Annotated in this window: 51 protein-coding genes and 2 riboswitches; of the genes, 14 read left to right on the top strand and 37 right to left on the bottom strand. The window is 38.0% G+C overall.

From position 1 onward, the window contains the following. Positions 1-133: 133 nt before the first annotated feature. The gene (locus V7124_RS02525) at positions 134-922 is read left to right on the top strand and encodes an IclR family transcriptional regulator (protein ID WP_335485545.1); all 789 of its coding nucleotides are present in this window, start codon (positions 134-136) and stop codon (positions 920-922) included. A 152-nt stretch (positions 923-1,074) separates the two neighbouring features. Here V7124_RS02525 and pobA read toward each other — a convergent pair whose 3' ends face one another. The 6 genes from pobA to V7124_RS02495 all read right to left on the bottom strand — a co-directional run bounded on the left by pobA (position 1,075) and on the right by V7124_RS02495 (position 6,512). Next, positions 1,075-2,253, bottom strand: a complete 1,179-nt coding sequence (gene pobA / locus V7124_RS02520; RefSeq protein WP_335485542.1) for a 4-hydroxybenzoate 3-monooxygenase — start codon at positions 2,251-2,253, stop codon at positions 1,075-1,077. Between the two features lie 68 nt (positions 2,254-2,321). Beyond that, the gene (locus V7124_RS02515) at positions 2,322-3,170 is read right to left on the bottom strand and encodes an extradiol ring-cleavage dioxygenase (RefSeq protein WP_335485538.1); all 849 of its coding nucleotides are present in this window, start codon (positions 3,168-3,170) and stop codon (positions 2,322-2,324) included. A gap of 28 nt (positions 3,171-3,198) precedes the next feature. Continuing rightward, entirely contained in the window at positions 3,199-3,384 is a 186-nt protein-coding gene (locus tag V7124_RS02510; RefSeq protein ID WP_335409475.1) for a 4-oxalocrotonate tautomerase, read from the bottom strand. A gap of 36 nt (positions 3,385-3,420) precedes the next feature. Next, positions 3,421-4,203 carry a 2-keto-4-pentenoate hydratase gene (locus tag V7124_RS02505; protein ID WP_335409472.1) on the bottom strand — a complete coding sequence of 261 codons (783 nt, stop codon included), beginning with the start codon at positions 4,201-4,203 and terminating at the stop codon, positions 3,421-3,423. Positions 4,204-4,253: 50 nt separating this feature from the next. After that, the gene (locus V7124_RS02500; RefSeq protein ID WP_335409469.1) at positions 4,254-5,030 is read right to left on the bottom strand and encodes a 2-keto-4-pentenoate hydratase; all 777 of its coding nucleotides are present in this window, start codon (positions 5,028-5,030) and stop codon (positions 4,254-4,256) included. Positions 5,031-5,048: 18 nt separating this feature from the next. After that, positions 5,049-6,512, bottom strand: a complete 1,464-nt coding sequence (locus V7124_RS02495) for an aldehyde dehydrogenase (RefSeq protein ID WP_335485535.1) — start codon at positions 6,510-6,512, stop codon at positions 5,049-5,051. 273 nt (positions 6,513-6,785) lie between these two features. Between V7124_RS02495 and V7124_RS02490 the strand changes: the two genes are divergently transcribed. Next, positions 6,786-7,721 carry an amidohydrolase family protein gene (locus tag V7124_RS02490; RefSeq protein ID WP_335485532.1) on the top strand — a complete coding sequence of 312 codons (936 nt, stop codon included), beginning with the start codon at positions 6,786-6,788 and terminating at the stop codon, positions 7,719-7,721. Between the two features lie 55 nt (positions 7,722-7,776). On the opposite strand, the gene V7124_RS02485 is transcribed toward V7124_RS02490, so the two are convergent. The 6 genes from V7124_RS02485 to V7124_RS02460 form a co-directional block, all read right to left on the bottom strand. Next, the gene (locus tag V7124_RS02485; RefSeq protein WP_335409461.1) at positions 7,777-9,090 is read right to left on the bottom strand and encodes a hemolysin family protein; all 1,314 of its coding nucleotides are present in this window, start codon (positions 9,088-9,090) and stop codon (positions 7,777-7,779) included. A 54-nt stretch (positions 9,091-9,144) separates the two neighbouring features. After that, on the bottom strand, positions 9,145-9,558 hold the full coding sequence (locus V7124_RS02480) for a MerR family transcriptional regulator (protein ID WP_335409458.1): 414 nt from the start codon (positions 9,556-9,558) through the stop codon (positions 9,145-9,147). Positions 9,559-9,689: 131 nt separating this feature from the next. Beyond that, complete coding sequence (locus V7124_RS02475) at positions 9,690-10,622, bottom strand: manganese-dependent inorganic pyrophosphatase (RefSeq protein WP_335485529.1); 933 nt, start codon at positions 10,620-10,622, stop codon at positions 9,690-9,692. 124 nt (positions 10,623-10,746) lie between these two features. Next, positions 10,747-11,520: an SDR family oxidoreductase gene (locus tag V7124_RS02470; protein WP_335485744.1), complete on the bottom strand. Its 774-nt coding sequence runs from the start codon at positions 11,518-11,520 to the stop codon at positions 10,747-10,749. Between the two features lie 473 nt (positions 11,521-11,993). Beyond that, a complete protein-coding gene (locus tag V7124_RS02465) occupies positions 11,994-12,395 on the bottom strand; it encodes a MaoC/PaaZ C-terminal domain-containing protein (RefSeq protein ID WP_335485526.1) in 402 nt (133 codons plus the stop codon). Then, entirely contained in the window at positions 12,392-12,841 is a 450-nt protein-coding gene (locus tag V7124_RS02460) for a MaoC family dehydratase N-terminal domain-containing protein (protein WP_335409451.1), read from the bottom strand. The genes V7124_RS02465 and V7124_RS02460 overlap by 4 nt, the downstream gene beginning before the upstream one ends. 231 nt (positions 12,842-13,072) lie before the next feature. Between V7124_RS02460 and V7124_RS02455 the strand changes: the two genes are divergently transcribed. Continuing rightward, on the top strand, positions 13,073-14,362 hold the full coding sequence (locus V7124_RS02455) for an ATP-binding protein (protein WP_335409450.1): 1,290 nt from the start codon (positions 13,073-13,075) through the stop codon (positions 14,360-14,362). A 42-nt stretch (positions 14,363-14,404) separates the two neighbouring features. On the opposite strand, the gene V7124_RS02450 is transcribed toward V7124_RS02455, so the two are convergent. Both V7124_RS02450 and V7124_RS02445 read right to left on the bottom strand, forming a co-directional pair. After that, entirely contained in the window at positions 14,405-14,620 is a 216-nt protein-coding gene (locus tag V7124_RS02450; protein ID WP_335485524.1) for a hypothetical protein, read from the bottom strand. 164 nt (positions 14,621-14,784) lie between these two features. Beyond that, positions 14,785-15,096, bottom strand: coding sequence for a phage holin (locus V7124_RS02445; RefSeq protein ID WP_335485522.1), 312 nt, complete (start codon positions 15,094-15,096; stop codon positions 14,785-14,787). A gap of 173 nt (positions 15,097-15,269) precedes the next feature. Here V7124_RS02445 and V7124_RS02440 point away from each other — a divergent pair, with 173 nt between their 5' ends. Then, positions 15,270-17,372, top strand: a complete 2,103-nt coding sequence (locus V7124_RS02440) for a transglycosylase domain-containing protein (protein ID WP_335409443.1) — start codon at positions 15,270-15,272, stop codon at positions 17,370-17,372. 26 nt (positions 17,373-17,398) lie between these two features. Here the strand turns inward: V7124_RS02440 and V7124_RS02435 are convergent, their stop codons facing one another. The 18 genes from V7124_RS02435 to V7124_RS02350 form a co-directional block, all read right to left on the bottom strand. Beyond that, positions 17,399-18,115, bottom strand: a complete 717-nt coding sequence (locus V7124_RS02435; RefSeq protein WP_335409441.1) for an ATP-binding protein — start codon at positions 18,113-18,115, stop codon at positions 17,399-17,401. Next, on the bottom strand, positions 18,112-18,621 hold the full coding sequence (locus V7124_RS02430) for an ECF transporter S component (protein ID WP_335485519.1): 510 nt from the start codon (positions 18,619-18,621) through the stop codon (positions 18,112-18,114). The genes V7124_RS02435 and V7124_RS02430 overlap by 4 nt, the downstream gene beginning before the upstream one ends. After that, positions 18,596-19,180, bottom strand: coding sequence for a cob(I)yrinic acid a,c-diamide adenosyltransferase (locus tag V7124_RS02425; RefSeq protein WP_335409439.1), 585 nt, complete (start codon positions 19,178-19,180; stop codon positions 18,596-18,598). Before V7124_RS02425 ends, V7124_RS02430 begins: the two co-directional genes overlap by 26 nt. Continuing rightward, positions 19,177-19,626 (bottom strand): bifunctional adenosylcobinamide kinase/adenosylcobinamide-phosphate guanylyltransferase, encoded by a 450-nt coding sequence (locus V7124_RS02420; protein ID WP_335485516.1) that lies wholly within the window; start codon positions 19,624-19,626, stop codon positions 19,177-19,179. The genes V7124_RS02425 and V7124_RS02420 overlap by 4 nt, the downstream gene beginning before the upstream one ends. Next, positions 19,578-20,189, bottom strand: a complete 612-nt coding sequence (locus V7124_RS02415) for a histidine phosphatase family protein (protein WP_335485514.1) — start codon at positions 20,187-20,189, stop codon at positions 19,578-19,580. Before V7124_RS02415 ends, V7124_RS02420 begins: the two co-directional genes overlap by 49 nt. Then, a complete protein-coding gene (gene cobS, locus V7124_RS02410) occupies positions 20,147-20,935 on the bottom strand; it encodes an adenosylcobinamide-GDP ribazoletransferase (protein ID WP_335409434.1) in 789 nt (262 codons plus the stop codon). The genes V7124_RS02415 and cobS overlap by 43 nt, the downstream gene beginning before the upstream one ends. Beyond that, positions 20,932-22,437 carry a cobyric acid synthase gene (locus V7124_RS02405; RefSeq protein WP_335485511.1) on the bottom strand — a complete coding sequence of 502 codons (1,506 nt, stop codon included), beginning with the start codon at positions 22,435-22,437 and terminating at the stop codon, positions 20,932-20,934. Before V7124_RS02405 ends, cobS begins: the two co-directional genes overlap by 4 nt. After that, a complete protein-coding gene (locus V7124_RS02400) occupies positions 22,434-23,006 on the bottom strand; it encodes a bifunctional adenosylcobinamide kinase/adenosylcobinamide-phosphate guanylyltransferase (protein WP_335485508.1) in 573 nt (190 codons plus the stop codon). Before V7124_RS02400 ends, V7124_RS02405 begins: the two co-directional genes overlap by 4 nt. Next, complete coding sequence (gene cobD, locus V7124_RS02395; protein ID WP_335485505.1) at positions 22,988-24,064, bottom strand: threonine-phosphate decarboxylase CobD; 1,077 nt, start codon at positions 24,062-24,064, stop codon at positions 22,988-22,990. The genes V7124_RS02400 and cobD overlap by 19 nt, the downstream gene beginning before the upstream one ends. After that, on the bottom strand, positions 24,021-25,004 hold the full coding sequence (cbiB, locus tag V7124_RS02390) for an adenosylcobinamide-phosphate synthase CbiB (protein WP_335485502.1): 984 nt from the start codon (positions 25,002-25,004) through the stop codon (positions 24,021-24,023). The genes cobD and cbiB overlap by 44 nt, the downstream gene beginning before the upstream one ends. Beyond that, complete coding sequence (locus tag V7124_RS02385; RefSeq protein WP_335485500.1) at positions 25,001-26,467, bottom strand: heme ABC transporter ATP-binding protein; 1,467 nt, start codon at positions 26,465-26,467, stop codon at positions 25,001-25,003. Before V7124_RS02385 ends, cbiB begins: the two co-directional genes overlap by 4 nt. 7 nt (positions 26,468-26,474) lie before the next feature. After that, on the bottom strand, positions 26,475-27,533 hold the full coding sequence (locus V7124_RS02380; protein ID WP_335485497.1) for a FecCD family ABC transporter permease: 1,059 nt from the start codon (positions 27,531-27,533) through the stop codon (positions 26,475-26,477). Next, positions 27,499-28,455 carry an ABC transporter substrate-binding protein gene (locus V7124_RS02375; protein ID WP_335485494.1) on the bottom strand — a complete coding sequence of 319 codons (957 nt, stop codon included), beginning with the start codon at positions 28,453-28,455 and terminating at the stop codon, positions 27,499-27,501. Before V7124_RS02375 ends, V7124_RS02380 begins: the two co-directional genes overlap by 35 nt. A gap of 158 nt (positions 28,456-28,613) precedes the next feature. Next, a riboswitch (cobalamin riboswitch) is annotated at positions 28,614-28,803 on the bottom strand. A 73-nt stretch (positions 28,804-28,876) separates the two neighbouring features. Further along, positions 28,877-29,344: a 6,7-dimethyl-8-ribityllumazine synthase gene (ribH, locus tag V7124_RS02370; RefSeq protein ID WP_335409418.1), complete on the bottom strand. Its 468-nt coding sequence runs from the start codon at positions 29,342-29,344 to the stop codon at positions 28,877-28,879. A gap of 26 nt (positions 29,345-29,370) precedes the next feature. Continuing rightward, a complete protein-coding gene (gene ribB / locus V7124_RS02365; RefSeq protein ID WP_335485491.1) occupies positions 29,371-30,504 on the bottom strand; it encodes a 3,4-dihydroxy-2-butanone-4-phosphate synthase in 1,134 nt (377 codons plus the stop codon). 34 nt (positions 30,505-30,538) lie between these two features. Next, the gene (ribE, locus tag V7124_RS02360; protein WP_335409415.1) at positions 30,539-31,198 is read right to left on the bottom strand and encodes a riboflavin synthase; all 660 of its coding nucleotides are present in this window, start codon (positions 31,196-31,198) and stop codon (positions 30,539-30,541) included. Positions 31,199-31,376: 178 nt separating this feature from the next. After that, a riboswitch (FMN riboswitch) is annotated at positions 31,377-31,523 on the bottom strand. A gap of 63 nt (positions 31,524-31,586) precedes the next feature. After that, positions 31,587-32,444 carry an oxidoreductase gene (locus V7124_RS02355; RefSeq protein ID WP_335485489.1) on the bottom strand — a complete coding sequence of 286 codons (858 nt, stop codon included), beginning with the start codon at positions 32,442-32,444 and terminating at the stop codon, positions 31,587-31,589. A 54-nt stretch (positions 32,445-32,498) separates the two neighbouring features. After that, positions 32,499-33,545, bottom strand: a complete 1,047-nt coding sequence (locus V7124_RS02350; RefSeq protein WP_335409411.1) for a serine hydrolase — start codon at positions 33,543-33,545, stop codon at positions 32,499-32,501. Positions 33,546-33,736: 191 nt separating this feature from the next. Here V7124_RS02350 and V7124_RS02345 point away from each other — a divergent pair, with 191 nt between their 5' ends. Both V7124_RS02345 and V7124_RS02340 read left to right on the top strand, forming a co-directional pair. Continuing rightward, on the top strand, positions 33,737-33,940 hold the full coding sequence (locus tag V7124_RS02345) for a hypothetical protein (protein ID WP_335409409.1): 204 nt from the start codon (positions 33,737-33,739) through the stop codon (positions 33,938-33,940). Next, a complete protein-coding gene (locus V7124_RS02340; RefSeq protein WP_335409408.1) occupies positions 33,940-34,143 on the top strand; it encodes a YwbE family protein in 204 nt (67 codons plus the stop codon). The genes V7124_RS02345 and V7124_RS02340 overlap by 1 nt, the downstream gene beginning before the upstream one ends. 170 nt (positions 34,144-34,313) lie before the next feature. On the opposite strand, the gene V7124_RS02335 is transcribed toward V7124_RS02340, so the two are convergent. The 3 genes from V7124_RS02335 to V7124_RS02325 form a co-directional block, all read right to left on the bottom strand. Further along, positions 34,314-34,514: a cold-shock protein gene (locus V7124_RS02335; RefSeq protein WP_045515670.1), complete on the bottom strand. Its 201-nt coding sequence runs from the start codon at positions 34,512-34,514 to the stop codon at positions 34,314-34,316. Between the two features lie 376 nt (positions 34,515-34,890). Further along, the gene (locus V7124_RS02330; RefSeq protein ID WP_335409405.1) at positions 34,891-35,643 is read right to left on the bottom strand and encodes a Cof-type HAD-IIB family hydrolase; all 753 of its coding nucleotides are present in this window, start codon (positions 35,641-35,643) and stop codon (positions 34,891-34,893) included. A 144-nt stretch (positions 35,644-35,787) separates the two neighbouring features. Next, positions 35,788-36,093 carry an iron-sulfur cluster assembly accessory protein gene (locus V7124_RS02325; protein ID WP_335409403.1) on the bottom strand — a complete coding sequence of 102 codons (306 nt, stop codon included), beginning with the start codon at positions 36,091-36,093 and terminating at the stop codon, positions 35,788-35,790. Between the two features lie 309 nt (positions 36,094-36,402). Between V7124_RS02325 and qoxA the strand changes: the two genes are divergently transcribed. From qoxA to phaC (V7124_RS02300), 5 genes are all read left to right on the top strand, one after another. After that, complete coding sequence (gene qoxA, locus V7124_RS02320; protein WP_335485485.1) at positions 36,403-37,323, top strand: cytochrome aa3 quinol oxidase subunit II; 921 nt, start codon at positions 36,403-36,405, stop codon at positions 37,321-37,323. 40 nt (positions 37,324-37,363) lie between these two features. Beyond that, positions 37,364-39,307 carry a cytochrome aa3 quinol oxidase subunit I gene (gene qoxB / locus V7124_RS02315; protein WP_335409398.1) on the top strand — a complete coding sequence of 648 codons (1,944 nt, stop codon included), beginning with the start codon at positions 37,364-37,366 and terminating at the stop codon, positions 39,305-39,307. Positions 39,308-39,310: 3 nt separating this feature from the next. Then, positions 39,311-39,907, top strand: coding sequence for a cytochrome aa3 quinol oxidase subunit III (qoxC, locus tag V7124_RS02310; RefSeq protein WP_335485482.1), 597 nt, complete (start codon positions 39,311-39,313; stop codon positions 39,905-39,907). Between the two features lies 1 nt (position 39,908). Beyond that, complete coding sequence (gene qoxD, locus V7124_RS02305) at positions 39,909-40,190, top strand: cytochrome aa3 quinol oxidase subunit IV (RefSeq protein ID WP_335409395.1); 282 nt, start codon at positions 39,909-39,911, stop codon at positions 40,188-40,190. 122 nt (positions 40,191-40,312) lie between these two features. Next, complete coding sequence (gene phaC, locus V7124_RS02300; RefSeq protein WP_420490498.1) at positions 40,313-41,413, top strand: class III poly(R)-hydroxyalkanoic acid synthase subunit PhaC; 1,101 nt, start codon at positions 40,313-40,315, stop codon at positions 41,411-41,413. A gap of 240 nt (positions 41,414-41,653) precedes the next feature. Here the strand turns inward: phaC (V7124_RS02300) and fabG are convergent, their stop codons facing one another. Beyond that, entirely contained in the window at positions 41,654-42,388 is a 735-nt protein-coding gene (gene fabG, locus V7124_RS02295; protein WP_335485478.1) for a 3-oxoacyl-ACP reductase FabG, read from the bottom strand. Between the two features lie 357 nt (positions 42,389-42,745). On the opposite strand from fabG, the gene V7124_RS02290 reads away from it, so the two are divergent. The 3 genes from V7124_RS02290 to phaC (V7124_RS02280) all read left to right on the top strand — a co-directional run bounded on the left by V7124_RS02290 (position 42,746) and on the right by phaC (V7124_RS02280) (position 45,119). Continuing rightward, on the top strand, positions 42,746-43,150 hold the full coding sequence (locus tag V7124_RS02290; protein ID WP_335485475.1) for a polyhydroxyalkanoic acid synthase subunit PhaR: 405 nt from the start codon (positions 42,746-42,748) through the stop codon (positions 43,148-43,150). 80 nt (positions 43,151-43,230) lie between these two features. Then, positions 43,231-43,974 (top strand): acetoacetyl-CoA reductase, encoded by a 744-nt coding sequence (gene phbB / locus V7124_RS02285; protein ID WP_335485473.1) that lies wholly within the window; start codon positions 43,231-43,233, stop codon positions 43,972-43,974. 56 nt (positions 43,975-44,030) lie between these two features. Then, positions 44,031-45,119, top strand: a complete 1,089-nt coding sequence (phaC, locus tag V7124_RS02280) for a class III poly(R)-hydroxyalkanoic acid synthase subunit PhaC (RefSeq protein ID WP_335485739.1) — start codon at positions 44,031-44,033, stop codon at positions 45,117-45,119. A 202-nt stretch (positions 45,120-45,321) separates the two neighbouring features. On the opposite strand, the gene V7124_RS02275 is transcribed toward phaC (V7124_RS02280), so the two are convergent. Continuing rightward, positions 45,322-45,585 (bottom strand): hypothetical protein, encoded by a 264-nt coding sequence (locus V7124_RS02275; protein ID WP_335409387.1) that lies wholly within the window; start codon positions 45,583-45,585, stop codon positions 45,322-45,324. Positions 45,586-45,731: the final 146 nt, after the last annotated feature.

Below are 45,731 nucleotides of genomic sequence, written 5' to 3'. Positions count from 1 at the left end.
CAAGTTTAACACAGCCAAATATTTTGTAAGCGATACCAAAAACTGTGTACATAATCAAATTTAAATGATAGAATATTCAAAACATATAAATATATTCCTGTATATGGAACAGCTAAAGAAAAGGGGATGGAAAATGTCTGAGAAAAGTAATAATCCACAAATTCTCTCATCCGTCAGTAATGCACTTCGTATTCTCAAGAGTTTTTCTACATTTGAACCAACACAAAAGGTCGGTGACCTCTCAGTATCTCTCGGTCTTGCAAAAAGTACTGTAAGCCGTTTACTTACTACACTTGCTCATGAAGGTTTTGTTATAAAAGATAAAAACACGGGCCAGTATAAACTTGGAATATCCGTATTGACACTTGGCGGTATTGTAACAAATAACCTGGAAATCCATAAAGAGGTATCACCACTACTATTTAAATTAGTGCATGATACCGGGGAAACAGCACATTTATCGGTTCTGGACGGTCTCGAGACAATCTATATACATAAAGAAGAATGCAGCCACCCGGTTCGAATCCTCACACATCTAGGGAGAAAAAATCCATCCTACTGCACAAGTTCTGGGAAAGTACTGCTTGCTTTTGATGAAAATAATCTAGTTGAAGAGGTAATCAAAGCAGGGTTGCATGCATACACAAGCAAAAGTATTACAGATCCCGATAAGTTACGGAATGAATTGGAGTTAATCCGAAAAAGAGGATATGCAATTAGTACCGAGGAATTAACAGTAGGAACAAGATCCGTGTCAGCACCTATTCGCGACTATACTGGGAAGGTTGTATCAGCCATCAATGTGGTCGGCCCTCTCCAACGGATGATGGATTATAAAGTGCCAGATATCGCTAAAAAGGTTATGAATGCGGGCAAGGAAGCTTCTGAACGGATGGGGTATGATAAGCGATTTTTTGGTTAGATATAAGGTTTAGGGTCGATCGCGAACTTTGAGTTTACTGGAATAAATTTGCGCATGACCCCCAGCGCATTAACACTTTAGCGAACTGAGGGAGGGCTTCAAAAAATGCTACTAAAGTGCAGTTAATCGAATATTGAAACCTGTTACTATTTCTACCATTCCATTGGTAATCCAACATAGTTTTCAGCAAGACTTGTTGATGCAGACTTTGATGAAATGACAAAATCCAATTCTGCTAGTTGAATGCCGGCGTCAAATGGACTATTGTCGAAATTCCGATGAAGCATCGTGGTCATCCAATAGGAAAAACGCTGAGCTTTCCATACACGGCGAACACAAATTTCAGAATACCGATTGAGTAGCTCTTCCTTGCCAGATTGATAGAATTCATTGATCCCTCGAGCTAAAACTTGGATGTCAGCTACGGCTAAATTAAGTCCTTTTGCACCTGTTGGAGGCACTATATGGGCCGCATCTCCTGCAAGAAACAATCTGCCATATTGCATGGTCTCACAGACGAAGCTGCGCATTGAAACGATATTCTTTTGAATAATTGGTCCGTCTTTTAAGATCCAGCCATCTGCCATATCAACCCTTGCATGCAGCTCCGTCCAAATACGATCATCTGACCAATTTGCGATATCATCCTTAGGTTCAACCTGGATATAGTGACGTTGGATTTCAGGTGATCTAGTGCTTAGAAGTGCAAATCCTCTTTCATGATGCGTATATATTAATTCAGGGTTTACAGGTGCTGTTTTCGCCAATATTCCAAGCCAACCGAATGGATAGATTTTTTGTTTCTCTGATCTGACATCAGCTGGAATGGCTTTACGGCTAGGTCCATGGAAACCATCACAGCCAGCAATAAAATCACACGTTAATTCCTGCAACTCATCACCATGGCGGAATTGAATTTTCGGTGTAGATGTTTCAATATCATGTAGACTAACATCACTAACATTAAAGAAGATTTTTGCACCAGCTCGGTGACGGGCGGCTACTAAATCTTTAATTACTTCATGCTGGGCATAGACGGTTATTTCTTTTCCACCTGAAAGCTCATGTAAATCAATCCGGTGCCGTTTACCTTTAAATTGTAATTCAATACCGCGATGAACATGACCTTCCTTCATCAACCGCTCTCCCACACCTGTTGCCTTTAATAGATTTACTGTGCCCTGCTCTAACACACCTGCACGAATGGTACCCTCAATTTCCTCCCGAGAACGAGATTCAAGAATAATAGATTCTATCCCTTGTAAATGCAATAAATGAGAAAGCAGCAGTCCTGCTGGCCCCGCACCAATAATACCAACCTGTGAACGCATATAATCATCCCTTCTATATAATAAAGACTGTAGGAAGATACTTTAGTAAATTCCTACAGCCTTTTTCTTTATTTAACATATTCCCTATCTGCTTCAGCCTCTATCTCGACTGACTTTTTATTCCCAAAAGTAACCATGGCATTCCAACTTCCAGAAGATTGTCCGTCGGCTAAATAGGTTGGTTCCCATCCGTCTTCAATCATGCTAAATAGCATTGCAAGGTGACGACCGCCAGATTCAACCTTTGCAAACCTTGCATACTGTGGAAGCATCTCATATGCTGCTTGATAATCTTTATTCATGATGTATTCCACAAATTGTTTATCCATAGCATGTTCCGTTACAGTTGGCTTATTATGTCTTCCCCGGACTAAATTATGAGATAATGCACCACTTGAAACAAAAACAATCTTTTTCTCACTCTCTCGTAAAACCTTGGCAATCACTTGCCCCCATTTATTCGTTTCTTCTAAACTAGCAGCTAATGTAACGGATAAATTAATTACTGGAATATCTTCATTCGGAACCAAGTACCGTAAAGGAACCACACTTCCGTAGTCCCAAAGATAATAAGGGTCATTTACTCCTTGGACTTGTAAGCCAGCTTCCTCACCAGCTTTTACTAATTGATTGGCTAATTCTTCATCACCTGGCCAATGATAGGGAACATCTTTAACCAAGTCCGGCGCTTCAAATGCAGTTAGAATCCCCTTGTGGACAGGAGTACAGTCAACATAATGAAAAAATGTTGATGGCCAGTGACATGAAACTAATACTAGAACATCAGGTTTTATTGCTTCAATCTCCTTGGCAACTTCTTTCATAGCTGAAACCATATCCTGTTGAAACTCAGGTACATCTTTTTCATGGCAAATACTTGGGACATGAGGTGCCAACATACTCAATTCAATCGTCATATGATCCTCCCTAAATATTTTTAGCATTCTATACTTCAGACATCGGTTTCCCTGCTTTTCCCCAGTGAGTTTTTGGAATCTCTGTAACAATTACTCTTATATTCTCTTTTGGAGCATCTAAAGTTTCTGAAACCGTGTTCGTTATATTTTGAATCACTTCTGCGATCTTCTCTTTTGGTCTTCCTTCCATCATTTGCACGTTGATGATTGGCATCGGCGAATCACTCCATTTCTAAAATACTTCTCACATTTAATCCGTAACCGTAAAGGTCACTTCACCTAAGCCTTCAAATTTCCCACTTACGACATCGCCATATTTCAACATAACGGCACCAGTAATTCCACCTGTAAGGATGACGTCACCTTTACGAACCTTTTCTCCTCTTCTAGCCAGCATGTTTGCAAGCATTGCGACAGAATGGGCTGGGTGGCCAACGACTGCAGCACCTGCGCCTAAATCCTTTACTTCTCCATTAATGGATAGCGTAACGCCAACTAAATCCAACTCAAATTGCTCTGGTTTTTTAAGTGTTGTACCAAATACAACCCTTGAGGTAGATGCGTTATCAGCAATAACATCTGGTAGGGTAAAATTAAAATTTTCATAACGGCTATCAATGATCTCTAATGCTGGAAGCACATATTGTGTTTTTGCTAAAACTTGGGCACCAGTCACACCTGGGCCTTCTATATCTTCTCCAATTACAAAAGCAATTTCTGCTTCCACTTTTGGATGGATTTGCTCATGTAGTGGAACCTGACCGCCATTTTCAATAAGCATATAGTCAAATACATATCCATAAATGGGTTCGTTAACATTCATTTGCTTCATTTTCGCATGACTGGTTAAACCCATTTTAGGACCAACGATTCTTTTTCCTTCATTTAACTTAATATTTACAAGTTCTTGTTGAATAAGATAAGCTTCTTCAACGGTTAAATCGGGCTTCAAATTTGCTGTTATTTTGACAACTTCTCGTTTTTCAACTTCCGCAGATACCAAATATTGCGCTAACTCTTTATATTGACTCATTATTGTTCCTCCTTATCACTAACATACATTACTTACATAATAACCCTTTTTTAAAAACGAACACTTACTTGCCCGATATGAGCAAATCTTGCCGTAAATGTATCGCCTTTTGTTGCAACTTCAGCTGCAGACAGTGCACCAGATAAAATTACTTCGCCTTCCCGAAGTGGAATATCAAATTCTGATAATTTATTGGCTAACCATGCTACGCAGCTTGCAGGATTTCCTAATGCCGCTGCACCCACACCCGTATTGACAAGTTCTCCGTTTTTCGTTAGCACCATACCGATTAGTTCAAGATCTACATCCTCGATTTTGGTCGGCTTACCGCCAAGGACGTAATAGCCAGAAGAAGCATTGTCAGCAACAGTATCTGCAAGTTTGATTTTCCAATCCTTCACACGACTGTCAACGATTTCAAGTGCTGGAACAACATAATCTGTGGCTTGCAGAACGTCCAAAGTTGTTACATTCGGACCTCTTAATTCCTTTTTTAAAATAAATGCTATTTCAGCTTCCACCTTAGGCTGGAGTACATCTTCGATGGAAATGTTCCCGCCGTTTTCCACTACCATGCTATCAAGTAAATGTCCATAATCTGGCTCACCAACTCCAAGAAGATTTTGCATGGCTTTTGAAGTCAGGCCGATTTTTTTGCCGACGATTTTCTGCCCTTGCTCCAGTTTCTTATTAATATTTTCAAGTTGAATAGAGTAGGCTTCTTTTACTGTCAATTCCGAATCTATTGAAGTAAGTGGTGCAGTCCCTACTTTTGTTGCCTCTGCTTCAGCTAATTTCGCTGCATATTGTTTTAGTTTATTCGACATTTGTCTTACTCCCCTTCCCTAGAGCTTAATAGTGATATTCGATAATTCTGAGTAAAAATCAATACTATGCATGCCGCCTGTCCTGCCGATTCCGCTATGCTTCATTCCACCAAATGGAGTTCGAAGGTCACGTAAAAACCAGGTATTTACCCAAATAATTCCCGCCTCAATCTGATGTGATACTCTGTGTGCACGTCGTAGGTCATTTGTCCAAATCGTTGCACTTAATCCGTAATGGGTATCGTTTGCCTGCATGATTACTTCTTCTTCCATATCAAATGGCATGACTGTTACAACAGGTCCGAAGATTTCCTCGCTAACACAGCGTGAATTTCTGTCTAATCCAGTAATAATCGTTGGTTCTAAATAAAAACCCTTTTCAAAGCCTTCGGGGCGTTTTCCTCCTGCAAGGATGGTTGCTCCATCGTTTTTTGCAATCTCAATATAGCTGTTGACACGGTCATAATGCTCTTTGCTAATTAAAGCACCTACTTTGGAATCGCTGTTAAGTGGGTGGCCGACCTTTAATGTTTTTACCTTCTCAACAAATTTCGCTAAAAATTCTTCATACACAGGACGTTCTACATAAATACGTGATCCGCATAAACATACTTCACCTTGATTGATAAAACTAGATTTAAGCGTTGTTTCAATAACCTCATCCAAATCAGAATCAGCAAAAATGATGTTAGGATTTTTCCCACCCAATTCAAAGGAAAGCTTTTTCAATGAAGCAGCAGCAGATTTCATAATTGCTGTCCCTGTACTTGGCTCCCCAATGAAGGAAATGGCATCCACATCTGGATGTTCTGAAATCGCTCCACCTGCAGAATTTGGACCGAAGCCATGAACAAGGTTTACCACTCCATCCGGAACCCCAGCTTCTTTACAAATTTCCATTAAAACGGTTGCAGTCATTGGCGTCCATTCAGCAGGTTTAATAACAGCTGTATTCCCCATTGCCAAACAAGGAGCTAATTTCCAAGTAAGTAATAATAGTGGCAGATTCCATGGCTTAATGATTCCAACTACACCTACAGGACGACGATACGAATAATGGATCGCTAGATCATCTTGTTGATTGGCGTCTGTATTTATGGAAATCATGTAATCTGCAAAAAAGTGGAAGTTATAAGCAGCACGTGGAATATCAATACTATTGGTTAACCAGAAAGGCTTTCCAGTATCGTACGATTCTAAATAGGCTAATTCTTCTTGTCTCTCAAGAATCAAATCACCTATGCGTCGTATTACTTTGGAACGTTCTCCAACTGTCATTCCTTTCCATTTCCCATTTAACGCTCTACGAGCTGCGGCAACAGCATAATCTACTTCTTCTTTTCCTCCTTCGGCAACTGTACCTAATACTTCTTCTGTTGCAGGATTGATGTTCTCAAACGTTTTCTTGTTTTGTGATTCAACAAATTGACCGTTAATAAAATGTAAACAATTAATCGCTCTTACTCTAGTTTCAACTTTCATTTCTATATTCCTCCTAGTAATCTATATTTTTTTATATATTCTTAAGATTATGGTAACGGTTGCGAATTCCACATACAACTCCATAGTTTCCCTATGTGCAACAACTAATAAAAATTTAAAACAAAAATTTGATTTTTACTGTATATTTAGAGATAAATCTGAATATTATTAATTTTCTCTTTCCAATTAAGATTTTTAATGATATATTGCGGACTATAGAAGTTAAGATTTTGTATGGTTAGCAATCTAGTTTTTATAAGAAGGAGCATTGTCATGTACGACTTTCATACTCATTTTATTCCACCTGAGGTAATCACCTGGCTTAAAGACCATCAAGATACCGTCAATGCGAAATGGATCAAAAAAGAAGAAAATAAGGATGATTTTTTAGTTGTTAATGAAAAATGGGGTTTTGAGTTAAAGAAGGCCTTTACGGATGGTACCCTATATTTAAACGAGCAAGAAAATGCTGGTGTTTCCCATTCACTGCTATCACCGATTCCACAACTTTTTATGTATGATTTTCCTGAAGAAATTACAACAGATATTTCAACTGTTTACAATCGTTCATTGGCATTTTGGACAAAATCAACAGCTCAGAAACTTTCAGCATTAGGCACTGTCCCTCTTACAAACCCTGAAAAAGCAGCACAAGTCCTACGTGAAGCTATGAACCTTGGATTAAAAGGAGTTATTATTGGTCCAGGCTTACCAGGGCATATGTTATCCGACGAATTTTTTACGCCATTTTTTGAAGAAGCAAATAAACAAAAAGCGATAGTATTTATTCATCCATTATTGAGTGAGGACCCTCGTTTAAAAAGAAGAATGATGCCTAATTTAATTGGTGTACCTTGGGAAACAACGGTATGTGCCACCGATCTTTTATTAAGTGGACACGTAGATAAATATCCGAATGTTAAGATTCTATTTGCTCATGGCGGCGGCTTCCTTCCTTATCAGATTGGCAGACTCAACAAAGGGTATGAACAATGGCAGATTGTTTCATCTAAACTGCAGGCGAAACCCTCAGAATATTTGAGTCGCTTTTGGTATGATTCGGTTCTATGGAGTCAAGAAAGCTTGGATTTCTTGATTAAGTCAGTTGGTGAGGATCGAGTAGTCCCAGGATCCGATTATCCTTTTGACCTTTGTGTTTGGCCTCCGTTGGGTAATAATCAAAAGGGTGCTCATTCATTACTAGACTGAACGAGGCATAACTCCATAAAAAAACAACAAGGTGGCGGCGCCACCTTGTTGTTTTTTACGCTATCGACGATTCTTTTTTTAGCATTTTTACGATTTCTAATGATTTAATATGGTATCCCTCAACCTCGAGAACCTTAAACTCATAGTCACCATAATGAAGCTTATCCCCTTCGACTACTTCCATTTTTTCAGAAAGGATCCATCCACCTATTGTATCCATTTCTTCCTCATGAATGTCTAATCCAAATAAGTCATTTACTTCATCGATACGAACCTTACCGTCAACAACAGTTTTGTTTTCACTGATTTTGTTGATTTCTGGAACTTCGTCCTCATCAAATTCATCACGAATCTCACCGACGATTTCTTCTAAAATATCTTCAACCGTCACTAGTCCTGCCGTACCGCCATATTCATCCATTAATATGGCCATATGCACACGTTCTTTTTGCATTTTTACTAATAAATCATGGATGGCTATGGATTCAATGACCTGTATTACAGGTCGTGTATATTCATCAATTGGTGTATCAAGGTCTTTACCACTAATATAATCCGTCAATACTTCCTTCATATTCAACATACCGACGATGTTATCTTTTTCACCATCAATGACTGGATATCTTGTATAGTTTTCTACTTTCACAATTTCCAAACATTCTGCTAATGTTTGTGATTTGTCAAAAGCAACGATTTCTGTACGAGGTACCATAATTTCTTTTGCAATACGATCATCAAATTCAAAAATATTGTTTACATACTTGTATTCAGATTGATTGATTTCACCGCTCTTGTAACTTTCCGAGATAATTAATTGAAGTTCCTCTTCAGAGTGAGCTTCTTCATGCTCGGAAGCAGGTTTTAAGCCAAACGCTCCAACGATAACACGTGCTGAACCATTCAACACTTTAATAAATGGATACATAATTTTATAAAAAATTATCATCGGTTTAGCAAAAATTAAAGTAACAGCCTCTGCTTTATGAATGGCAATTGTTTTAGGCGCAAGCTCACCGACTACTACGTGGATAAAGGTTACGGAAGCAAAAGCAATCACAAATGATAATATACCTGATGCCGAATCAGGAATATTGAATCGTGTAAACAATGGATGAAGTATATGTTCAACTGTTGGTTCACCCAACCAACCTAATCCTAATGCAGTTACTGTAATACCTAATTGACACGCTGATAAATATTCATCTAGATTTGATACAATTTTCTTAGCCGCAATTGCTTTTTTATTGCCTTCTGCTACTAGCTGATCAATTCTTGTACTTCGGATTTTTACAATGGCAAATTCGAAAGATACGAAGAATGCCGTAAAAGCAATTAAAATTGCAATCACAATCAAGTTAATTATGGTCAATATTCTCCTTACACAAAGAATGAGTAAGGAATACACCTCCTGGTTTTTGTAAAGTTAACTTAGTAATAATAATAAGGTTTGGGCTAATGGCACACCTTGAGCTGAAAGTTTATTAACAACCATTTCTTTTTGATTTTGATTTAATTTTTGAAGAATTGGTTCGATCGTTTCAATTTCTTCTTTTAGATGATGCATTAGTATCCCAATTTGGTCAAAGTGCTTTTCAACTTTCTGTTTGTCCATGCAGTTCTCAGTCTTAATTAGCTCAATGGAAGATTTAATCTCCTCTAGCGGCATATTAAGATTTTTATAGTGTTCAATTAAGTGAATAATTTGAATGCAGTCTTCTCCATACAATCGATAATTAGAGTCCGTCCGAACAGGGTTAAGTAAGCCTATTTGGGTGTAATAATCGATTGTTCTTTTAGAGAGATTCATTAACTTAGCTAACTCGCCAATACGATACAACTTCCCAACGCACTCACTCCTCCCTATGATTCTATAAATATACCATAACCTAAAGTGTACAGTCAACGTACCAGTTCTGAATGTACCACATTACAAAAAACCGTTCCTGTAAAAGAACGGTTTCTCGATTATTACTTTTGATTAAAAATATCAGTCAATACTGGAACGATTTGTTTCTTACGTGAAACAACGCCTTTTAATACAGCTGTGTTATTGGTTAAAGTGACATTGTAGGCTTTTTCAACTGCATTTGTTTTACTTCCTAGTGCTAAACCGACTGAATCATTTGTTAAAATATCGGTAACCACGAATAAGAATAAATCAAGATTCTTTTCTTCAATATTCTTTGAGATAGCCGCTTCTAATTCCTCTTGGCGGGCAAGAACTTCAGCTGTATCAACCGCATTGACTTGCGCAATTTCTACCTTACTTGAGCCCATTTCGAATTCTTTTGCATCAAGTGTAATTAATTGTTCAATCGTTTTGTCACTTAAATCTGCGCCAGCCTTTAGCATTTCTAAACCATAGCTATCTGCATTGACACCAGCAATTTCAGCTAGTTCTTTTGCAGCTGCAACGTCTTCTGCTGTGCATGTTGGCGATTTAAATAGCAATGAATCAGAGATAATCGCAGAAAGCATAAGTCCAGCGATTTCTTTTTTGATTTGCTTACCATTTTCTTTATACATTTTATTTAAGATGGTTGCTGTACAGCCCACTGGTTCACAACGGTAATACAATGGGTCGCTTGTTTCAAAGTTTGCAATACGGTGATGATCGATTACTTCTAAAACACGAACTTCACTAATATCATTGGCACTTTGCTGACGCTCATTGTGATCAACCAGAATAACAGAAGTTACTTCAGCAGCAACATTTTCAACTAAACGTGGGAATTCCGCGTTAAAATATGTAAGAGCATATTCCGTTTCACCATTCACACTGCCAAGGCGAACGGGTTCAACATCCATTCCAAGTTGTTTTTTCAAATCTGCATAGGCAATTGCAGAACAAATCGTATCTGTGTCAGGGTTTTTATGACCGAAAATAAGTACTTTTTCCATTGTTTTAACTCCTAATCATATTAAATTATCTAGGACAAATTTTTGACCCTATTGTAAATTATATATGATTTCCATTATTGATTCAAAAAAAATGTAAGTATTGATTAATTGCCTTAATAAATACCTACATTGCGTGTGCACCGCCATCAACGACAATAATGTCCCCTGTAATATAATCAGATGCAGGTGCAGCTAGAAATAGTGCCACTCCTTTTAAGTCATTCTCAGATCCATGCTTCCCTAATGGGGTACCTTCTAAGATTGCTTGGCCACCTTGCTCTAACAATCCTTTTGACATTTTTGTAGGGAAAAACCCTGGTGCGATGGCATTTACATTGATTCCATGCTGACCCCATTTAACGGCTAAATCCTTTGTAAAAGTAATTACTGCCCCCTTAGAAGTATTGTAGCCAATACTATTCATGTATTTAGGATTACTACCTTGAAGTCCAGCAACAGAGGCAATGTTTATGATTTTTCCAGCTTGCTGTTCAATCATGACTCTGCCCACAGTTTGTGACATAAGGAACGTTCCTGTCACATTCACGTCGATCACTTTTTTCCAAGCCTCAAGTGGCATGTCTTCTGTCAAAGCTCCCCAAGTAGCTCCGCTATTATTAACGAGGATATCAATTCGCCCAAACCTTTCTATCGTTTGGTCGACAACATTCTTTACATCCTCAGGATTGGTAACATCACACTTTATAGCGAAGCTTTCTACTCCAATATTCTTTAACCCTTCACTAACCTCTTGACATGCTTCGAGCTTTCTTGAACACACCACTACATTAGCACCCGCCTCAGCGAATCCCACTGCAATTTGTTGACCCAGTCCCCGTCCACCCCCTGTTACGATTGCAACTTTACCTGTTAAATCAAATAAATCCTTAATATGCATTGACGTAACCTCCCGAATTCTCTGTTTAATTATTTTACATACCAACTGGTTAGTATATTTTCCGCATTGGTAAAGACTCATCTCCAGACCTCCTGGAGTTACTCAAATGCTTTTTCTGAATGCACTTCGGTCACTCCAGACCTCCTGCATTTACCCAAATGCCTTTTCTGCATGCTCTTCGGTCACTCCAGACCTCCTGCATTTACCCAAATGCCTTTTCTGCATGCTCTTCGGTCACTATAAACCCTCTATAGTTACCAAAATCACTTTTCATTTCATCCTTCGGTCACTATAAACCCTCTATAGTTACCCAATCCATTTTCATCTCTATCCTTCGGTCACTATAAACCGCTTATAATTACCCAATCCATTTTTATTTCACCTTTCGGTCACTATAAACCTCATAAGGTTACCTAAACTATTAAAATATAAACCCATCTTATGAGGTCCTCTTTCAGCAGGGTTAATTTTGTCTAGTATATATGAAACACAACTTCACCTTTCAATACTTCATTCCCATTTTGGTTAACAGCTTGAACCTGGAAGCGGTGCTTTTCCTCTTTTACTTCCTTTAAGGTAGCCTTTAAGGTAATAACATCATTTAAAAAGACCATGCCCTTAAAACGGATCGAGTAATCCTGAACAAAGCCATCTTCAAAATACGGTGTAAAAAGCTTTGCCAGATTGCCCATCGTCCACATTCCATGAGCAATAATCCCTGGTAAGCCAGCTTTCTTTGCTTCCTCATCGATCGTATGAATGGGATTAAAATCGCCTGAAGCACCGGCATATTTAATTAAATCTATTCTCGAAACTGGCTCTAGTTGAATCTCTTCAACCGATTCACCAACATGTAGCTGCACAAGATTTCTCATTTTACTAGCACCTTCCTCACTGCTTCAGAAATAACAATGGTTGAGGTGGAACTAAAAATCAAATTTCCAACCAAATCTTCTCCAAAACTTTCCACAATAAGAAAACCCATTTCACCAAAATTACCTTTTTTCTCAAAGTATTTCTTCACTTCGGAGTAACAAAGAATTTCTTCGCCCACCACTAACGGCCGCTCATAATGAAAAGTCTGCCCCCCGTGGATTAATCCTTTAGTTGGCAGATTTAATCCCACTATTTCCCCATAATCAAATGCTCTCGGAAATGTAGGCGGGGCAATATTGTTTCGATATCTAGAATTCAGCCCTGTTTCTTCATCATAATAAATGGGATGAAGATCACCAATTGCTTCTGCAAATTTCTTGACAGCCCCCCGTTCGACTGCATTCTTCACTTTCGTAGAACGTTTTCCAATTTGATCGCTGAACACTATCGATTCGCCTCACTTTATAAATATTACCTTCATTTTATTCTGAACTTTCAGACAAAACAACTTTTTTTTGCAAAAATGCTACTTTTGGAATATTGATTCCACAGGCCAAGATTTCCAGCTTTCTGATATTCCCTATTTCGATATTTTTTAGTACTATAGACTTTGCAACTATACTTTTGGTGAAAATCCAGGAAACTTCTCATCTCGAGAGAACAGGAGAAGCAAATGATGAAAATGAAATTGGTATTCCTGTATTTAATTAGCAGTTTGATATGGCTTTACGTAAGTAATTATATTCTAGTACATTTCATCCCTTCTTCCCTTGAACATTATGTTGAACGGGGGAAAGAGATTTTCTATATTCTTGTTACGGGTGGAATTTTTTATTTTTTCATCCTCAAAAAAGAAGAACTAGATACCACAAAAGAAGAAGAGAAGCGTTTATCAACCCTAATAAATTCGATGGTAGATTTTGTAAACTTTAAAGATGGAGATGGCCGATGGATACAATCCAATAATTTTGGGCTGAAGTTATTTCAGCTTGAGGATGTGGATTACCGTGGAAAAAAAGACTCTGAATTAGCACAATACTCGGAGTTCTATGCGGAAGCACTAAATTATTGTGAAATATCTGATCAAGAAACATGGGAAAAAGGCACGTTCACACGGTTTGAAGAGGTTGTTCCACTTCCAGATGGCACATCAAAAATTTTCGATACCATAAAAGTCCCGCTATTTCATGAGGATGGAAGTCGAGAAGGATTGGTCATTATTGGACGGGATGTTACTACTTTAAGACAAACAGAAGAACGTCTTAACAGAACCGAAAAACTCTCTGTTGTCGGCGAGTTATCTGCCAGTATTGCCCATGAAATTAGGAATCCATTAACCTCATTAAAAGGTTTTGTACAATTATTACAAATGGAAGATAATAAACACCCGGATTATTACCAGATCATGTTAGATGAATTGGATCGAATTAACCATATCGTTGGTGAACTCTTGTTATTAGCGAAACCACAGCATTTGAAGTATACAAAATCAGTGATTCAAAAGTTATTAAAAGACGTCATTTCATTATTAGCAGCCGAGGCAGCTCTTTACAATGTTCAAATTGAGTCTAATTTTCCAAAAGAGGATATCATCCTTGAATGTGAGCCAAACCAGTTAAAACAGCTGTTTATAAATTTAATAAAAAATTCAATTGAAGCTTCGAAAAAAGACAGTAAAATTTGGATTAGTCTTGAATTAACCGAAAAGGAAACAATCATACTAACGGTGAAAGATAAAGGCAGCGGGATATCTACTGAGCGTTTACAAAAAATAGGAGAACCTTTCTATTCCTCAAAGGAAAAAGGTACAGGCTTGGGCTTAACCGTCAGTTATAAAATTGTCCAATCCCATAAGGGAAACATCGTTTTTGATAGTGAACTAGGCATCGGTACCACGGTCAACATAACCTTACCATTGGTACAAGATTCGTCTTTGGTAAAAAATCATTTGAAAGAAAAAGCATAAAAAAATCCTTTTCCACCTGGATAGGATTTTTTTATGCTTACCCTAATGCGATCTTACTTTTCGGTTAAACTTTTGCCATTTTTCTTTTACATGTAATCGAGTTAAAAAGTCAATTCCCAATGTGTTTCTATTATTCCATCGTCTCTGTTTTCTTTCTTTACGTCCATATACATACCGATTCCAAAGAAAGTAGACGGACTCCTCTAGGATAATAAAAAGGAAGAATATCAGTAGTCCCATCCAAATCCAATCCCACATCTTAAGAACCCCTTTCTAAGTGGATTACTATATGTTTGTTAATTTAATTATACCTTCTATACAATCGACAATTCAGAAGTTTCAATCTCCTTTTTTTTACAATTATCTACAAAAAAAGAAACGCTCGAACCCTAAATTGGTCAGTCAAGCGTTTTTTGTCTATATTAGTTTGGTTCTTTATATGACTTTGCTCGGTTACTATCACTCATGCCTTTTGTTGTTGGGTCTTGTACAAGCCCCATCATCGAAAGTAAAATGAACAAAGCATTAACAAACGTTAAAATGGATTGCTGAATCGCATCAGATAGTTGAAAATCGGTAATCCCTAATGCATTTAATCCCCCCAAGAGCATTTGAGCAACTATCATTAGTTGTGCAATAAATGCCATAACCCAGCTCTTGTTTTTAAAGCGGACCTTCCAGTTAATCATTCTCTCATCCCTTTCATATGTTTTATAGGTTCTTTCTTTTAACATATGCTTGGACTTAGAATGGTTGTCCGCTAATATCCACAAACCTAAAATTAAAATTCGCTTCTTATTTCTTTCATCTTATAGTCTTTTCACCACAAAAGGCTATGATTGGTGTTTTTATGATATTAAATTTATAATAAGGAAAGCAAAAATCCTTTTGTAGGAAAGGAGCACAAATGGAGAGATTACGCCCCTTTTGGGAAATGATTGTCCGATTCTGGAAAAAGAAGCATTTAACACAGCTTTTATTATTAGTCATTCTGATTGCGGTCCTGGTAACAATCGTTTATTTTGGCTGGCTTGCCATGAGGGCAAATGTCCAGACATTAAAGGAAGGGCTTAGCCAACCGACCGTCATATATGATCATGCTGAAAAGGTCGCCACAAATGTTGCGACCAATCGAACTGCGGGTATTAAGATTGAGGAACTCCCAAAATATGTTCCTGCTGCTGTTGTTGCCATTGAAGATGAACGTTTTTATGAGCATCATGGTTTTGATATTAAGGGGATCACGAGGGCGCTTTTCAACAATTTATTTGCGGGGGAAATTACGGGTGGCGGCAGTACGCTTACCCAGCAGCTAGCAAAAAACGCCTTACTATCTCCTGAACAAACCTATAAGCGAAAAGCAGAAGAGTTATTTTTAGCGGTCAAAATTGAAAAGGTTTATAAAAAAGATGAAATTCTGCAAATGTACTTAAATCAAGTTTATTTTGGCTCGGGGGCTTGGGGGATCAGTAATGCCTCAAAGAGATATTTTAATAAACCAATCAATGAAGTTACCGTCAGTGAGGCAGCCTTGCTTGCTGGTTTACTGCAATCTCCAAGTTACCTTGACCCAACAAAGAACTATGACGTAGCAATGAAGCGAAGAAATGTCGTCCTCGGGAAGATGAACGAGCTAGGTATGATCAACAAAGAGCAGTTCGATGAGGCAAAAAATGAGCAAATTAAGATTAAAAGTGGCAGCGGGAGTTTAGTTGAACGGAAATATCCTTATTATGTGGATGCTGTATTAAATGAAGCGATTTCCAAATACGGCTTAACGCAGGAAGAGATTTTAACAAGGGGATATCGCATCTATACTGAATTAGACCAAAACCTTCAAACAGGACTTGAAAAGGTCAACAACAATAAATCACTTTTCCCGAAAGGAAAAGGAGATCAAATGGTTCAAAGTGGGTCGGTTCTTATGGACCCAGCAACGGGGGGAGTATTAGCACTTGTAGGTGGACGGGGTGAGCATGTGTTTAGAGGATTTAACCGTGCTACCCAATTAAGAGCCCAACCAGGTTCCACTATTAAGCCGCTTGCAGTCTATACTCCAGCCCTTGAAGAAGGTTATACATTTAATTCAGAGCTCGTTGACGAGTCTACTTCTTTTGGCAACTACAAGCCAGAAAATTTTTCAAAAACCTATCAAGGCAGGGTTCAGCTGTATAAAGCATTGGAGGAATCATTAAATATCCCAGCGGTTTGGCTCTTAAATGAGATTGGACTCCAGAAAGGAATTGAGTCGCTAAAATCCTTTGGATTACCGATTGAAAAAGAAGATAACAACCTAGCTATAGCTTTAGGAGGTATGAGCAAGGGGATATCTCCACAGCAATTAGCCAATGCATTTTCCGTTTTTCCGAATGGTGGAAAGCGTCAAGACAGCCATCTAATCACAAAAATTGTTGGCCCAACTGGAAATATTATTGCGGAACATGATCCGACAACGACAAAGGTGACTTCTAAGAAAATTGCTGATGATATGACATCCATGCTTCTTAATGTAATAGAATCTGGTACAGGTAAAAATGCTCTTATTCCTGATGTGCAAATTGCCGGGAAAACAGGCTCAACCCAGCTCCCCTTTACTGATATTAGTGGGACTAAGGATCAATGGATGGTCGGCTATACACCTAATTTGGTAGCTGCAATTTGGATTGGTTATGATCAAACGGACCGTGAGCATTATCTTCCAAACAGCAGTTCTGGAAATGTAGTGCCACTTTTCAAAGAAATCATGAAAGAATCCTTACCACATAGACAAAAGGAACAGTTTGATGTCCTTTCAGTTAATGATCAATTAGCTGGGAAAGTACAGTCAAGAGAAGAAATTAAAAAACAGGCTGAGAAAATCAGTAAGGAATTAAACGAAAACGCTCAAAAACTAGGTGAAAAGCTTCAGGAGCAAGCCCCAGTTTGGAAGAAAGGCTTAGAGGATGCTTTTTATTCCATTGGCAAAGGCATTGATTCACTTATCCAGAAATTTCAAAGCTTAAAGGAATAGCACGCCAGCTGGCGTGCTCTATTTTTTCAGGAATTTACTTTTAATGAATGGAAATAGTCTGCTGCCAATTGTATTATTTCATCTTCTAGATGTCGATTAAAAGCAATTATAAAGCAGGTAGAAGGACCTGATGATTTTAGTACATCAAGATTTGTCTCAAGCATTTCTTTAGTAAATTCAATAGCAGGAAACATCATATTCAATTCCATTAGGATACCTTTAGATCCAACTGGCCAAATGATGACATCCTTCAGGTTTGATATCTCCTTAAAAATGGATAATGGAACAACTTTATGTGGAAATTCAACCACCTCGTTCCCTACCAGTGGACTGCCAATGATGGCAAATTTAAAGTGGTTAGAAAAATGTGGTTCCGTCATTTCAGCTGCAGGCTGTTTACCGAGAACTACTAGACCAATTGCAGATTGTTGCAAATGAAAATTACTCTCCGTGCTCCCGGTTATCGAAACATCTTGCAAGTCTAATTCTACAAAGCCTTTTTCAATCCCCTTTACAAGGTTCCCCCAAGAGTCATTTCCACAAAAATTATGAAGGACCACAGAAAACGGCTTTCCGCCTGCCGCGATACATTCCATAACAGCTACCCGAAACGAATAATAGGCAACCGTTTCGTAGGAAACCTGTACATGATCGTGTTCTTTCATACCAATCGCACCACTATTATCACTCGCAATAATAAGCGACTCTTCACCATTTAGTGGAATGGTAATAACATCCCTCATAGCTTTACATCTCTTTTGATACGTTCTTGATTGACTAGAAAACTAAGACGAGGAATCGCCACTAGTGCTATTCCTGTATTGATAATGGAACCAATGATCAGCGAAGGAACAATGCCTAGGTAAAAGGCTGGATTCATTAAAAAAATAAATGGTAATGGTGCTATAAAAGAATTGGCAAGGATAAACAAGATACTTGCTGATGTTTTTTTCCCCTTTTTATAAACAAGTGCAAACATCCATACAAGGACAGCCATTTCGATTGCAATTAAAACGTGCATCGGGCCTAAAGGGAACCCCGCAATTAGGGCAGATAACAAATGTCCTAAAACTCCGACAATGGCACCTGCGCCACCGCCTAACAAAGCAGCAGCAATTAAGGCTGGGAATACATCAAAAGCTACACTGCCAACAATGGCAGGAATCTTAATGGTGGCGCCCACAGCGGATAATGCTGAGAACAACGCGAGTAAACTTAGCATCCTACTTTTCATCTTTACGTTTACCATCCCTAAATACCTTTGCACTTCTGATATATTCTACGTCTTTCACATTCAATCGATAATTTACCACCCTGGCCAGTGCAAAGAAATAGTCTGAAAGGCGATTTAAGTATTTTAGTGCTAATTCAGGTGTTTTTTGGTCTGCCTTTAATAAGGTTACAACTAATCTCTCTGCTCTTCTAGTCACTGTTCTTGCAATATGAATGGATGCTGAAGGCTTTGAGCCACCGGGAAGAATAAATCTTTCCAGCTCCGGAGCTTCTTGAATATATTCGTCGATTTTCTTTTCTATATACTCAATCGATTCTTTTTGAAGCTTAAACTCAATCTTATCAGAAACATTGGCAAGATCCCCGCCACAATCGAATAATTCATGCTGAATTTTCTCTAAATCTGCTAGGACATCCTGAAAGATTTCAGCATTAAGCTCCGTCATTACCTGCCCGACAAAGCAATTAACTTCATCCACTGTCCCGTATGCTTCCACACGGATATCGTCCTTGTCGACTCTTCCTCCAATAATGCTTGTTTTTCCTTTGTCACCTGTTCTAGTATAAAGTTTCATCGATTCCATTCCCCCGTTTGTTTAATCGTTTGATTACAACCATACCAAATAATATCTATTTTATTAGCCTGTGCCGCGAGATCTTGATACGCCCATCCTGTTACATCCCGCCATAACCTATTTTCTCCTTCCACTGGGACAATTCCTTTAGTAATATCTGTACCTATCACCACTAGTGTGCGTTGATTATTTTCTTGTTCCCACGTAAGCCAATAGTGAATAGTTTGTTTCCAAATTTCGCGACATCTAAAAGAGTCATTAGTTTTCGTTAATTCCTTTATCCAAAGTTCAACCCCTTCTAAAACGAGCAAATCACTGTCTACTTGGATTAGGTCTGATGGTAATGCTGTTTCCTGATAGGCCGAAATCCATGAGTCTGTTAATCCGTATGTTTTTTTTACCCATTCTCTTTTGCCATTAAAGGCACCTCCAGTAATGAAATGCACCTCTCTCCCCTCCTTAATGCTTCGCGATCAAACGTAAGCTCATATCCTTTATTATGTGGTGTTTGCCAACTCCAGAAATCTCTTTGTTCTGGTGCAAAATGACTTAATAAATACCTCATGACTCCGCCATGTGTGACAATCCCACCGCTTTTATAGTTATTGGAAATTATGTGGTGGGAAATGAACTTCCACCCTGTTTCTACTCTTTTTGCAAAGGTTTGAAAAGTTTCTCCCTCCGGCGGACAACTTAAAAATGGGTCAGACAGCCAGTTCTGATAAAGCTTGTCTTCTTTTAAGTCATCATAGGTTTTTCCTTCCCATTCGCCGAAATTCATTTCTCGCAATTCTTTAAAAATAGTTACACCCTTATTTGGAAAAAGGTGCTTTACTGTCGTTATACATCTGTGCAAATCACTGGAAAAATAATGATCATAACGGTTCTTTGTTCTAATCCTCATCGACTCAGGACATAAGGGAGAATCATTCCAGCCTAAATAGGCCCTACGTTTATTTTCCTCTGTTAACCCATGACGAAATAATGCAATAACCACAATGTCATCCATAAAACCAATTCAGTCCCTTCTACAGCAGCACCTAATACATCGCCCGTAATTCCACCGAACCATTTTACAGCCTTCCGACAACAAAAAACGAAAAAAATAAAAGCAGTAACTATTAAAATGGCAATTGGCAATAAACTATTAAGGTAAATGGCGAGAGCAAGAACCCCTAGAATATACACGGGATAGATCCATAATGCCTTTAACGTGGCAGCATTTTGGAATAAAGCACCAAGCCCATCCTTTTTCGCAGACTTCACCGTTAACAGCAGAACACCCATTAAACTTTTACTCAAAAAGGGAATGGAAGCTATCAGAATGTAGGATAAAAAATGAACATATTCTGTAATCTCATAGATAAAAAGAAAACGACAGCTTAACAAAACAAGCACAGAGATAACCCCAAAAGCTCCTGTTCGAGGGTCTTTCATAATCTCAAGCCTTTTTTCTCGATCCTTGTATGAAAAGAAACCATCACTTGCATCCATCCAGCCATCCAAGTGAATTCCTCCGGTTAATAGAATCGTGGTCAACCAAAGCAGAAAAGCTACAGCCAGATTGGAAAAAGGCGTAAATTCCAGGAGGACAAACACGAGTAAAGCATAGATAACTCCTTGAACCAAACCGAGTAAAGGGAAGGCTTGGACTGCTTTTTTTAAATGTGGTTTATCCATTGGTAATTCAAATGGAACTGGTATGGCGGTAAAGAATTGTATATCTATTAACAAACCCTTAAGTAGTTTTTTCATATTGAACCCCACTGATGGATTTTGTCCTTTAACAGATCAAAGTCTAGATGTTTTTTCATATTAGCGGCAATGGCATCATACCTTTTATCTTTAAAATCACTTATAGAGATGACTTCTTTATTCGGCAGTCCTTTACTTTTCCGAATCATGTTTAACCATTGATTTCTCCATTCATCATTATGGAAAAGATGATGAAGATAGGTCCCAATAATTTGACCATTCTTACCAAAATATCCTTCTTTGGTTCCATTCTCAAGCCTTAGAAATGAACATCCCTCCTGATGTAATACCGTCTTTCCTAAATGAATTTCATAGCCCTCGACCCTATGATTCACTTGAAAACCGGTATCTTCATGATACTCTCCAGTCACCCTTTTCGTTTCCTTTTCTTGATGAAAGACGGTGCTCCCTGGAATATATCCCAATCCTATTTCTTTCCTATTTTGAATTCCTGTATCTGAACCTGCTTCATCGATAATTTCTTCGCACAAAATTTGATATCCGCCACAAATGCCGATCACATATCCGCCACTCTCAATATGGCTGCTGATTAAGTGATCGAGCCCAATATCTCTTAAGGTATTCAAATCATGGAGCGTACTTTTTGTTCCAGGAATAATAACGGCGTCTGGGTTTCCTAATTCTGATGAATGCTTGACCCATCTTATCGATACATCTTCTTCATACAAAAACGGTTCAAAATCCGTATAGTTTGAAATAAAAGGAAGATGAAGAACTGCAATATCCAAATTGCCCTTTTTCTTGTTTGAAAATTGATCGTTTAATGATAACGAATCCTCTGCATCTATCATGTGATTCTCTACATATGGGAGCACACCTAAAACTGGAATACCCGTTTTCTTCTCAAGCCATTGAATACCATCTTCAAATAAGCTAATATCGCCACGGAATTTATTAATAATAACTCCTACAACTCTTTGTCTTTCCTGAGGATCTAATAACTCAAGCGTACCAACAATACTTGCAAAGACGCCCCCTCTATCAATATCCGCGACAAGAACAACAGGTAAATTTGCAAGTTCGGCAACCTTCATGTTGACAAGCTCCCGATCCTTTAAATTAATTTCAACAGGACTTCCTGCCCCTTCGATTACCACCAGCTCGTATTGCTTCTTTAACTGTTCCAAAGACTCTCTAATCACATCAAGTCCCTTTTCATAAAACGTTTCCCGGTACCTTCTTCCTGAAAGAGTTTTTAATGCTCTTCCTAAAAACACAATTTCAGCATCTTGATCCGATCGGGGCTTTAATAAAATCGGATTCATCCAAACATCGGCCTCAATCTTGGCCGCTTCCGCTTGAATCCCTTGTGCTCTCCCAATTTCTTTTCCATCCTTTGTAACATAAGAGTTGTTGGACATATTTTGAGATTTAAAGGGTACAACCCTTACGCCCTCATTGGCGAACATCCGGCAAAGGGCTGTCACAATAAGGCTCTTGCCAACATCGGAAGCGGTTCCTTGGATCATAACTCCTTTCATGACCTAGCCCCTTTCATTAGGATTGGTACTCCCATTTCTACTAAATATGCTTGATCTGCAGTCTTGACCAACTGCTGATGAATTTGTCCGAGTAATTTCCTATATGTAAAAACCAATTCATTATCTATCAAAGGTTCATGAAATACTTCATTGCTAACAACGATTAAGACCTTCCCTTGATTCTGTATTTCTATTATTCCATTCACGATTTTATCCTTCACTGCGTTTAAAAAGGGCTCATCCCATTGATGATTAACAGAAAACAATTCATTGTTTAAGAGAGTGGTAACACAATCGAGTAAAATAATATCCTCACTGCCAAACATATTGGTAATTCCGACAATATGTAACGACCTCTCGATTGTTCTCCAACTGGACTCACCTGCTGCTCGATCCTGCTGATGTTTGGCGATTCGTTCTCTCATTTCTTGGTCAAAAGCAACACCAGTTGCAAGGTAATTCAACTGTCCACCCGTATTCATCGCAAGGTCAACGGCCATTTTTTCAGCAAAACTGCTTTTCCCACTCCTAACCCCGCCTGTAATAAAGATTAATGAAGGTACCGCCATTCCTTTAACACCTCCATAAGCATACGATTTTCTTCCTTGCTCTTTATCGCAAAGCGAAGCCAGTTTCCATCTAACCCAGGAAAATTAAACGTATGGCGGGGAATGATTCCTTTTTGTAAAAGAAAGTCAAAAAAGTCTATCTGCCCCTTAAGATTGGGATCTCGTAATAAATAAAAATTGACTTTGGTAGAAGTAACCACAAAATGATACTGCTTAAAAAACGACAGTAGCCGCTCTCGTTCTTTTCTAATATAACTTTGAGTCGCTTTAATAAATTCGTTATCTTGAATACAAAGTTCACCAGCCAATAAGGCAATCGTATTAATACTCCAATGCGGCTGTAATGCACTAAGTTCGGTAATAATCGTTGCTGCTGCAGCCATATAACCTAGCCTTAGACCTGGAATTGCAAACATTTTTGTCAAAGAACGAATAATGATTAATTTGGAGAAACTGTTTATGTAAGGGATAAAAGAGTCATAGTCTACTAAAAAATCATAGAATGCTTCATCCAAGATCACATAGCAATTTTGTTTTTCACATTCCTCCAAAATAGAAATGATCGTCGATTTTGGATATTGAATACCTGTTGGATTATTCGGATTACACAAAAATAATGCATCGGCACTCGATATGTTTGACCGTAAATCATCCATATTTAGAGCAAAATTTGGCCCCGTTAATTGATGGTACTGAATCTCGCACTGATTAGCTCGACATGCTGTTTCATATTCAGAAAATGCTGGCTCGATTACGACGACCTTTTTACCGGAAAGAAATCGTGCCACAAGTGTAATCAACTCTGCGCCACCATTTCCAATTAAAATGGAATCGACAGAAATTTGTTCCTGTACTGCAATCCTATCCTTTAGCGATACAGCTAACGGATCTGGATAAACCATAATTTCACGATAAAAATCGTTCCACTTATCTTTTAAGGCAGACGGTGGACCAATTGGATTGATATTTGCACTAAAATCAATAAAATGCTTAGGGAGTGAACGTCCCATTGCCTTAAAAAGATGCTGAGGATTGGAGCCATGTGAAGGCAAATTCAAGTGTCATCCCACCTATCCATAAAAATAGTATAAATAAAAAAACGGTTTTATCTAAAATGCGATTAGCGAAAATAATATGCTCTGCTCGGATTGGATTTATTGCTTCTCCCATCCTGGCACGGTTCGAAACCATTCCTTTGTAATAGTTGATACCGCCAAGCTGAATCCCTAATAGGGCTGCAACAGCCGCTTCCCCCCAGCCGCTGTTCGGGCTGGGATGTTTTTTGGCGTCGCGGAACAGAATCGTCCATACTCTTCGATACTCCATTCCCAAAGGCTTAATTCCTAGCAGCATTATAATCCCCGTTACACGGCTTGGAATCCAATTCATAAAATCGTCCCATTTAGCAGATGCCCAGCCAAATTCTTTATATTTTTCATTTAGATAACCTACCATCGAATCACAGGTATTGGTTGCCCTATAAACCATTGCCAACGGTGCCCCACCTATTAGTGCCCAAAATAATGGTGCCGTCACCCCATCACTTGTATTTTCAGCAACCGTCTCAATTGCTCCTCGAGCAATTTCGCTTTCATCTAGGGTTTCAGTGTCTCGGCCAACGATATAGGATAGTTTTGTTCTTGCTACGGGTAAGTCCCCTCTACTTAAAGGTTCATACACCTCTAGAGCCGCTTCTTTTAAACTTTTTTGAGCGATCGTGGTTGCAATCACAATGCTTTCCACTGCAATCCCCACGAATGGATGAATTAGATAACTGATAACAACAAGGATCAATACGGTAGAAAATACAATTAATAAAACAAAAAGGAGCATGGCAACCCCTTTTAACCTTTTATTCTTTCCATGGTTTAACCGTTTTTCAAAAAATGAAATCATCGTTCCTATCCATCTTACAGGATGTGGCCAATTGGGTGGATCTCCTACAAATATGTCTATAAAATAGGCAAAGGTTATGGCTATTAAATGATAGACAATCATACACGTTTCCTTTTTTGCGATTTTTGAATGGCGTCTAAAGTGCACTCATATACGGCTTTTCCAATCAGTTTTCCTAATGGCGTAATCGTTCCAGCATATTCCAACTTTTTTCCAGCCTGAGTGGCTGCTATTAAAATACTATCGGTTGAAGTACCTGTAGCAATGGTGCCTGTCACCCGGTCCATGACTATTAAATCGTGAAGCGCCTTTGTTTTTGCTTCTGTTGCAGTCATAATACTCTGAATAAAGGCTTCTTCCGTTAATTCTCCGTTAATGAAGATCCATGTATTAATGGTGCCTGGCACCGTCATGTAGGAATGATGTTCACTTTTAGAGACGTCGATGGCATTTCCTACCCCTGCGGTGATGACTACGAATATCGAAAAACTGTCTTGTTCAAAAAATTTGTAGGATACGTCCTCTAGAATTACTGCTGTCATCATCCCAACGGTTTCTGACGGTTCAAAACCCTTTGATTTTAGAAAAGTGACCATTTCCAGCCGATGATCACTACAGTTGTAGTCCTTACTAACGTGTCGATTAACAAATGCATGATGCCAGCCTGTTCCCGAACCAATCACGCCTGATGACATTGTCCGTAACGGAACAGGTGCTTTTAGCTGGATGAAGTCATTGGTTCTCTGCAGCATCCCTTCATTTATTTGAATGGTTTTCGATTCCGTCTTGTATGTTGGTAATAACACTAATTGTGGTGCAGCTACTCTAGGATGTGGCAGCTTCTTAATTTCTGTATGATAAACATCACGTATTCTTTCTTCCCTAAGAACCTCATTCGGGATACCATTGATATGGATGTTGCCGTTTTCGAGCAATAGTATTCGATCACAATATAAGCCTGCAAGATTTAAATCGTGAAAGATAGATAGGACCGTCAAACCAGATTCTGTGGTCCAATATTTTAGTAAATCAAGCAATTCCTTTTGATAGGATAAATCCAAATGATTTGTTGGTTCATCTAGCAATAAAATTTTAGGTTCCTGTGCAAGTGCCTGAGCAAGAAAAACCCGTTGTTTTTCTCCCCCAGATAACTGCTGAATATTTTTATTTTGAAAGGCTGATATCCCTGTCTGCTTCATAACACGCTGAACGATTTCCTCATCTATATCTCCCCATGTTTGGAACCAGCCCTTTTGGTGGGCATATCGACCAAGAGAAACCGTTTCTTTAACTGTATAAGAGAAAGATTGTGAAGAATGCTGAGATAGAACCGCAACGATTTGTGCCAGCTGTTTTGTTGTATATTCCTGAAGCTTTTTTTCTCTAATATAAATGTCACCCTTAGTAGTTGGTAAGATACCGCTGATCATTTTTAACAGAGTTGTCTTCCCGCTTCCATTCGGACCGACTATTCCGAACAACTCCCCTGTTTGAACTTCAAAGGAGATATCCTTCAATACAGATTCATTTGAATATCCTCCTGAAACATGTTGAACGTTAAGCATTCTTTATTCACTTCTTTCCTTCCTTCTTCTTTTGTAAAAGGATTAATGCAAATACTGGGGCACCAATTAATGCTGTGATGACTCCAATTGGTAACTCGGTAGGAGATATGACCGTTCTTGAAATTAGATCAGCTAATATTAAAAATCCACTACCAGTAATTATTGACAAAGGGAGTAAATGCCTATGGTCAGGCCCCCATAATAACCTTGATAAATGCGGTATCACCAGTCCCACAAAACCTATGGTTCCTGAAACCGCAACAGCAGCTCCTGTTAAAATGGATCCTGCGGTCAAGATTAACAGTTTTCTTTTTTGAACATTAACACCCAAATGCTGTGCACGTTCTTCTCCAAAGGACATGGCATTTAATTCCTTTACATTAAAAATAAGTATTGCTGAGCCAATTATAAAAAATGGCAAAATAATCTTTATGTATTCCCAGCCCCTCATTGAGACACTTCCCAAAAGCCAGCCAATAATTTGTCTTAACTCATCACCTGTTAAGGCGATCATCAGTGATATGATCGCACCAAGAAAAGAACTAAAAATAATGCCCGTTAAAATAATGGTTTCAACCTTCATGGAACGTTCAATTTTTCGAGCAAAAGTAAGTACTAAGAAAATGGTCAGAAACGAAAATAGAATACTTAATAATGGCAGTGTAAATGAACCCACAAATGGAATCGAAATTTGAAAAAACAATGTTAACACAGCCCCGACTGACGCTCCTGAAGATACTCCTAACGTGTAAGGATCTGCTAATGGGTTTCTTAGTAGACCTTGAAAGGCTGCTCCCGCAATCGCTAGAGATGCCCCTACTAGTCCAGCAAGAATGACCCGTGGTAATCGGATATTCCAGACGATACTTGAGAACATTGGATCGATTTGATCAAATGAAATAAATCCAACTAGTTTTGCGGTAATAATTTGAAGGATAGAAAAGATAGGAACCGAAACGGTTCCTATCGATATTCCTAATAAAATTGAAAGAAAGAGGAAGGTTCCTGCTGCCAAATAGGCAATGAACTTATTATTTAAAAACTTCCGGATAGACAGCTTTTGCAAGTTCCTCTACTCCTTCTACAATCCTTGGACCTGAGCGGGTTACACGATCAGAATCTACATCGATGACTTGCTTGTTTTTAATCGCATTGACATTTTCCCAGCCTACTCTGCTTAAGACTTTCTCCACAGCTTTATTATCATAATATCCGTAAGTAGTAATGATTACATCTGGATTTCGGGTAATCATTGCTTCTTCATCTATTTTAATCCAACCTTCTTGGTCGTTAGCAATATTTTCGGCGTTTATAATACTAATCATGTCATCCATGAAGGTATTTTTCCCTGTTGTAAAAATATCCGGTGCACCTGAAACCTCAACAAGCACCTTTTTCTTATCCGTTATTTTCGCCGCTTTGTCTTTTATTTCAGCTAATTTCGCCTGCATATCTTTAGTTAGATTGTCAGCTTCTTTAGTTGCACCAGTAGCTTTCCCTATCATCGCAATCGAATCATAGACTTGGTCGAAAGTTTGTGCATCATTTACAACTAAGACAGTTATTCCAGAATCTCTTAGCTGTTGAAGTCCTTCGCCTAAGTCCGTTGAAGCGTGTGCTAATACTAAATTGGGCTGTAAGGAAATAACTTTCTCGATATTCACACTAAGGTCGCCAATTTTCTCTTTTGTAGAAACTTCTTCTGGGTAATTATCAAAATTGGAGACTCCAACAATTTCTTCTCCAAGTCCTAAGGCAAAAGCAATCTCTGTATTACTTGGGATTAAAGATACAATTTTTTCTGGCTTTTCTTTAATCGTTATTTCATTGTCTAATGCGTCTTTGATTGTAACCGGAAAAGCAGTTTCTTCTGTTTTACTACTGTTCCCATTGTTTTGTTCCTTGACCTGTTCTTTTTGTTCCCCACAAGCTGTCAATACTCCTATTGTTAACAATAGTAGAAATAAAAGTGTAGATAATTTTTTCATTTTGTTTCCCCCTATGTAGTAATAGCATCATATAAATTATGCACCAAAATAAAAAACATCCCTACGGCAACGTAGAGATGTTGGTTTGATTAGATTCCAATACAAAAAGTAAAGTAAAATGATTCTAGTCGTCCACACCCCTATCCTCGCAGGTTCCTTTGGCGCAAAAGAATTAGGCAGGTTTCCTGGCTCATGGTCATTGCTTCCTACGTCTTCCCATCATATGACAGTGACATTTTGTAGGTTGCTCCCATTTACAGTGGCGGGACCGCGTTGGCTTTTAACCAAACTTCCCTTTTAAGCTAAAAACCTTAATAGATTTTCAGCACCTATTCTTCAATATTTTATTATGATAGACCTATTATATAGGAAAGATAATAAAATGTATCATTTTCTTACAAATTTCTTCAAAAAAATTTTATTATTCGAAACTTCTGCATAAGTTAGCCATTTCAATTGCTCCAGTTGCAGAGTCCCAGCCTTTATTTCCAGCTTTCGTTCCGGCACGCTCAATCGCCTGCTCAATGGAATCAGTTGTTAAAACACCAAACACAACAGGGATGCCACTGCTTAAATTAATTTTAGAAACACCTTTGGCAACTTCACTACATACATAATCAAAATGAGGAGTCGAGCCACGAATGACCGTCCCTAATGTAATAATGGCATCATATTTTTTACTATTGGCCATTTTTTGAGCAACTAAAGGTATTTCAAATGCACCTGGCACCCAAGCAACATCCACGTCTGTTTCGCTTACACCATGTCTTTTGAGGGCATCCTGTGCGCCACTTAGCAATTTGCCTGTAATAAATTCATTAAATCGTCCTACCACGATACCAATCTTTAAACCTGAGCCTACTAAATGACCTTCATAAATTTTTCCCATGATAATACCTCCAACTTTCGTGTTGTTTATTTTAGTTTTACATTTTCCTTTTGTTTTTCCATTTGCAATGGAACAGTTTCAACGACTTCGAGATCATAACCTTTAAGGCCCTTAATTTTCCTCGGGTTATTCGTTAACCATTTCATTTTTCTAACCCCTAAATCTCTTAATATCTGGGCACCAATGCCAAATTCACGTAAAGCTGATTCATTTGACCCCACTTGCTCATTGCCTGCTTCATGGTGCTGATATGACTGCAATTTATTAATTATTCCATTACCACCTTGACGCATATATAGAAAAACTCCACTACCTTCTTGATTAATTTGACTCAAGGCAGCATTCAATTGTGTCCGGCACTCACAACGGTCAGAACCGAAAACATCGCCTGGTATACACTCTGAATGAACGCGGACAAGAATAGGTCTTTCCGGATCAATTTCACCTTTTATTAACGCTAAATGTTCTTTTCCGTCCAAATCGTTTGAATAACCTGCAGCTTTAAAAATACCAAAATCAGTTGGTAGATTTATTTCCACTTGACGACTAACCAGCTTGTCTTTTTTATTGCGATATTCAATCAAGTCCTTAATGGTTATCAATTTAACGTTTAGTTCATCAGCTATTTTCCGTAATTGAGGAACTCGTGCCATCGTTCCATCTTCATTCATGATTTCACAAATGACTCCTGCAGGCTTAGAACCGCATAATCTTGCCAAATCCACTGCTGCTTCAGTATGACCTGTTCTTCTCAACACGCCCCCATTTTTCGCCACCAAAGGAAAAACATGGCCAGGTCTCAAGAAATCGGAAGGCTTTGCTTCCGGTTCAAGCATGCTTATGATGGTTGCAGAACGCTCAAACGCTGATATTCCCGTTGTTGTGAATTTATGATCAATACTGACGGTAAAGGCCGTTCCATGTGCATCTGTGTTATTTGCCACCATTGGAAATAGTTCTAGTTTTCGGGCTAACTCCTCATCAACGGGTACACAAATTAAGCCTCTGCCGTGCGTAGCCATTAAATTGATGACCTCGGGTGTAGCTTTTTCAGCCAAGGAAATAAAATCTCCTTCATTTTCTCTATCTTCGTCATCGCAAACAATGATGACTTTACCGATTTTTAAATCCGCTAATGCTTCTTCGATAGGATCAAACATGTTATCTCCCCTTTCTCTATTAATGTATATGTAACTAATAAAACCCATTTTCCTCCAGGAATTGTGCGCTAATACTTGAAGCCTTCTTGTTGCTTACATTCGTTGATCCAGCGGATAAAAAATGCCCGACATACTTTCCAATCATGTCGCATTCTAAATTAACAATATCTCCTGGATCTTTTAGTCCTATAATACTTTCAGACAATGTATGGGGAATGAGTGATAACGTAAAGGTTTCATCGGTTATTCCAAATACCGTTAGGCTTGTACCATCTACGGTAATCGATCCCCTAACGATTACATACCTGAGTATGTCAACCGGTGCTTCAATTTCGTAATATATGGCATTTTCAAGTTCCTTTTTACTTAAAATCAATCCTGTTCCATCAATATGTCCGGATACGAAGTGACCTCCAAATCTCCCCCCGGCTGCCATTGCCCGTTCTAGATTTACCTTAGAGCCACGCTTTAGCGCACTTAAACTTGATGCTTTTACAGTTTCTGGCATGACATCCACGGTAAACTGCTTATTAGAAAAACTAGTGACAGTTAAACATACACCATTTACAGATATACTGTCCCCAAGATGGATGTCATCTAAGATCTTATTTGCTTTAATCGTTAAAACAAAAGACGTTCCCGTTCGCTGGATATTTCCTACTACACCTAGTTCTTCAATAATACCGGTAAACATTGCTTTTACCTCCCTTCTTATTCTTTGCAAGGAATGCAAAAATTTTTCATTACTTTATACATAGCTGAAAAGAATCATAAAAGGACCCTGAAGAATGGAAACATCAGGGTCCTTGGAAAAAGGCAATAAGAAAATAAGGCTTAAAAAAGGGTAGACTTCGCCCTTTGTTAAACTAAACTTTTTCCTTCTCCCATCCAGACTTTAACTGTCGGCTCTGGAGTTTCACCAGATCCACCGCTTAAACATTCGTCTAAACGGGTCACGGACTAAGAAGCTTTGCTTCATCACCGCCGGTTAGGAATTTCACCTGACCCCGAAGGAATTATTCAACTATATCATTAGTGTACATTATTATAGCAAGAAATGCTAAAAATAAAGATTATTTTCGTCATTTTCCTCCTTTTGCAAATAATTTACTTATAATTATCTTTTCCCAAAGCATCCATGGTAAAAGATTCTTCAAAACAATTGAAGCTTTTACTCCACGGCCAATTGGGTATCTCATTTTGGGATTTTTCATTTCTGCTATCTCGACTATTTTTTTCGCCACTTCAAGCGGGTTACCAAAACTATCTTCTCCTTGTGCAATATAGCTTTCAATACTTTTCATATAATCCTGATAATGAGAGTGTGACTGCATTGATTCTATAGCTACCTGTTTGCCTGTTGACCAAATATTTGTTTTGTAGGAACCTGGTTCGATCAATACGACCTTCACTCCATATGGCTGCATTTCTAAGCGAAGACTTTCACTCCAGCCTTCGATGGCGTGCTTGGAGGCAATGTAAGGTGATAATCCCGGAAAAGCAACCTTACCGCTTATACTGCTTAAATTAATGATACACCCCTGACCTTGTCTTCTCATCATGGGCAGGAAAGCTTTCGTAACTGCTATAACACCAAAGACATTTGTGTCAAACTGTTTTCGATACTCCTCCATCGATATTTCTTCAACAAAACCTGCACCCGCGAAGCCAGCATTATTAATTAATATATCTATTCTTCCGAAATCCTCGGATATACGTGATTGGAACTTTTGGATTGACACTTCATCGGTAACATCTAGTTCATGAACGATGATCTTGGATTCAACTCCATACTTCCTAGCCTCTAGTAATAGGTCAGTGTTTTTGCTGCCATTTCTCATCGTAGCAATCACAGTAAAACCCTTTTTCGCTAACTCAATTGACGTGATTAATCCAAAACCACTTGAGGTACCGGTTACGACAGCTGTTTTGTTATTCATATGTTTATCTCCCTTTAACTTAAGCTCCCATCGTTTTGTTTAAAATCTTTACCTTTATAGGTCTGCGTAAAGATTTCGCTTTATTGATAAAAAGCTCTGATAAAACGTAACCGTGTTTTTTTTATTAGGGGTGCTCCAAGGACTAATATACTTTTCAAAAAATCCTTTACCAAACTGACCACTTTTAAATTTCGGATTAGACTGCTCATCAATATAAATACTTTTAATTTTACTCGCAGGGATTTCCATTGTTATGTAGTTGTTCTTTTCCTTCACAATTAATTCATGATGGGTATTAATGATTGTAGCGATGTTTGCGATGACCTCCTGTGATTTTTCATAACTAATTCCCCTGGTCGTGACAGCTAATGCAAAAGGTTCCGCATCAGACACGATTCCAACATCATTGTAAATTAGATCCTTTGGAATCATCCCAACTTTATGAGCAATTTTCTTGTTAGGTATTCCTTTAGGGATGGTAGTGTTATAAATGGTATTTTCGAGATAGTCTAATAATTTTTCTCCATTTTCACTTACCTGAGAAAAATGGTATGCTTCATTCGCATAGAGAATTAAATCACTCGCGGACGTTACATTCTGCCCGCCTGGATAGGCATTTGTGGCACCTAAACTTTTCATAAATGCAATGAAATGATTCTGACCCACTCGTTCCTTAAGCATAATAAAAGCTATATTATCACTATAGACCATCGCTTTCTCTACAAGGTCTTCGATTGTATAACTACTCCCAATCTTATCATTTTGAATGACCCCACTTCCACCGAAATAATGATGAGGTTGATAAGTTAATTTTTCAGTTAACTCGAGTTCACCTTGGTCAGCAAGTTTCATTATGTATAGAGCTAGGGGGAATTTAATGGTACTAGCGGCTGGTATTTGCTTCTCACTATTTAGGGAATAGGTCGTTCCCGATATCAAATTCTGATAAAGAACTGTAATCTTCCCTTGCCAAGGATTTATGTACTCTTCCAATTTTGTCTGCAACTCTTTTAGATTATCATCAGGTTCTTTAGCGTGGCCATACATACTTTGAGAAATTACTATTAAAAAGCTAAGTATAATAATAATCTTTTTTTTCACTGCCTCTTCCCCCCTAGTAATGAAATTAGTTTAATATAAGGGAAGTGCAAATGTTGTCGGAATTTTTATACTATAATAATTTATTCAGAAAACAAAAAGAAACTTACTCCTATTTTCAAGCACTTGTTAATTTAAGAAAAAATAGATTATACTGTATATAAGGTCGTATATATTTTCAGGAGGATTTACTTATGTCAGAAAACAATCAAACAAACCAAAACGAAGAACCTAAAAAGAAAATGAGTCTGCAGGAAGCAATGAAGCAGCAGCTAGAAAATAAAAAGAATAAAGCAGCAGCCGGAAATAACAGTGGTAATAGCCTTCAAGATACAAAAAAAATGAAAAGCCAGATGACTAAAAAAGTGAGTAATACACGTAGAAAAATGGGTGTTTAATGAACGGGAAAAATAGGAAGGACATCATTGCTGGAACCGAGGTTGCTATTGTTTTAAAGGCTGATCAAAGAACCGGGAAGCTGACAAGAGGTGTCGTAAAAGATATTTTAACAAACTCGAGCACCCATCCACATGGAATTAAAGTAAGGTTAACGGATGGTCAAGTTGGCAGAGTACAGGAAATAATTGCTTCAAAGTCTTAATACTGAGTAAAATAAACCTTCATAAGGTATGCCTCATCTAAGTTTAGTCTATAATAGAAATAACCATTTTACTTATCACATATTGAACCTCCACATAGTAGTGGAGGTTTTTTTTTGCATTAAAAAAACAGACTCACCATTTGGAGTCTGTTTTGAAGGTTGAAGGTAGATTATGCTTTACGTACGTTAACCGCTTGTGGACCACGTTGTCCATTCTCGATTTCAAACGTCACTTCTTGACCTTCATCTAACGTTTTGTAGCCTTCGCCTTGAATAGCTGAGAAATGAACGAAAACATCGTCTCCTCCATCACGCTCGATAAATCCAAAGCCTTTTTCACCGTTAAACCATTTTACTTTACCATGTTCCATTTTTGTAGCTCCTCCTAGCATGTAACAATTACATGAAATTGCAATATAGTCTTGCCCGATTATTATAACCAAGAGAAATTAATTTTAAACAATTTCCACTTGTATATTAAGTATTTCACAATTGTTTTAATTTTATTTTGGCTGTGTTAAACCTGGCTGTTGATTCGAGCTCCAGGCGCTACGCTTTCCGCGGGCGTTCCGGGGAGCCTCCTCGACGCTGAAGCGCCTGCGGGGTCTCCCCTGCCCCGTCCTCCCGCAGGAGTCGAGCGCCTTCCGCTCAAATCAACAGGTTTTAATATCAACAATATTCTTTAACACAGCCTTATTTTTAAAAAATAAAATTGACCGGATATTGTTGTTATCATCTTATACAATATTAATTAAGAACCCATTTACGGATTGCTTTTGCCACGCCATCCTCATTATTCGTTGACGTCACCCAAGCTGCAGCATTCTTTACAATTTCCTGGGCATTTCCCATCGCTATTCCTAATCCGGCTTCTTCAATCATCGCTAGATCATTAAGACTATCACCCACCGCCATAACATTCTTCATGTCAATTCCGAGACGCTCACATACTAGCTTAAGCCCTCTCGCCTTATTAATTCCGGAAGGATTTACCTCTATATTTGTTGGAGTCGAGTTACTTAATTCAAACTCTTCTCTAGCCTGGAGTTCTTTTAGAATTGTATCCCGTGTTACTTCATCCTTACTATTAAAGCCGAATTTCAACCATTCTTCTGCATGGATATCATCAGGCATTTCATCAATCCAGTTACGATTTGTCGTAATCGCCCAGTACCTTACCTGATGCTTATGGCTAAGTTCTAACATCCATTGAATGGATTCAGATTTCACAAGATTTCTTTCCACTAATCCTCTTTTATCATCCCAAATTTCACTTCCGTTTACCGTCACTAAATAAGAGCTTAGCGAAAGTGAGTCAGCATGACGCTCACACTTTCTAAGCGAGCGACCTGTGCTTAAAACTACATAAACTCCAGTTTCCTGTGCTTCTTTAATGGCCAGTTGGTTTGCCTCCGAGATTTCATGTTGATCATTTAATAGCGTTCCGTCCATATCAAGCGCAATTAATTTAATCTCATTATCATTTAGATAATTCTCCATATATGTTCAACTCCTTTAAAACTATACATTTATTAGAGTAACACCAAGTTGAATGATCGCAAAATATTGCATAAAGAAAATCCCCACGATTTTTCGCAGGGATTTTTCATTATGACTGGTTGTTTTATTCCATTTATTTATTCATTAATGATGGTGGTGATGGTCACCTTTTGATGGATTTGTTATCAGCCATTCTTCTTTTGGAACATGGAACATTTGAATCCAAACTCCATCTAAAAATTCATCACGTGTATCAAGGATAATATCAACATCCTTGTCGGTTTTAACCACTTCATCATGTTCAGTTGGTGTATCAAGCATTAAATCATAATGAGCATGATCACCATGCACATTGGTTACATAAACTCGGAATAATTTCCCTTGAGCTTCTTCACCTTCCATCATTTTTTTCAACGCTTTCGCAGCATGGCGATTGATTTTGACTTTCATATGTGTCTCTCCTATTCCTATGTATTCATATACATTATCCCATTAATATATAAAAATAGACAAATTTTTATACGTGTATTCCCCAAAGGATTCCTATCCTTGGAATAAAAAACCTTAACAAATTTGTCACAAATTTTTCAAAAATCGTATATAAACATCACACCTTTGTTGTTAATATTGTGGTACGGAAATAATAACACTAATTATGTAATTATTATTAGGTAGTAATTAATTCAGATAATTCCATCTGAATTTGTGAACAAATTCACGAACAACTACAATGACATTTAATGAGAGGAGTTAAAAAACATGCACAAAAAGGGTTTTAAAGTGGCTTTCTTTTCAGTGTTTTTTACAATCATCACCGTATTATCTGGCTGTGAACCATTACTTGTATTGGACCCTAAAGGTCCTCAAGCAGAAAGGCAAGCCAGTGATATCCTTATGTCCATTGGACTAATGGCTGTGATAGTTATAGTGGTTTTCTCAATGTTAGTCTTCATGTTGGTAAAATACCGAGCTTCTAAACAAAGAGCAGATTATGAACCACCACATATTGAAGGCAACGTTTGGGTGGAGGTCGTAATGGTAGGTATTCCAGTATTAATCGTTGCATTCCTTTCTTATGTATCCGTTCAAAGTAACTATATTGTTGAGGCAAAACCAAAGGGATACGAAGACACTAAGCCTTTAGTAGTTTATGCTTCATCCTCTAACTGGAAATGGCACTTTAGTTATCCAGAAGAAGGAATTGAAACAGTTAACTACTTATATATACCAACAGACCGAGCACTTGAATTCAGACTTTATTCTCACGGACCTATTACAAGCTTCTGGATTCCGCAATTAGGCGGACAAAAATATGCCATGGCTGACATGGTAACAACCTTACATTTAGCGGCAGATGTTCCTGGAGAGTTCATGGGAAGAAACGCTAACTTTTCAGGTAAAGGATTTGCTGAAAATACCTTCAACGTAACAGCAATGTCTCAAGATGATTTTGACGATTGGGTAAAAGAAGTTAATGAAACTGCAAAACCAATTACTGAGGAAAAATTCGAGGAACTTTTAGTACCTGGACATCTTGGGCAGCAAACATATACTGGGACACACCTAGAATTTTCGCCGCCTCCAGCCGGTCATAATCATAACGAAGAAGAATCATCAGAAACAACTAAAACAGAATCTCACACAGATTCCCAAACAAAACACGAAAGTACGAGTCATTAATTTAAACAAGTAATCTTCCATTGAAAGGAGATATTTATAAATGGATTTCTTTGATCGATTTGCCGTTCCACATCCAAGTATTGCGATTTATGCCTCAATGGCAGCCATAGGGCTTACCATCATCGCAGTGATTGCCGGGATAACTTATTTTAAAAAATGGGGTTACCTTTGGCGTGAATGGTTAACAACCGTTGACCACAAACGAATCGGTATTATGTATCTGCTCTCTGCCCTCCTCATGCTATTTCGAGGTGGCGTAGACGCTATAATGATGCGTGCCCAGCTGGCTGTTCCAGAAAACACCTTGCTTGACGCACAGCATTACAATGAAATCTTCACAACACACGGAATTGTTATGATTCTCTTCATGGCAATGCCATTCATTATGTTCTTTATGAACTTTGTTGTTCCATTACAGATCGGAGCACGTGACGTGGCATTTCCACGTTTAAACGCATTAAGCTTTTGGCTATTCTTTATGGGTGCGATGTTATTTAACATTTCATTCGTTGTCGGCGGCTCGCCTGACGCAGGCTGGACATCTTATTTTCCGCTTGCAGGTAACGAATTTAGCACATCTGTAGGTACCAATTATTATATGATAGCGATCCAAATTGCGGGTATTGGTACTTTAATGACCGGTATTAACTTTATCACTACTATTCTCAAAATGAGAGCACCTGGTATGACATTAATGAAAATGCCTATGTTTACCTGGTCAGCTTTAATTGCGAACGTGATCATCGTTTTCGCATTCCCAGTTTTAGCCGTTTTACTTGCAATGGGAACATTGGATCGTCAATTTGGAACAAATTTCTTCACAATGGATAATGGCGGTATGGATATGCTCTGGGCCAACATTTTCTGGGTTTGGGGACATCCTGAAGTCTATATCCTAATCTTGCCGGCATTTGGTATTTATAGTGAGGTTATCTCAACGTTTGCACGTCGTAACCTGTATGGCTATAAATCTATGGTTGGTTCGATGGCGATCATTTCCCTTCTTTCCTTCTTTGTATGGGCGCACCATTTCTTTACTATGGGGCAAGGAGCATTAACCAACAGTATCTTCTCGATTACAACTATGGCGATTGCTGTTCCGACAGGAGTTAAGATCTTTAACTGGCTGCTCACCTTAAGAAAAGGAAAGATTGTTTTTACCACACCAATGCTTTACAGCATGCTTTTCATTCCATTGTTTACACTTGGCGGAGTTACCGGGGTAATGCTTGCGATGTCTGCGGCTGACTATCAGTATCATAATACGATGTTCTTAGTTGCTCACTTCCATAATGTTATTATTCCAGGTGTTGTCTTCGCAATGCTTGCAGGGCTTCATTATTATTGGCCAAAAATGTTTGGCTTCTTGTTAAATGAAAGACTTGGAAAATGGACTGCATGGCTGCTTTCAATCGGCTTTATCTTATCCTTCATGCCTATGTATATTTCAGGTTTGGATGGTCAGGCACGCCGAATGTACACGTACTCTGAAGCTGCTGGATTTAGTCTAATGAATATGATTTCATTTGTAGGAGCGGCAATCATGGCCATTGGCTTTGTGTTAATCGTCTACAATATCTACTATAGTACTCGATATGAATCCAGAGACATCAGTAACGATCCTTGGGATGCTCGTACACTTGAGTGGGCTACACATACACCAGTACCAGAATACAATTTTGCGATTTTACCAGATGTCCGTACGAATGAAGCATATTGGGATGCGAAAAAAAATGGTCATGTCCTATTTAAAGGTGAATTCAAAAAAATTCACATGCCAAATAATAGCGGTATCCCATTCATCATGAGCTGTATTTTCTTTGTTTGGGGCTTCTCCTTTATTTTTAGCTTGTGGATTCCTGTCATTGTTACGACTTTAGGAATTTTCGGATGTATGGCCCTAAGGTCATTTGAACAAGACCACGGCCGTTATATCTCTGTAAAAGAAATTGAAGAAACAGAAACAAATTTGCGAGGTGCTTAAAAAATGAAAATAGATAACTCGCTTCCATTGGAATATAGTACCGAAGAAAACAGTTTAAAAATCTTAGGATTTTGGATTTTCCTTGGGGCAGAGATTATGCTTTTCGCTACCCTGTTTGCAACCTATTTCACTTTAGAAAATAGAACTGGCAGCGGACCAACTGGAGCAGAGATTTTCGTAATCACACCTGTGCTCCTTGAGACATTTTTATTATTAACAAGTAGCTTTACGGTTGGTCTTGGTATTCATGCGATGAGAATTGGAAAGCAAAAGGCTATGATTTCTTTCTTCTCAATCACCCTTCTTCTTGGGCTTGCCTTTTTAGGTGTAGAGATTTTTGAGTTTGTTACGTATGTTCACGAAGGAGCAGGAATTCAAACGAGTGCCTTTACTGCAGCACTCCTAACAACATTAGGCACACATGGTGTACACGTTACACTTGGCTTATTTTGGGGATTATTCATTATCCTTCAAGTGAAAAAACGTGGATTCACTCCACAGACAACCAATAAAGCATTCATCTTTTCGCTTTATTGGCATTTCCTAGATGTCGTTTGGATTTTCATCTTCAGCTTCATCTATTTGAAAGGAATGATGTAATATGAGCCAATTATTTCCAATGAAACAAGTACTTGGTTTTGTATTTTCCTTACTCCTGACAACTATTGCTTTAGCTGTTTACTTTTTAGATATGTCATTTGCAGTAGGAATGACCATTCTTCTTGTAACAGCATTTATCCAAGCAGGACTCCAGCTCGTAGTATTTATGCATGCTGGTGAGACAAAGGATAAAGGTGCAATCTACACCAATGTCTTTTATGGCTTAGTCATCGCACTCGTTACTGTACTTGGAACGTTGCTTGCAATGGTTTGGGATATGTAGATAAAGTAATCATAAAGAAACGCTGTTGATTTTTACATCAACAGCGTTTTTATATTCCTTTGTTACAGTCATATAGGTGTAATTTTCACTATATACTAACCTTGAAGTAATTTTTGAAAGGAGTGAATACCATTAGTATCCTTGTTGAAAAATCATGGAATGATATTGCTGAGTATTTTCCTAAGGAGACCCAAAAGTATATAAAAAGAAGTGTAAGAACTACGCAAGTGTTAACAACCGATTCCGAACCCGAAGTTGCACCAACAGCGAAAGAACTTGTTTGGACAAAAAATAAGACAAAGCTATACCGCTATATCCCCCAACAGCCAAAAAGATTTAAAATACCGCTACTATTGGTCTATGCCCTCATTAATAAACCATATGTCCTAGATTTAACTAAAGGTGGCAGCCTTATCGAGTATCTGGTTAACCGTGGTTTCGATGTATACCTCCTTGATTGGGGAACACCTGGTATCGAAGATAAAAATATGAAACTTGATGATTATATTTTGGACTATATCCCACGAGCTGTTAAAAAAGTTTTGAGAAAATCAAACGCTGCTGAAGTCTCCATCCTAGGCTATTGCATGGGTGGAACCATGACTTCTATTTTTGCAGCACTACATCCAGAACTCCCAATCCGCAATCTAATCTTTATGACCAGCCCATTTGACTTTTCGGATACAGGTTCTTATGGAGCGATGTTAGATGAACGTTATTTTAATATTGATAAGGTAGTGGATACCATGGGTAATATACCACCTGATATGATTGACTTTGGTAACAAAATGATTCAACCAATGGCAAATTTCTATGGCCCATTTATTAGTCTATATCAGCGTGCTGACAATGAAGATTTTGTAAAAGGCTTTAAACTTTTACAAAAATGGCTTAATGATGGCATCCCCTTTCCTGGCGAATCCTACCGTCAATGGATTCGGGACTTTTATCAAAAGAACAAGCTGATAAAAGGAGAACTTGTCATTCGTGGTCAAAAGGTCAACCTGAGAGAAATCACAGCAAATGTGTTAAATTTAGCTGGGCAAAAAGATATCATTGCTCAACCTCATCAAGTCGAGGCTTTAATGAATGCTATCTCCAGTAAAGATAAATTATACAAAAATTTGCCAGTTGGTCATACCTCCATCACATTTGGAGCCCAAGCTGCAAAAATAACATACCCCACTATCGGAGATTGGCTGGCTGAGAGGTCAATTGCTTAGTAAAATATAGTTATCAAAGAATAAAAATATCAATAAAATACAAATCGCCGACGGGAGATAATATTTCCCGTCGGCGATTTCATTTTAAAATTTTCTTTTGACTATTTTCAACAAATTTCATGATAAATGCAATGTCTAACATTTTTTGTTAATATTTGTAAGTGTAGAGCAGAAGTTTTTTCAAAATAATTACCACACCAAAAATTACTAAAAACTTGAACGTTGTATAGATCACTTCTGCTATAAAACTAGACCTCCATCAACACTTAAGACTGCCCCATTAATGTAATTGGCTTGATCAGATGCTAGAAAAAGATAAGCAGAAGCAATATCTGCTGGTTTACCAAGCTTCTTAAGAGGGGTTTTTTCCTTCATACTGTTAAGAATTTTCTCTGGAACTGCTGCAGTCATCCCTGTTTCAATGAATCCCGGTGCAACAGCATTTACCCTGATCCCTTTTGGCCCGAATTCTTTTGCCCAGCTTTTTGTTAAACCAATCACTCCAGCCTTAGTGGCTGCATAATTTGTTTGACCAATATTTCCGTATAATCCCACTACAGAAGAAGCGTTAAGAATAACACCAGACCCCTGGTTTAACATGATTGGCGCAACCGCTTTTGTACATTTAAATACTCCTGAAAGATTAACGGCAATCACTTTTTCCCAGTCTGTTTCCTTCATTTTTGTTAGAAACCCATCCATAGTAATCCCGGCATTGTTGATTAGAACATCAATCCTCCCGTGCTTTTCAATCGTTGTTTGGACCATTTCTTCTATTTGCGAACTGTCAGTGACATCCACCTTCAAAAAGGTCAGATTCTCATGATTTAGCTCCTCAAGTAATTTCCTGCCGGCTGAATCGTCATAATCGCATATCACTACCTTGGCTCCTTCTTGAAGAAATTGTATTGCCGTTTCTTTTCCGATACCCAGAGCGCCACCAGTAATAACAACCACTTTTTCCTTGAATTGCAAATACATCACCTCTTGTTGAGATTATTCATCTTCACACACCGGCAATTTATTATTCAACAATTCATACTATTCTTACAGTTGAAAGAAAAGAACAAATCGTAATCCCACGTTCTACATAACACGAACCTATAGGAATAAACTGAGTTTAATAAAGTTTACTATTTTAATATAAAAAAAGTGTCGATATATGTATTTAACACCTAGCGAAAGCAATACTTAAGATTCACAAAAAAAGTGAAGAATTTTGTCAAAAAAGGCATTAATATTTTAAGACAATTTCGAATATTTGCCCTTCATTTCTTTCTTGGTAATTAGTATGATAGACATGTCGATTAAAACAAACAAGGAGGAATAATAATGACTTTAGAAACAAACCTTTTTGATATCTGGAAGGATTACTATGCTAAGTCCAGCAGCTATTTTGATGAAACGATTAAGGAGAACTTCCCATCTAAGGGCATTGCCCAAGTAATGGAAATGAATCTTATGTACAAAAAATTAATTGATGAAAGTACTGAAAAATACCTAGAAATAGTGAATATTCCATCTCGTAATGATCTTGCCAATCTATCTTCATTAGTTGTCAATGTTGATGCAAAAGTTGATAACTTAGAAGAATTATTGGAAGATAGCAGCGCCAATCAAATAGACCCTTCTAGTTTCAAACAAGAATTAGCCGCAATTAAGAAGGATATGAAGAATCTCGATAGTAAAATGAATCAAATTCTTACCTTGCTAAAAGTATCAGAAGGAACAAAATAATTCATTGTAAGGATATGTTATAAATTGATTAGATCATTAGAGAGTTAATGTACTTATCTAGTATTAATGGAGGCATTAAAATGACAGAATTACGTGACAAAGTAGCGATTGTGACAGGCGGCAGCAGAGGGATCGGTGCATCAATTGCACTGGAGTTAGCTAGAAATGGTGTGAAAATTGTACTTAATTATGTAACTCGAAAAGAATTAGCCGAAAAAATCCTAGCTGAAATAAATGAGTTTGGCGGAGAAGCCTTGATTGTTCAAGCGGATGTTTCCAATTGTGAACAAGCGAACTACCTCATTCATGCAACAGTCGAGCATTTCGGCAAATTGGATATCCTAGTAAATAACGCAGGAATTACAAGAGACAGTACATTTAAAAAGCTTACTGAAGAAGACTGGAGAAAAGTAATTGATGTTAACTTAAACAGTGTTTTCAATACAACATCTGCAGCATTGCCTTACCTTCAGGAATCGGATGCAGGACGCATTATCAATATTTCATCCATTATTGGGCAAGCTGGCGGATTTGGGCAAACGAACTATGCAGCGGCAAAAGCCGGCCTTATTGGATACACCAAATCACTTGCTCTTGAACTTGCCAGAAGCAATGTAACGGTAAATACAATTTGTCCTGGATTTATTGGAACCGAGATGGTTCAAGCAATTCCAGAAAAAGTTCTCGAGAGTATTGTGGCAAAAGTTCCCCAAAAACGTTTAGGAAAACCGGAAGAAGTTGCACGTGGCGTTGTGTTCTTATGTAAAGATGGTGATTATATTACAGGACAGCAACTAAATATTAATGGCGGATTATATATGTAAGTGTTAGTAAGATTTACATATCGATTTTGTATTAATAATGGAAGGAGTGAGCAGCTATCAATACGCTTACGACAAATGAATGGGAAAAATACGCTCAATTCTATCCCGAAGAATATCAAAAATTTCTAAAACGGATCAATAGGGCTTCTGAAGTGCTTACATCTGATGGCGAACCTGAAGTAGCTCCAACACCAAAACAAGTCGTTTGGACGAGAAATAAGACGAAGCTATATCGTTATATTTCCGATCAGCCAAAAAAACATAAAATTCCATTACTCATGGTATATGCCCTCATTAATAAACCATATGTCTTGGATTTAACAAAAGGCGGTAGTTTAGTAGAATATCTAGTTAATAAGGGTTTTGATGTTTATTTACTTGATTGGGGTACACCCGGTTATGAGGACCGCCATATGAAACTAGATGATTTCATAATGGACTACATCCCGCGGGCTGTAAAAAAAGTAATGAAAAAATCCAATGTTGATGAAGTGTCCCTCCTCGGATATTGTATGGGTGGCACGATGACATCCATTTTTGCTGCATTACATCCTGAATTACCGATCCGTAATCTTGTATTCATGACTAGCCCATTTGATTTTGAGAATTCCGGGTCTTACGGTGAAATGCTAAATGAGAAATTTTTTGATGTTGATAAAGTAGTAGATACACTCGGTGTTATTCCACCTGAAATGATTGACATGGGAAATAAATTAATGAAACCAATGGCAAATTTCTATGGACCTTATGTTAGTCTTGTCGATCGAGCTGATAATGAAAAGTTTATTAAAAGCTTTAAACTGCTGCAAAAATGGTTAAATGATGGCATTCCATTCCCTGGTGAGGCCTATCGTCAGTGGATAAGAGATTTCTATCAGAAAAACAAGCTGATTAAAGGTGAATTAGTTGTTCGTGGTCAAAGAGTTGATTTAAAAAATATCAAAGCAAATGTCCTGAATCTATCCGGACAAAATGACTTGATCGCACAACCGCATATGGTTGAAGGATTAATGGATTCTATATCTAGTATGGATAAGCAATATTTGAATTTACCAGTAGGTCATACGTCCATTACATTTGGCAGTCAAGCAACAAAAATAACGTATCCCACCATTAGTGAATGGCTGTCTGAACGGTCTAACTGATTTTAAGTACTAACAGATGAGTGCTCCTTTTAAAGAGCACTTTTTTAATTACCATAAAGATAGTATTAATATTTATTATATTAAATTTTTTATAGTAGTCAAGTAGTTTTATGAAAGCGGATACAATAATTGTAAAAGCTTTATTTCTACGTTAACTTCAAGCTAATTATTAATTACTCACTTAAGCATGGCACTGAAACTCCTATTGCAAGGGTGCACCATTTTTTGGTTTAAATGGGACTACCTTCGTTCCCCTATTTGTTCTTTCTAACATCTCATCTGTTACGACCAAAAATACTCCAATTAGAAAAATAAATACAGCCCCTACAGATGTACCAATTCCTATTGGAATCAACAAGTTGAAATCGGTTACAACAAAACCCAAAATAAAAGCCATAACTCCAATTGTAAGAACGGAAAGACCAACATAAGTCACAGCATTAAGTAATTTCTCCCTTGTCCCCATAACAACATATCCCCTTTCTATATATTATTAATTATTCACTGTGTTCACAAAATTGTCAAACTTTTTTTAAAAACAATTCATTATTCTTGACTTTTTCTTTTCTTTAAATGTTTATTAACTTTATTGCAAGAAACAAAAACAAGCAA

It is taken from the genome of Neobacillus niacini, assembly GCF_036961885.1.
In the GTDB taxonomy this organism is placed as follows: domain Bacteria; phylum Bacillota; class Bacilli; order Bacillales; family Cytobacillaceae; genus Neobacillus; species Neobacillus niacini_H.
Note: the sequence above shows the minus strand (reverse complement) of the source record. Positions and strands in the feature narration are given on the sequence as shown.

Coding starts and splice junctions, on each gene's coding strand:
- V7124_RS02525 (WP_335485545.1), top strand. CDS start 134: ATGTCTGAGAAAAGTAATAATCCACAAATTCTCTCATCCGTCAGTAAT.
- pobA (WP_335485542.1), bottom strand. CDS start 2,253: ATGCGTTCACAGGTTGGTATTATTGGTGCGGGGCCAGCAGGACTGCTG.
- V7124_RS02515 (WP_335485538.1), bottom strand. CDS start 3,170: ATGACGATTGAATTGAGTATGTTGGCACCTCATGTCCCAAGTATTTGC.
- V7124_RS02510 (WP_335409475.1), bottom strand. CDS start 3,384: ATGCCAATCATCAACGTGCAAATGATGGAAGGAAGACCAAAAGAGAAG.
- V7124_RS02505 (WP_335409472.1), bottom strand. CDS start 4,203: ATGAGTCAATATAAAGAGTTAGCGCAATATTTGGTATCTGCGGAAGTT.
- V7124_RS02500 (WP_335409469.1), bottom strand. CDS start 5,030: ATGTCGAATAAACTAAAACAATATGCAGCGAAATTAGCTGAAGCAGAG.
- V7124_RS02495 (WP_335485535.1), bottom strand. CDS start 6,512: ATGAAAGTTGAAACTAGAGTAAGAGCGATTAATTGTTTACATTTTATT.
- V7124_RS02490 (WP_335485532.1), top strand. CDS start 6,786: ATGTACGACTTTCATACTCATTTTATTCCACCTGAGGTAATCACCTGG.
- V7124_RS02475 (WP_335485529.1), bottom strand. CDS start 10,622: ATGGAAAAAGTACTTATTTTCGGTCATAAAAACCCTGACACAGATACG.
- V7124_RS02470 (WP_335485744.1), bottom strand. CDS start 11,520: ATGCATATTAAGGATTTATTTGATTTAACAGGTAAAGTTGCAATCGTA.
- V7124_RS02465 (WP_335485526.1), bottom strand. CDS start 12,395: ATGAGAAATCTTGTGCAGCTACATGTTGGTGAATCGGTTGAAGAGATT.
- V7124_RS02455 (WP_335409450.1), top strand. CDS start 13,073: ATGAAAATGAAATTGGTATTCCTGTATTTAATTAGCAGTTTGATATGG.
- V7124_RS02450 (WP_335485524.1), bottom strand. CDS start 14,620: ATGTGGGATTGGATTTGGATGGGACTACTGATATTCTTCCTTTTTATT.
- V7124_RS02445 (WP_335485522.1), bottom strand. CDS start 15,096: ATGTTAAAAGAAAGAACCTATAAAACATATGAAAGGGATGAGAGAATG.
- V7124_RS02440 (WP_335409443.1), top strand. CDS start 15,270: ATGGAGAGATTACGCCCCTTTTGGGAAATGATTGTCCGATTCTGGAAA.
- V7124_RS02435 (WP_335409441.1), bottom strand. CDS start 18,115: ATGAGGGATGTTATTACCATTCCACTAAATGGTGAAGAGTCGCTTATT.
- V7124_RS02430 (WP_335485519.1), bottom strand. CDS start 18,621: ATGGTAAACGTAAAGATGAAAAGTAGGATGCTAAGTTTACTCGCGTTG.
- V7124_RS02425 (WP_335409439.1), bottom strand. CDS start 19,180: ATGAAACTTTATACTAGAACAGGTGACAAAGGAAAAACAAGCATTATT.
- V7124_RS02415 (WP_335485514.1), bottom strand. CDS start 20,189: ATGGATGACATTGTGGTTATTGCATTATTTCGTCATGGGTTAACAGAG.
- cobS (WP_335409434.1), bottom strand. CDS start 20,935: ATGAAAAAACTACTTAAGGGTTTGTTAATAGATATACAATTCTTTACC.
- V7124_RS02405 (WP_335485511.1), bottom strand. CDS start 22,437: ATGAAAGGAGTTATGATCCAAGGAACCGCTTCCGATGTTGGCAAGAGC.
- V7124_RS02400 (WP_335485508.1), bottom strand. CDS start 23,006: ATGGCGGTACCTTCATTAATCTTTATTACAGGCGGGGTTAGGAGTGGG.
- cbiB (WP_335485502.1), bottom strand. CDS start 25,004: ATGATTGTCTATCATTTAATAGCCATAACCTTTGCCTATTTTATAGAC.
- V7124_RS02385 (WP_335485500.1), bottom strand. CDS start 26,467: ATGCTTAACGTTCAACATGTTTCAGGAGGATATTCAAATGAATCTGTA.
- V7124_RS02375 (WP_335485494.1), bottom strand. CDS start 28,455: ATGAAAAAATTATCTACACTTTTATTTCTACTATTGTTAACAATAGGA.
- ribH (WP_335409418.1), bottom strand. CDS start 29,344: ATGGGAAAAATTTATGAAGGTCATTTAGTAGGCTCAGGTTTAAAGATT.
- ribB (WP_335485491.1), bottom strand. CDS start 30,504: ATGTTTGATCCTATCGAAGAAGCATTAGCGGATTTAAAAATCGGTAAA.
- ribE (WP_335409415.1), bottom strand. CDS start 31,198: ATGTTTACCGGTATTATTGAAGAACTAGGTGTAGTAGGAAATATCCAG.
- V7124_RS02355 (WP_335485489.1), bottom strand. CDS start 32,444: ATGAATAACAAAACAGCTGTCGTAACCGGTACCTCAAGTGGTTTTGGA.
- V7124_RS02345 (WP_335409409.1), top strand. CDS start 33,737: ATGTCAGAAAACAATCAAACAAACCAAAACGAAGAACCTAAAAAGAAA.
- V7124_RS02340 (WP_335409408.1), top strand. CDS start 33,940: ATGAACGGGAAAAATAGGAAGGACATCATTGCTGGAACCGAGGTTGCT.
- V7124_RS02335 (WP_045515670.1), bottom strand. CDS start 34,514: ATGGAACATGGTAAAGTAAAATGGTTTAACGGTGAAAAAGGCTTTGGA.
- V7124_RS02330 (WP_335409405.1), bottom strand. CDS start 35,643: ATGGAGAATTATCTAAATGATAATGAGATTAAATTAATTGCGCTTGAT.
- V7124_RS02325 (WP_335409403.1), bottom strand. CDS start 36,093: ATGAAAGTCAAAATCAATCGCCATGCTGCGAAAGCGTTGAAAAAAATG.
- qoxA (WP_335485485.1), top strand. CDS start 36,403: ATGCACAAAAAGGGTTTTAAAGTGGCTTTCTTTTCAGTGTTTTTTACA.
- qoxB (WP_335409398.1), top strand. CDS start 37,364: ATGGATTTCTTTGATCGATTTGCCGTTCCACATCCAAGTATTGCGATT.
- qoxC (WP_335485482.1), top strand. CDS start 39,311: ATGAAAATAGATAACTCGCTTCCATTGGAATATAGTACCGAAGAAAAC.
- qoxD (WP_335409395.1), top strand. CDS start 39,909: ATGAGCCAATTATTTCCAATGAAACAAGTACTTGGTTTTGTATTTTCC.
- V7124_RS02290 (WP_335485475.1), top strand. CDS start 42,746: ATGACTTTAGAAACAAACCTTTTTGATATCTGGAAGGATTACTATGCT.
- phbB (WP_335485473.1), top strand. CDS start 43,231: ATGACAGAATTACGTGACAAAGTAGCGATTGTGACAGGCGGCAGCAGA.
- V7124_RS02275 (WP_335409387.1), bottom strand. CDS start 45,585: ATGGGGACAAGGGAGAAATTACTTAATGCTGTGACTTATGTTGGTCTT.